Origin of the sequence: [Clostridium] fimetarium (genome assembly GCF_900111235.1) — a bacterium.
In the GTDB taxonomy this organism is placed as follows: domain Bacteria; phylum Bacillota; class Clostridia; order Lachnospirales; family Lachnospiraceae; genus Clostridium_N; species Clostridium_N fimetarium.
Genome location: NZ_FOJI01000001.1, coordinates 287,554 through 345,224, shown reverse-complemented (window position 1 = coordinate 345,224; position 57,671 = coordinate 287,554). Strand labels below are relative to the sequence as shown.

The following is a 57,671-nucleotide window of genomic DNA, read 5'->3' as shown; positions in this document are numbered from 1 at the left end:
CATACACATTCTGCACATATTGCTTTCTGGTAACAGAAACATAGGAAGTTTTATCTTGCTTTGCTGTATAGGAAATACTGGCAGCATTGTAGCAGGTATCTGCACTTCTTGACCATGAAACGGTCTCTCCATAAACATAATCCTTGTTAATAACTACGCTATATCCGCCATAATCTCCATCGGCATTCTGATATCTTACATATACAACCTGTCTCGACTTCAATTCTGTCACATAATTAATAGTCTTGTTAAAATAACTGTGCAAGGAACTAGGATTGCTCCAGGGGGCAGCATTTGCTATTCCATTATAGTCTGTATATACACTTCCCCAAAAGTTTCCGTAATCATCCATGGAGCCACTGTTTGTTCGATTCCCATATCGATCAATCTTAACTGTTATCATACAGCTATCAACGATTAAATATCCTCCATTAATAATGAATTCGTTATAAGCCGTCCGATTTGTCTGTGCCAGCTTTGATTTTACATAACTAAGATTAATCCGACATAAATCATAAATATATCCATCGGAATACACTTCATTTACTGTTTCTACGGTGTACCCCGACAAATTAAAGTAAATATATGTGGATTGCGAACTTGTATTTACTCTCATGCGATAACCTATGGTACTCCAATGTGTTGTACTAACATTAACTGTTGCTGCTTTTCCCATTGTCGCGTAATAGAAATATCCATCTTTAAACACAATGCCTGATCCATAATTATTATAAAAATCAACTGCATTATCAAAGTTTCCTGCCCTAACTTCTTGAGGTGGAACTACTATGGCAACTCCTATTATCGACAAAAAGAAAAACAGACTAAGTAAGCCTGTTTTCCATGATTTCTTCATTTATTCAATTCCTCCTAAAATACAAATGCTGACCAATTGTAACACACCGTCTTACTGGTTCCATCCGGATTCTGCTTTCCGGTACTATAAGTTCCTACAAAGGAATAGAGATTGCCACCATCTCTTAAATCAACTTCCGGTAACAGATCATACAGTGCATATCCTTTACTGGTAACGCTAACTTCCATATACCCAATACCTTGCTCATCCAAATATGCTACGATTTTTTCTTTCAGCTCTGTATCAGACATGGTCCCACTCTTCCAGCTTTCAATCATACAATCTATATCTGCCTTTTGAGCAGCTGTTATGTCTCCCTTTGCTGTCTCAGAAGCTTTCCATCCCTCTGAAATTGGAACGTACTTATTTTCTTGAATGGGAGTAATTGTTGTTGGTTCTGTAGTTGACTTGGCTTCTGGTTCTTCTGATTTCTCCTCTGTTGTTTCTTTCTCATTAGAAACTTCATCATTAGTTTTTGTAGTATCCTTGTTCTCAACTTCTGTTTTCTCTGACGGCTTGCTTTCTACCACCGAAGCTGCTTCTGTTACTTCATTAGTAGTATTCTCTGTAGCTGTTGACTCTTCTGCTACATTGCTTGTTGTCTCTTCTTTTATCTCAGGTTCCTTTGTTATTTGAGTATCTATAGTATCCGTATCTGTGACTACCTTAACTGGATTATCTATTGAATCCAAATTACTATAAATCAGAATACCAACAACTAGTGATGACAAAACAAGCACCAAAATTACTGGTTTCCAGTGGTTCTTCCAAAACTTCTTTAACGGTTCTTTCATCCAAATCCTCCTTCTAATTTCATCTTGCCCCACCAATTGGCACAGTGTATTGCTCCATAATTACCGTTCGCTTTACAGAAACTTTCCCTTCTGTTCCAATGGGATGTATATATTTTTCAATCACTTCAACGGATAATAGACCCTTTTGATAATCTACATCCAGTACATTTACTACCACGGAACAATCCGAATTAATCTGTACTAACAAAGCTTCCATAAAATCAGCCACAAACTCATCATTGCTATTTACAGAATAGGTTGTGTCATCAAACTGATTCTCCACCGTATCCTTTATTGCACTATCAACTGACCTATTCAACTCATTCTGCCTCATATTCGTACCACAAAGAGTCATGACGATAACAATTGATATAATAGAACAAATCGTAATTCCAAATCCTAAAAATACACTCTTCATCGGCTAATTCCTCCTCTCATCCACAGCAATCGGAATCTTCCAGACACTGGTCAGATTTTCTCTGTCTCTGATCTGGAAATAGACATCATAGACTCCTGCACTTGGAAAGCGGATACTTCCATTAGCCTCTGAATAAGCACTCATAACACTTGTTCCATCTGCTTTTCTGATATCTAATATTTTACCAAACATATTATTTGTAAACAACTTTGCAATGATTACTTCATCCATTGGATATATACTGCCTTCCATATCCTTTGCATAATATCGCTCTAGAAAACTTGCATTTTCAATTGCAAAGAATCTTCCGAAAGTTGCTGTATATCCAGCAACCGGTTTTGTCCGATTATGCCATGTAACTACTGAATCAAAGTCACTGTAAGAAGTATAATTAACCTCTTCTTTGTTTGTTGCTGCACCTGCAATTTCTAGAATTCCATGCCTACCGGATACCGAAATTCCAAATAGAATTCCAATAACAAGAACGGCTGTGATGATTGCTATGATTGCTGTTCCAAACTCCTGAAATATCACTTTCATCTTACATACCGCCTCCTAACACACTCGTGATAAATTTCTGTATCATTGTGTTCATTGGCGTTCCTAAAAAGAAAAGAGCAAGTATTCCAAGTAAAAGCACACCACTGATTGCTTCAATTATAAACTCTCCATATTCTTCAAATATTTCTTGCATCCTTTCCTCCTAACTACTGATTACTTTTAAAAAACCAATCAGAATTGCTGCCATTCCACTTCCTGCAATCGCATAAATAATGCTACTTCCAAACTGCTCCATAATTAACTTCATCGTCTCCGCCTCCTCTATCTTGCAAATCCGCGAATCTGCTGAGAACTTACCACTCCAAAGAAATCAATATGATATTCATATTTTAAGATTACTTCCATCAGAGTTGGTTTCCCATCTTCATCTTTGACTATGCTGTTACTGTCAATTAACAATTCATATCCTGCATTTTCTGCTTGTGCTTTACATGCACTGATAACACTTGGCGCAAAATTGGAATCTTCTATCTCTGCCATTACAGAAGCATGAAAGTCCCTTGCATTATTTGCATCAATACAGGCTGACATCACTCCCGCCATAGAAAACACGGATAACAGGAGTATGAAAATGCCCACATACGTCTTTATCGTTGTACTCATAATCTTTCCCTCCTACATTCCAAAGGTCAGGTTTTGAAGGAACACTACTAATAGTAGTGCCATATCCACCATCAACTTAAACGAAGCTAATAAGGACGGTAGTAAGATATATACCTTCATTCCGGCAATCTTATCTTCCTGCTCTAACTTTTCTGCCTTATCCATCATTGCATTGTTACGGTCAATCAATTCCTCTACCTGCTTTGTAACATCTCCAGCATTTCCACTGGAAAGTGCATATAACATTTTCATTGCTGACTGCACATCAGGGTTGCGATATTCTTTCAAAAATCTGTGATACGGTTCAATGGCATTCGGATCTTCCTCTAACTGATAAATCAAATCTTCCAATGCATACACCAATACCTCTGGTGCACTATCCATGGATTTACGGATTGCCATCTGAACATTGTCTGTCTGTAACAATAAAGCCACTTCCATCAACCAGTTTGGAAACTGCTTTTCAATCTCCCTTGCCACCTTTTTCATAGCAAGACTATGACCGATTTTATGTTGATTTAAGAAGAACAACACCACAACAACTCCAGCTACCAAGACTGCAATATTTTTAAAATAGATAAAAGCACCGATAAAAAGAATGACTGGAATAATTGCCATCTTCTGGCTGCTCTTCGCTTCCTTTACTTCATCATAATCTCTGACCTGAAGATATTTTTTATCCATTCCGGTGCTATCCACTTCTTTCTCAATCCAGCTTCTGCAAAGTTTCTTATCTGCTTTCACATAAATCAGCATACAGATTCCAATTAGTACTACCGCAGATATCTGGCAAAGTGGAATTGAACTAATATCCAAATCCCCACCAAGTAGATAAAGTGGAAGTATACAAATGAGCATTGTAGCAACCAGAGCAATCATAATATTTCGCTTTACAATCTGAAATTCTTTCTGAAGATTCATTACTCGTTCCGCCCACATTGCTCTATTCTTCGCAAGTAATACAATGCTTCCTCCTGCATCTCCACCTCGTCTCTGGGCACCAATAACAAAGGAGTGTATTGCATCGATTCTCTCACAGTGAAAAAATTCTCCTACTATATCTAATGCTTCTCTCTCAGGATCTTCGCTGTCCGTTGTATACCGAATATGCTCTATGGCTCTCTCTAAAGCTTCATGAAATATTCCTTCATCAAAAATTGTTGCTGTCTCTATTAAAGCATTCAGCACCGTTCCGTTTCTCTTAAAAGAATACAAGAACTGCTCCATGTAGTTATTTGCCAAGGTAAACATGGTGGTATGGTATCTGCCCTTCATCGTCTGTAAGATGACCATTGGAGAAAAAATCACACCGATGATCCCGATTGCCGCAATATATGGCAGCTCCAGTTTATATAACAGTCCAAAAATGGCTGCCACTAGAACAATCATTCCATATGCAAACAGGGCTTTTTTCGGTGTATACTCATACCCGTACTTTGCTAACTCTTGAGTCAGATTTCGGTATCTGAGATACTTAATTCCACTCTTTTTCTTCATAATCAGTTCCCTCCTTTACAGGTAAATGGTAAGATTTCCATACGTTCAAATTTCTCAAGTACCGGATTTGGAAGATTTTTTTCTACAAGCTTACCATTCAAAACCGCTGGAAAAGTTATATTTTTACCATCTTCTCTGTAAAAGAAGCAAACCTGGTCAATATATCTGTGTACCTTTCCATCCTCCATTTGCTTCTTGCGTATTAAGATTCCTACATCAATAAACATATAAATATCATTTTCCATTCGGTCAGCATCCATCCTACTCTCAAGCATGTTCAAGATTCGATCTGGTATCTTTCTTACATCATCCGTATGAATGGTGGTAAATCCTCGAATCCCTGTAGATAAACTCTCCAGCAGATATTTTACTTCCACAGATCTTGCTTCCGATAACATCAACCACTTTGGATTCTGGCGTAGACTTGTCTTAATTGCCTTTGTGTATCCAAATCCTTCTGATACCATTAGTTCCACACAATCTTTGTCTGGGTTAATCTCACGATAATGAAGTTCCGGTGTATCCTCTATGGTAATCACTCTTTCACTTTCTGAAATATACTGAGAAAAGAATTTAATTCCTTCTGTTTTTCCAACTCCCGGTTCTCCACAGAACACAAAATTCATACGTGCTTTCACACAGTTTGTAAGTAGCTCCAATATCTCCTCGCTACAATATCCGTCGGTAATCATGCTCTCCCTGGTCATTCGGACAGTTGGAAGTGTTTTTCTGATACAAACTGATCTTCCTGAAATCGCAGAGGATTCATGGACAATGCTGATTCTAAGAGTATCCGTATCTGCTTCTAACAGATTTTCCACCTTGTTAAATGCCTTACTTACGTTGTTGGCAATATAATGGCTGAACTTCTCAATAAACTCTCTTGTAACACCGTGTTCCTCCACTTTAATTCTTTCATTTGCAGTATTGGTAATCCACAAGTCTCTGCCATTAAAATCAATGTCTGTGATTTCATCATCTTCCACATAGGACCAAAGCGGTCCAAAATGTGCGGGTACCAATTCCCATTTTATTGTACGTTCCATAAAACTCCTTTCCAAGAGGGGAACTTATCCCCTCTCTGTGTGATTTTTTCGATAAACTATCTGATCTGATAGATTAACCTGTAATCGTACTAGCTGCTCTGTTAAAGAAGCTGTCGATCAGGTTCTTAAAGGAATTTGCTACTACTCCATCTGTTGCTAAAAGCATCACGATGATTGCTACTAATGCGCTGATTGCTACTGCCGCAATAATTACTGATCCATACTGTTCAAAAATCTCTTTCATAAAAATATCCTCCAAATACATATATTTTGAGCAACAAAATAGACAGTACCAAACTGGCCTGTCTATTTTTAAGTTACTATTCAATGAGTTCATTTTTTCAATCCATACAAAAGTGGATTAGCAGACTGTTCGCTTACCCTCCACTTTTTCAAATCTACTTATTCAGTTTTCACGGGATATCTCTAGTTTTCAGCTCTATCCCGCTTATTTCTTCTTTAATTCCATTCAATATATAGAAACTCCCTTTAATACTATTTATAGATACCATAGGTTTTATTTGTATCCTGAATATAAATAATACCCTTTCCCGGTACATCAACATTCAATGTTTCTCTAATTGATGCTACAATTGCTTCTGTCATACTTATTTCCGAAAGAATAATTACAATTTCTTTTTCTGGTTCTATATCCATAGAAAATAGTTTACTTGTTTCATGTATACCCGAACCTCTTCCGTTTACAATCGTACCACCTTTTGAGCCTGCTTTGCTTGCTGCTTCAATAACATCTTCTGCTTTCCCTTTATCAACGATACTTGTAATCACTTGATACATTGTTATATCTTCACCTCTTTCACTTTTCATATACTCGCATTTATAGCTCCTTGTTCCTAACGCAGCACAAATTGAAGTTGTAAATGCTATGCCATGGTTTGGTTTGTCAAATTTATATTCATGATTTATTAATTCTAACGCTTGATATGCTGTTTCTTTATCAGCAACCATATATAATATTTCTTTTCTTATATCAGAAAGACCTATATAATCCCAAATTTTGTTTTGCACAGTTCCTTTTGCTATTGTTATTGTTCCACCATGTATTCCATGATGTTTGGCTGTTTTCAGAATCTTACTCCCCAGTCCAAAATTAACAATTACGCAAATCAACTCAATCTCTACAATATCCCTATTATTCTCCATTGCTTTCAAGTCCTCCTTTCTTAGATTTCAACTTAAATATAAAGCCTAATATCTGTAACGCAATTAAAGGTGTCATAGCAACCATTGCAATCATTCCAAATCCATCTACCAAAACATTTGCGCCTTCAATTGATTCGGCTGCGCCTTGCGCATATGCCAAAATAAAGGTAGCAGTCATAGGTCCAGATGCTACACCACCAGAATCAAATGCAATACCTACGAAAAGCTTAGGTACAAAGTAAGTCATTGCTATAGAAATAATATATCCTGGTAATAGATACTGCCATAACTGTAACTCGGGAATAAGAATTCTAATCATCGATAATGCAACAGCAATGCCAACTCCGATTGCCAACGTAAACATTACGACTTTTCTCCTTACATATCCACTAGTAACATCCTCTATCTGATGTGTCAATACATATACTGCCGGTTCTGCAAGTATAGTAACTACACCCAATATGAATCCTACAAGTACAACATATAATTTATTATCCAATGAAGCAACGCTATATCCAACAGCTGTCCCAACATCCATAAAACCAGCATTGACACCCACTAGAAACAACACCAATCCAATAAATGTAAACAATATTCCAAATAGAATTTTTCGAACTTCCCTCTTTGATAACTTGAAAGAGGTTTTTTGAAAGATTAAAAATAGTACTAAAACAGGAAATAATGCAATGACTATTTCTCCAGCTATCTTCGGTATCTCATGAATAAACGGATAAATTATCAAATCTGACACATTTTCTTGTTCAAGACTGCCTGTTATTTCGTCCGTTGATGATATAATACTCATCAACATAACCGATAAGATTGCTCCGGTTGATGCAATAGCAACTAATCCAAAACTATCCTTTTCGGATGCTTTACTGTCTTTTTTCATTTTTGATACACCCATTGCAAGTGCTAAAATAAATGGAACTGTTAAAGCTCCAGTTGTAGCACCAGATGCATCAAATGAGATTGCCAAGAACTCCGGTGAGCATAAAAAAGCAAGAACAAAAATAAAACCATATATAATTGTTAATAACTTGTACAATGGAAAATTAAAGACAATTCTTATAAGGCCTATCGCAAGCATAATAGCAATACCTATTGAAACTACAACCACAATGCTTCCTTTTGATATCAGACCTGAGGTAACAGAATCAACCTGTCCTGCCAAGATATGAAGATCAGGTTCAGCAACAGATATGAAGAACCCAAGTATTAATCCAGCAATGGCTACGAACCATAACTTGTTCGTCCTTACAACTGTTGCCCCCATGTTATTACCAATGGGAGTAATTCCAATATCTACTCCCATTAAAAATATTGTTAATCCAAAGATAATGAATGCTGCACCAATTAGAAACCTAATTATTAATGGTGTCTCAAGAGGCGTTAAAGTAAAATTCAGTATTAGTACAATTATTGTGATAGGGAGAACTGAAGATAAAACTTCTTTTAATTTCGTAACGAATACACCCAAATATTTTTCTTCCTTTCTTATTGTATTTTAGTCTGTAAATCGATATTTTTTCTGTATTGCTGCTGATGGGATGATGTTTTTTCAATTGCACATAAATTACTTTTTCCTTTATGAACATAGTTTATGAATAAGGTGCCTAATAGGAGTCTGTCTTTTACCTCTATTCGATTCCAAACATACCCTTTAAACAAATCTTTCACAAGGAAAATCTCTTCATCTTCCAAATTATCAGTTTCTTTGATAGCTTCTTCTAATAATTCATTAACATCAAACATAAAATTTCTCCTTTGCTTCAACGACATTAAGCACGTTGTCAACATCATTGTACATGTTTTTTAACATTTCGTCAAATTCTATCTATTATCTGATGCACTCATCTTTTGATTCTTATCTACACCAAGAGGGGATGTTATATCCTCTTGGTGAAATATATATATATCATATACTTACTAACGTACTTAATTAACCAGTAATCGTGCTTGCTGCTCTGTTAAAGAAGCTGTCGATCAAGTTCTTAAAGGAGTTTGCTACTACTCCATCTGTTGCTAAAAGCATTACGATGATGGCCACTAATGCGCTAATTGCTACTGCTGCAATAATTACTGATCCATACTGTTCAAAAATCTCTTTCATTTTCTAATCCTCATTCTTTCTAATTTGTTATGATTATGGGTAATAAAAAAACAGCTATATTTCAAGCTGTTTACGACGCCTATCCACTCCTTCTATAAGGGATAGGCTTGGTTGTTTTCCGTTTCAAACCTATCCACTATACAGTTGGAAGTCCTTAGACTTTCTATTCGGTTACACGGAGACAACCTATGGTTTGTCCCGTATAAAATGCATATTCATCCTCCTAACAAATCATCTGTTTTTGCAGTTTATAGAAATACTGCACAAATCTGCGGTTCTTTAAATATTCCTTAAATCCAGCTACTAGCATAAGCTTCACCTCCTCACGCTGTTCCTACCCTTACAAATGCAAGAAATACTCTCATGACAAGACCAAATAACAAAACTCAGATTAATATTGAAATGATTCCTGCTATACAGAATCTTAATCAGTGTTGCAAATATTGCTGGAACTGCTATCTGTGCAAAACAGAACCAGTCACATATAGAAGGCTTTATCAATCAGTCGGATTACAAAATGACAAATCAAGGCAATGGAAATTGCATGTCACCTTGAAATTTAATTCCGGTGTTACGGTTGATGTTAATTAATAAACAAAAAAATCAAGGCACTCTACACAAATTGGCATAGAGTGCCTGATAAGTTTCATTTAAATTTCTTAAAATAGAGATTAAATATCAAATAAGATTATTTCTTGTATCCGCATTTAGGGCATACACCATTTTCGTTTAACGAAATGCCGCATAATGGGCAACGGTCTATACTATCCTTTTGGGGCTCATATTCTTCTATCGCCCCATTTACTCCACTTGTAAAGGTGATTTTAACTATATTTAGTTTATCTTTTAGTAGATCGTAAACTATTTTAATCATACCTTCAACCGTCATTGTTTCTTTTGTAACAACTAAACGACATTCCGGATACGCTGTTGCTAGTTCCGTCTTGAAAGCTGGACCTTTTTGCTTATTCGTTGGTGCTCCATCCTTAATTCCTTGTGCTTCGTAAACTGCGAGAATAGCAGTAAGCAAAGGATCGTCTTCTCTTAAAACTAGCGCATGGTCAAAGTTTTGTAATACTTCCCATGCAGTTTTCTGAATTTCATTACATGGAAACACCATATTGACTCCCATGTTGACAGTATCTTCAACTTCAATCGTCAGTATTCCTGTATGTCCATGTAAATATTGTGCTTCGCCTTTGAACCCAAAAAATCTGTGTGCATATTGTAGATCAAACTTAGTAAAACTTCTCATAATTATTCTCCTATTATTATTATATATTTACGGGTGTTTTTATGCTCCCGTATGCGCACATACTTGGTTTACCCGTACTCATAATATCATGCCACAGAGTCGTGAAGGCAAACGCTTTTAAATTAATCATGTATTACATTCAAGACAGATGCCCTTGAAAATCAAATCATGTTCGATAAACTCGAACCCATGAGTGTTCTTTATGTTCTTTTCCAAATCCGCGATAACTTCCATTTCCACATCAAAGACTCGGCCACACTTTATGCATCTTGCGTGATAATGTTTGTGGCATTGATGGTCGAAACGATCGGCTCCGCTTGGCATTTCCATTTTTCGGATTTGGCCGATATCCGACAGCAGGTTCAAATTCCTATATACCGTCCCTCTGCTGATATTGGCGTGTTTCTTCACGATTGTATCGTAGATCTCTTCAGCAGTGGCATGACACTGCAACTCTTGTACTGTTTCAAGAACTAAAGAACGTTGAATGGTTTTGCGTTTATTCATAATATAATCAATCCTTATTGGTATTAACTTCTTTAATAGTATTATATCCTAATAAGCATATAGTGTCAATAGCAACATGCGTTTTAAGTAAACAGAATCAGCGCAAAGATAGATTACATCAGTTAGAATTAATTTAACACACCCTAATTCGACCGAAAGGAAGTGCCTGCCTTTACTTGAACAGCATAACATAAGACATGAAGTATTTACATTCATGGAGAATGTTATAGTTGATGAGTTGAGAATAATAATCCTAATGAGTACAATAAGGTAAGGGGTATATCAGAAGTTGAAGCAAATCATGCAATAATTAACCCGCAACTCAGGCAAAGAGCTGCAGGTAATTTTGCATTGCTAATTATTCATCGCTTTGTATTTCGATACCTGATTTGAATTCCGTAATGGTGTGGGCGTTGTATATCGTTATCTTTTCCATGAGAGTCATAACTTAATCTTCTTTGTATTCAGTCTGTTCGCAAGGAAGGTCATTAAGGAAACGAATCATCTGTTTTTGCAGTTTATAGAAATACTGCACAAATCTGCGGTTCTTTAAATATTCCTTAAATCCAGCTACTAGCATAAGCTTCACCTCCTTACGCTGTTCCTACCCTTACAAATGCAAGAAATACTCTCATGACAAGACCAAATAACAAAAGTGTAACTTTGAGGAATTCCAATGAAAGCTTAAGTACTGCAAGCACACTCCATACAATTCCCTTTAATATCATTAATAAAACACATCCAATTTTGATTATTATGTTCTTTATCATAATGCACCTCCATCTAATCAACCCAATTTGTTGCTAAGCCGACAACAGCATCATTTACTTCACCAAAGTTATCTTCTTTAACCTTAGTTGTTTCTTCTGTTACATTTACTGACTGTTTTGCAGCTAAAGCAGTTCCTAACATAGATATTACTTCCTGTTGCACTTCTTTAACAACTCTACTGCAAATATCTCTTTTAATTTCATCTAAATCTTTCCTAGTAACATAGCCTTCTTTTCTAGCCCGCTCAATTGTTGCATTTACTGTAAGATCATCTTGATTTAGCATTTTGCAATATGCCTCAACTGCATCAATAATAAACTGATTCTTAGATTTATAGATATCCATATTTAAATCGCTCAATATCTTATTCACATACACATGCTGAGGATTATTTCTGCTACACCTTACGTTGTGATAATCTCCTTCGTCCTTACGATTTGCCATTTAATCCGCCTCCTCGCTTCGAATTCAAAAATACTTTAGCGAGAAATTCATAGCCTTTTGCGTTCGCCTTAATATCTTCCAGGTAATTAATATTACTCTGCTTCCTACTTCCAAAAAGCTTCATGACTGTTGCTCCACCACCAACAAAAGTAATCGGTGTTGTATTCAGATTGTAACCATGAGCAATCAATTTCTTATAGATACCTTCAGCAAATTTTTCAATTTCTTTCGTAACAATTTTCTGATAAGCCATATCTAAATCACTCTTTCCATCCATCATAATCTGGACAATATCACTTTCATCAATCTTGCCACTTAACTGTCTGACACACTGATTATTAATGTTACCTATGCAGGTAATTAGACCTTCATCTATCGTGTCGCACAACGATTCATCTGGTAAGCAATTTTTAATTGGCATAATATCGATTGTCCAACTTCCTATATCTACAACAATCTGCTTACGGTTTGTTTTAGGCATTTTATCTGCCATAGCTGCATAGCACTGTGGAAATACTGCTACCTTAACAATCGTAATACGGTAGGTTTCCTTCTCAAACCGAAAAATAACTTGCTTATTCTTAAACAGATAATTAATAAAATCTGGTTTCTCCTTACCAAATTTAGTAAGCGGAAGTCCTGCTGCTAAAAATATATTGGCATTTCTCATTCCCCTTCGATTTAGTTCTTTTGCAATAGCTGCCAGTGTTAGCAAATAATAATTTTCATCTGTAACTTTTGTTTCCTTAACTTCTAATCTCTCACCGCCGATTTTATAATACTTACCTTCATATTCCAAGACATTATCATACAATGCCGGTTCTGTTGAAATCTCTTTCACGCCAGAAATAAAGACACTTCCAATCGTTTTGCAATTGGCCCAACCATGATCTACTCCTATTACTTCAATATGATTATCTTCCATTTTGCGCTTCCTCCTTCTAAATATCATTGAACTACCTCTTCTGTATCCGTTGGTCATGCCAACTCTTCACAAGTTTTTCGATTAATTCTACCTTTTGCCTATCTGTATAATTACTTGGGAAATATTGATCCAACCGCTCAGCTTGTATCTTAATCTGTACCTTCTGGTTTGGTTTTTCCTCTCCTAGAACATCATACATGGCATCCATATCTAAATTGCCTGCTTGGCTCATTCGCTTTAAACGATTTGCCTGTGATAAAGAAGGCGTGCATTGTTCTAATTCCATAACAGCGTTCAACTCGTATTGTTCTTCTTCATTTAAATAAGAAAGTTCCACTGCCACAGTAAAAGCAATTTTCTCTTCATCGACCTTATCAAGTATTTTAGGAATTAAGTACGTAAGCCTAATATATCTTTTTATTTGATTCACACTCTCACCAACTTGCTTTGAAAGTATTTCATTGCTTCGCTCACCTTTCTTAAAATTCTCTTGATCTGAATATACTGACCACAACCCTTGCTCATCATAACCAGCCTCTAATTTTGTTACTGTTACTGTAGAATTTTCTAACTCCGGTCCAACTTGGTCCGAACTTAAATCCATTCTCTTTCCTTGATGCTTCATAGCCTCCAACTTCATTTTATAAGCAAAGGCTTTCTCACTCGGTTTAATATTCTCCCTCTGCAAATTACTATCAACCATTGCAATGACCGCCTGCTCATTATCTAGATTACGAATAACTACAGGTACATCTGCAATTCCTGCCCATTCACAAGCAGCTTTTCGTCTATGCCCTGAAATTATCTCAAATCCTTCACCCTTCGGATTTGGTCTTGCCAAAATTGGTACTATCATTCCCTCTTTCTCAATACTCTGCATCAGTTCAAACAATTCCGTATTTAGTTCCACTTTGAAAGGATGATTTTTGAAATTTTTTAGCTGATTTAGTGGAATAACAGCTATTTTCTCATGTTTATTATCCTTATCACTCTCTATTCCCTGGTCTCCTTGCCAATTGGAACACATTGAATTTTCTTCTTCCATTTAAGTCACCACCTCTCCTAATTACTAAATTTCAGTTTCTTTTGTTTCTAAACAAAAAGAGACCGCTCATTCTCAAAAGCTTGAAAATAAGCGGTCTCTTCGACATTTTAATATTTAATTGAATGATAAAAATAACAACGTTTCGTCCAAATTATGAACTGTAGATTTATGTGTTCCCCAACACCATGTCCAGAACCACCGACACGTTCACTCCATCAGAAATTGCTTTTTTCTTCTCTTTTCGGTCTCCCTGAGAAAACATGAAATGTCTCTCAAAGTGCCTAAAATCAAGGATTTTTACGTATCTTTCCGATGTAGTGCAACTATTGTCTCCACGTGCTCCGTGAATGGAAACATGTCAAATGGCCTACACTCGACAACTTTATATCCTTTTTTCTTCAAAAATTCAATATCTCTAATCTGGGTCTTTGGATCACACGAAATATATATTACCTTTTTAGGATTAAGCTTAGCAACTGAATTCAAGAATTCTTCGGTACTTCCGCTTCTTGGTGGATCCATAACAACTACATCAACTTCATTATCATTCGTATCTTGGGCCAGGTTTAGCATAAACTTTCCTGCATCTGCCTCATGAAAATAGCAGTTACTGATACCATTACGTTTTGCATTTGCTATTGCATCTTTGACAGCATCTTTATTTAGTTCAATGCCTATCACTTTTTTTGCGTATTTCGAAGCCACAATTCCGATTGTACCAATTCCACAATATGCATCTATGATGGTTTCTTTCCCAGTTAACTGAGCCATTTGGATTGCTGTATTATATAAATGTTCCGTCTGAACGGAATTTATTTGATAAAATGACTTTGATGATATTCTAAAAACACGATCGCAGAGAATATCCTCTATATATCCTTTGCCATACCACACATTTTCTTTTTCACCCAGTACCATGCTTGTTGTTCTATCGTTAATATTCTGCACAATTGTAGTGATATCAGGGTGAGCCTTTCTTAATGCATCAACAAAATTGTTCTTAGACGGAACCATGTGAGATGCCGTTACAACGACTACCATGATCTGATTCGTCTTAAAGCCCCTTTTAATCAAGATATGGCGAATTAATCCTGTACTTTTGTCCTCATTATAAGGTTTGTATTTAAATGACTTAAATAGGCGTCTGAGCGTTGCTACAATCGCATCTGCTTTTTCATCTTCTAACATGCAGCTTTCTACTGGCACTAAAAAATGTGTTCCTGCTTTGTATGTTCCAGAAATTATCTCATGGTCCTTATTTTCTCCAACTACAGCATGAACTTTATTTCTGTAGTGAAGTGGATTGTCCATTCCAACGATTGGTTTGACTTGGCAGTATCCCTTAAATAACTGTTCCACAAACTTTTGCTTATTACTGAGTTGTTCCTTATATGGAACTCCCTGAAATTGGCAGCCTCCGCAGGCTTCACTGACACTGCATTTTTTGTAATTTTTCTTTGATCCAATATTCTCTATACTATTATTTTTTAGTTCGTTATTATAAAGTATATTATTATCAAATTCAATATTATGTGATTTGTCAATATTGGATTTGCCATTCTTTATATCTATATTATTTAAATTGCTATTATTTAAATTGCTATTATTCAATTCAACTTTCTTAGCCGCAATGTTTTGTTTTTCTAGTTGATTTTCTTGTTCAAGCTTTTTCTTCACAGCTTCACCTAGCATTAGAAATTCATCTAAAATAATAGCATGTTTTAGCGTGCCAGCCTTAATTCTATTACGACATTCCGTATATTCCATCCACCTTACTGACTGAACTTCTTCAGTCTGAAGTTGAAGCTTTAAAATATCAACAAATTTGTCATAAATATATACAGCACTAATTTCATTATTTATAAATGGTTTACCATAAAATTCAGTATTCAATGCACTATAATACATTCCTAAATATTTCAAATCCTTCTTCTTAGCCTTAATCCCAAGTTCCTCTTCTAGTTCTCTCAGTGCAGATTCTAAATAATCTTGACCTGCAAGAATATGACCAGCTGATGAAATATCATAACAATCCGGAAACGCATCTTTATCTTTGCTTCTTAACTGTAGTAGTACATCAAATGTACCAATTTTATTTTTACGGATTATCCATACATGTGATGTTCCATGTATGTCTCCGTCTCTATGCACCAATTCACGCTCTTTCGTTTTTCCTGTAACACTACCATCTTCATTTCTTATATCGAAAATTTCCATATCCATCACCTTTTATTTATCCTAATTATTTATTCTAATTATTAACTAATTATATACCCTAATTATTAGCTCTAATTATATACTTTAATTATTAACTCTAATTATTAGCTCTAATTATTTATTCTAACTATAAACTCTAATTATTTATTCTAACTACTTATCCGAATAATTCATCAATGTATTCTATTATAACATAACCTTGTTTGACTTTCATCGAATAAATATTTATCAAATATTCCTATACATTATAAACAAAAAAGAAAAGGGGCAATTATACCCCCTCTCTAACCTTTTATATCTGTAATTGACTTTGTTGTATAAAAATATATTTCTTTTGCATCATGATCATAGTATTTCATTCGTCTCATTGCTAACTGTGCCTGTTCTTCTTTCTCTTCTTTCACTTCTTTCACATCTTTAACTGTAACTTTTTTAACGGTCTTCTTTTCTTTTTTGGCTAACATGCTTGCAAAATTTTCATAAGTCACAAAATCCTCTTGCTCCAAAAAATGTTTCTTATCCATTGAGCTGCTAACTGCAGCTATACTGTTGACGGGTTGTACCTTCGTAAAACCTCTAATTATTTCAGCTATAATCCCCTCCTTGGAACCTTATTTTTCATAGTTACTGAGCCTCTACAAATCACTTAAGCATCCTTGCCTGTTGCTATCTTATATATCGGTTGACATAATCCTTTTCATTAGCTTTAATCATTTAATATAAATTTTTCAATTGCATAAGCCACTCCATTATCATCATTTGACAATGTAATATAATCTGCGTATTCTTTTACCTCTGGATATGCATTTTCCATTGCGATAGATAATCCTGCATATTTTAGCATTGAAATATCATTCATACCATCACCACACACCATTAACTCTTCTCTTTTCAGATTCAAAATATCTAAAAGACTTTCAAGCGAAGCTGATTTCTCAATCCCTGCAGGAACAACTTCCAAGAAATATGATTCGGAAAAAAATGCATCAATTACTCCTGGAAATAATTCAAGTAATTCTTTTTGCACTGGAAGTAATTTTTGATGTACTCCAACCACTAAAAACTTAGCTACTGGATAATCTACAAATTTTTGCAGATTATCTACTTTCTTTATTTTGACATTATTGCAAAGAGACTCTTTTATCATATATTCATCGCTATCATTTTCAGCTACAATTTCAGTATCTGTATATGTAAGCGCAATCACATCATTTTTATGAGCCGATTCGCAAATCGCCTCTATACATTGTTTCGGTAGAATCTTCTCATAAATAATTTTACCAGTTTTGCAATCAATAATATTGCCACCGTTATAAGCCAGAATATATCCGCCTTTCTCCTCGAGGGACAATTCTTTTGCAATTGGAGCAATACCAATAACTGGTCTTCCAGAGGCCAATATCACTGCAGTCCCTTTTTCAATCGCCTTATGAATCGCTTTTATATTTTCCTGGGATAACTGTTTTTTTGAATCGATTAAAGTTCCATCCAAATCTAGTGCTAGTGCTTTATATTTCATTTGTACTCCTACTTGACATTAATTATTTCATTTTAATATCTATTTCTATTTACGTCAACTATTTTGTGTTCAACTTGAAACCAACTTGATCCTATCTCAATCGTTGAAACACATTATAAATATTTACTTTTCCATAACCCCAAACATTATTAGGATACTCTAATTCATCACTTCTTACCGCACCCCTAATCAATAATTTTTGAATATCTTGACCATTCATACTGGTATAGTTCCCTTTGACAATTCCCCATTCCAACATCATTGCTGCAATTCCTGCTGTGTGAGCAGTGGCACAACCTGTTCCCGATGCAGTTCCATAAGTATTCCCAATAACTGGGCAGGTTAGGTCAACACCTGGTGCTGCCAAATCCGGCTTAATAACATTTGTACGTGTATATCCTCTGCTTGCATTAATTGCAATTCCACCACTTTCAGGATTATATGATGTAATCGTAATTGACTTAGCAGCATTTCCAGGCGATATAATTGTCTTATTCGGATTAGATTGTAAAAAATACGTGTCATCTGTAATCAACTGGGCGCATGGTAGCCAAACATTAAATTCCGAAGATGCATTATCCATATTATACACGCGGAACTTCCATATCCCTGCCAATGCAGTCTGAAAGCGAACTAATATCAATTGATCTCCTGTATCACCTTCACTTATTTCATTATTAACCCAAAGTACTGAAGATTCAAAAACATAACTTAATTTATGACATTCGTTGATTTCCGGGTAGATAGGAGCTGTATATTCACCTGTAGGTGATGTAATATCTAAGGCAATTCGATAAGGTGCTTGTTGCCATATTTCCATTGAAAACAAAGTATCTGCGATTCCTACATTCAGTTCAAACTCTTTAAGCGGTTCTCCTTTTGTTAATTTTCCCAAATAATGCCTACGTGAAATACCCTCATTGCCGGCAGGTGTCATCGTACATACCTTAGGAACCTGAGAAAGAAAATCTAATTGACTACTAACCGCTCCAAATCCATCATGACCTCCTTGATTCGTTCCCAGACCAAAACATAGTACAATTGGCTTTTGTAATCTTGCGGCAGTGGCGATAATGTATCTCATACCCATTAGGATATCTGTATCTTGATAACAAATTGCTTTTGATGGAATACAAAATATATCACGGGTTATTTGTTTTGCCTGTTTTAATTTTACAATAACCAATTCAGTCTTTGGGGCAACGCCAGAAAATTTTTGAGACACATTTAGATTTCCTGCAGCAATTCCTGCCAAAATAGTTCCATGTCCAATTTCATCAGTAGTTGGAACAATCGACATTGGGTTATCCGAAAGCAAAGCGGCATTTATAATTTTATTATCATACTCTGTTCCATATGGCATTTCAGTTATATTATTCTGCTCATTATTAATCGTTTGATCCCAAATTGATACAATACGAGAAGTTTTATCAACATTTACAAATGCCTGATGTTGATATTCAATACCCGTATCAACAAATCCAATTAAAACGCCTTCTCCAAACAAAGCTAAATTTGGATTTTTCTGTATTTCAGTAACACTTGATCGGTCTAAACTATCTAATGAAGCCAGTGAAAAACAAGAGGGAAAAAAATTATAATTAAATTCCCCAAGCGAACATTTTTCAATATCAGCAATTGGTAAATGTAACATAGAATGTTTATTATTAATGAGAGTGATATTATCCTTTTTTTCATTTTGATATTGTTCTATAATTTCATTTCTGATTATTAAATCCGCATAATCTTCACTGATTATTTTATTCATAATCCTCCCCATTCATGTGGCTTGCCTTAGCAAGACGCATCTCAAGTTTGTGCCGCAGGCACAAATCTTGTCATAATAAAGGTATTTTTGATGCACTTTTTAAATACCTGCTCACAACAGACTGATATAAAATTATATTAAAGACAACTTTTTTTTATGCTTTATAATGCAAGAAGAACTGGTACTCTTGACAAAAGTTTTGTCAAATCAAGTATCAGTTCTTCTCGGGAAATTTATATTTTAATAATCACGAAGTCAATATCACCAAATAATTATTTATTATTTAATAAATGTTTTTTCAATGTAGCTCTTATCGCTCCCGGACCTGCCATTAACTCTGCAAAATCAGCTTCTACGGCTTCTCCTAGACCAGCTTCGTATAAATCGATCGCAAAGATCTTTTTATCACTAAGTATTGGTTTTAAAATATCATGGAATGGACCCTTTTGTCCCAATTCTAAACCAGCTAGTTTTTCTTCTAGTACATCAAACATAGGATCTGGGCTAACATCAAAACGATTGCCTTCATCATTGATACCCAAAAGATATCTGCACCATCCAGCAAGTACCAACGGTATCATTTTCAAATCTTTTACATCTAGATTGTCATTTGCAATATATGCCTTAATCGTCTCACCATAACGGATAGAAAGTTTTTGTGAGGTATCACAAGCAATACGTTGAGGGGTATCTGGCATAAATGGATTTGGAATACGTACATTTAGCACCTCATCAATAAATGCTTTGGGTGAGATAATTCCTGGATCTACTACAACAGGAAGACCTTCTTTATAACCAATCACTTTTACCAATTCGGCTAGTTCTTTATCCTTCATCTCTTCACTGATTTTTGTATATCCAAGCAAACAGCCATAAACAGCCAATGCTGTATGGAGAGGATTTAAACATGTACATACTTTCATTTTTTCTACTTTATCTACAGTTTCTCGAGTTGTAAAAATAACTCCAGCTTTGTCTAACTGTGGACGTCCATTTGGAAATAGGTCTTCAATTACAAGATATTGTGCTTCTTCTGCATTTACAAAAGGTGATACATACGTATTTTTTGATGTTACAATGCTTTCTGTATCTTCAAATCCTACTTCACTAAGCATCTTCTTCACACTATCATCTGGACGTGGCGTGATTTTATCAATCATGCTCCATGGGAAAGATATTTTTTGTGGGTTCTCTATATATGCCTTAAATCCGGCATCCGCAAATCCATTCTCAGTCCATTTCAAGGCAAATGCATGTACTGCTTCAAAAAGCTTGCTTCCATTATGAGAACAGTTATCCATACTAACAAGTGCTAATGGTTGTGCTCCTCCATTGATATAACGTTCAAAACACAAGGCAGTAAGCTTTCCGATATAACTCTTAGCGGTTTGTGGCCCATTTTCAAAATCAGCTTGTACGTCTGGCAATATGGTACCTTTGCCACTAACAAGGCTATATCCTTTCTCTGTGATTGTAAAACTAACCATCTGCAAACTTTTTGATCTAAATATTTCTTTTAATCTTGAAAACTCTTTTTCATTTTCGCTATCTAATATTAACGATTCTGCAATACTTCCAATTACCGTTTTTTCAATAGTACCATTTGCCTTCAAAGTTACCAATAAACTCAATTCATCATGTGGTCTATACATACGTTCTATAATCTCACCATCATAACCATCTACTGCAATAATACCTTTTGTATCCAAACCTTCATTTAATAATTTTTGCTGTAAAGCCGCTGGAAATGCACGAAAAATATTGCCGGCTCCAAAATGTATCCAAGTTGGCTCTTCTTTTGTGGCTTTACGCATAGCTGAGCGATCGAAACTGAATAAATTAATTCCAGCCTTCTCCCATTTTGATTTTTCTGTAAGTTCCTTATCATTTAAATTCATTAAAAGTCACCTCTTTCATTTATTTTTATTGTATATATATTTAGCAAAATTCAAAACTGATATATCACTTAATGATAATATCAAATTATTATGTTTAAATCTTATCTTATATTAATCTATTATGCTTATTGGTAGGCTTATACAGTATCTATTAATAATATATTACAAGTATATTTCTTTGTATTTTAATATCTTCACATCTCATATATAATACCAGCTCCCCACCTTTCATATTCAGCGCATTCGATTTTATAACCATTTTATCTTGTTTTTTCAGAAATCATATATATGCTACTTATTTTATAACCCTAGCATCTATTATTGATATTTTAACACTAATATATCAGTAATTCAATTCATTTTTTTATTTATTTTTTATTTATTTTTTATTTAAAAACCATTTCATTACTTTATTGTTGTTTTTCTCTATTGTTGTTTTGCTTTATTGTTTTTTCTTTATATAAGATATTTAGAATTATTATGCGCTTGATTATATTTTGCTATGCAACTGTTCTCAATACAAATGATTCAAAATAAAAGAAGTGCTTAAAACATTGATTCAATTCAATGTTTTAAGCACTTCTTATTATTATTTAATTCCTGGCTTTTTTTACAATATATTACATTCCACGCAGTTCAATTATTGGACCGCCTTTTTTATTAATGTAATCTCCAGTAATTGTGACCTTTCCGATATTATTATCTTTCGGTATTTCATACATGATATCCAACATAAATTCTTCAATAATAGATCTAATCGCTCTTGCTCCTGTTTTTTTTGCAATTGCTTTCTCCGCAATTGCTTCAAGTGCACTATCATCAAATATCAGATTCACTTCATCTAATTCAAGAAGCTTCTGATATTGCTTAAGTATCGCATTCTTAGGCTCTTTCATAACTTCGACTAACATTTCCTTTGTAAGGCCTTGTAATGTAAATACAATTGGAAGTCTTCCAAGAAATTCTGGTATCATTCCAAATATTTTCAAGTCTTCCAGTGTTACCTGACTGAGAATATTAATATCTTTATCATGTTTATCCTTCAGGTCAGCTGCAAATCCAATGGATGACTGCTTGTTTATTCTTTCTTTAATAACATCTTCTAATTCTGGAAATGCACCACCACAAATAAACAAAATATTTTTTGTGTTAACAGTTGTCAATGGAACCATTGCATTTTTACTATTAGAACCGACTGGCACTTCTACTTCACTTCCTTCTAATAGTTTAAGCATTCCTTGTTGAACTGATTCACCACTTACATCTCTACTTCTAGTTTCTTTTTTCTTTGCGATTTTATCTATTTCATCAACAAAGATAATCCCTCTTTCCGCTTTTTCAACATCATTACCAGCAGCGGCTAAAAGTTTTGAAACAACACTTTCAATATCGTCACCAATATATCCAGCTTCTGTAAGTGAGGTTGCATCTGTAATTGCCAAAGGCACATCAAGCAGTTTTGCAAGTATCTTAACAAGATATGTTTTACCACTTCCCGTCGGCCCAATCATAAGCATATTCGATTTTTCTATTTCTATTTCTTCCATGGTGTTTGTATTAGATGCTACTCTTTTGTAGTGGTTATATACAGCAACAGACATGATTTTCTTAGCATGCTCTTGTCCTATCACATATTCATCTAATTGCCTTTTGATCTCATGTGGTGCTGGGATTTTTTTAATATCAATAGGATCTAACACTCGTTTTTCTTCTGTTGATTTCTTTTTTAGTCTTTGTTTTTTTGGTATTTCTAAATTAATATTATCAAAGTTGAAATTATCAAGGTTGATTGGTGTAAGACCTTTTGCTCCTGGTAAATTGCTCAGTTTTAGCATTTCTTCATAATTAATATCTCCAGAGTTCAGTGTGTCAAATGTTCTTTGCATACAATCAGAGCATATATTTATGTTGTTAGGCATACTAATCATTTTTCCAGCTTTACTTTCAGACCTTCTGCACATATAGCATATCTTTTCATAATCATCTTCATCATCTTTATCTTCTTCATGCGCTTTATTACTTAATATATCTTTATCTTCCACTTTATTGTTTACAATATTTTTATCTTTACTAACTTCATCAGAGTTAATATTTTCTTTTTCATCTGCCATTATAGTTATTCCTCCTAAGCATTCAATATTAACATTATATTACGACACCTCCCATTTTACAAATAAAATAAAACTAAAGTTATGCTGTGGGGTTTTAGGAATATTACACTTTGGGGTACGGACGAAAAATCTCGTATATGGCCTCCTGTTCGCTCTTGCCTCTACAGCCATGCAATATTGTCTGCATTCGGTTCGACACCGTGAAAAGACGGTGTCAACCGCCTGTAGACAATATTGCATGGCTGTAACGGCAACAGGCGGACAATAGAGGCCATATACGAGATTTTTCTGCCTGTCGACTCCGGTCATATTTCAAAACAAAGCCCACGGAGCATAATGGACGCCGGCCCACTCCCACTCAGAACCATTCATATCCCACCATCAGTGCAAGCCCACTCCCACTCAAAACCATTCCACCCCTTCCGTGTAGTCAAAAAAGGGGGTGGCGGTGCCGGAGGCCGCCGCTTCAATGTAAATTATGAGTGGTCGACGAGCAGAAAAAACTTGTACATTTCCTCTATTGTCCGCCTGTTGCCGTTACTGCCATGCGGGATTGTCTTCAGGTGGTTGACACCGGTTTCTGGTGTCGAACCAAATGAAGACAATCCCGCATGGCTGTAGAGGCAAGAGCGAACAGGAGGAAATGTACAAGTTTTTTCGTCCGTCCGTCAATATTATTTACTTCGAAGCTGCGCTTCCAAGCGTTACTTGAACATCTTTGGTTTCATATGTTTTATTATCACTATTATAATGATAATAACTAATCTTCACTACATCGCCTGTCGCATAATACTGCATTAGTGTTTTTAATCCAGCAAACGAAGTAATATCTTCACCATCAAATGATGCAATTATATCTTGCTTTACCAATCCAGCTTTTTCCGCTGGTGAACCAGCAGCCACTTGAGAGACCATTACGCCTTCAGGTACATTATAGGTGATTGAAGTAGAACTTGTAACATCCATTCCATTAATGCCAAGATATGATGCCTTGCTGGTTTCAACCTTTGCTTTTGTCTGTTTTGTACTCAAATTATCTATAATATCTTTTACAGATGAAATTGGAATTGCATATCCCATACCCTCTACTCCAGTAGACGAATATTTTGCTGCATTTATTCCAATCACTTGACCACTAGCATTTAGAAGTGCACCTCCGCTATTACCAGGATTAATTGCTGCGTCAGTCATGATCAAATTTGTATATTGTGTATTCTCAACTGTAATAGAACGATTCAAAGCGCTGACCCAACCAACTGTAACAGATTGGCCCTCACCTAATGCATTACCAATTGCTACTACCGATTCACCAATTTGAATACTATCAGAATCCCCTAATTCAGCTATTGCAATATTGCTAACTGTTGATTCTTTTAAATCTGAAATCTTAACTGCAACTACAGCGATATCTTTGTCAGATTTACTACCTTTTACCGTTGCACTTACTCCTTCATTATCATTAAATGTTACTTTTAAATTGTTAACTTCATCAACAACGTGAGCATTTGTTACAATAAGAAGTTCTGTATCATTTTTCCCAATGATAATACCTGTTCCACTTGTTGATGCCTCTGATGCCCCGCCACCAAAGTAGCCATAAGAGCTAGAAGTAGTTGTTACCGTTCCAGTAATTGCAACCACTGCCGGCATTGCTGCTTTAGCAATAGTTGGAACATCCAATGCAGTACCCACTGCACTTCCCGTTTGCGAAATTATATTAGATGTTGTACTTGCAATTCCAGATGCAACCGTAGGTATGTTTACATTACTTGAATTACTCGCACTTGTTGGAAAATAATATACTCCTGTATAATATAATCCGTACATTGTACCACCGGCAATAACACCACACATAACACTTGCTGCTACTAATCTAATTACGTTTCTGAAACCTTTTCCACCCGTATTTTTTGATGTTTTTTTTGCTGCCTTTTTTGCTGCTTTTTTTGCTGCTTTCTGAGTTGCTTTGCTAGTATTTATACTTGATATGTTGAATAGAGTACTACTATTATCTGATGATGCGTTCTCAACCGTCGTGCTATATGGAATATCACTATAATTATCATTATACTGTGATGAACTGTACTCTACTGATACATCTGAATTATCATCAGTAGATTGGTCCTCACCAATTGTGCTAGTTGATTCCTCTTCATACTTTATTGGTAACCCAGTTAGTGAATCAAATTTTGGTCTTTCGTTGTCATTATTATTTATCATATTAATTTCTCCTTTCGTCTAAAGCCTTTAGGCTTTAGATACATGCTTTGCAAATTTTAAAATTTATGACTGTATTCGTTGAGTAGTGCCAAATAAGCTTAGCCTTACTTTGCTAGTATTCATGCAAACATAAAACACATCTCGCTTATAGATTTTAGTCTAGCAACGAAATGTGTCATATATGTGTTCGATATGTTAAAAAATAATGAACGTTTTTTCTTCGACTCGCCACTCACTTTTACAATATGCTGAGACCTTTGTTAGGAAGTAATATTACTGTCCAACTTCTTCCATAACCGCATCTGTTAACTTCTCAAGTTCCAGATTCGCATCTTCTAGACTTATGCCTTTTACTCCCATATAAAATTTTATCTTAGGTTCCGTTCCAGATGGTCTTGCGCAGCACCATGAATTGTTGTCCAGTTCATAGTATAATACATTTGAAATAGGAAGTCCTGTAGTCGTTATTTCACCAGTCTTCATGTTTTTAATTTCATCGTTTTTATAGTCTCTTATTGCCAACACTTCAAATTTTCCGAAATTTTTAGGTGGATTTGCTCTAAGATTATTAAGCATCTCCTGGATTTTTGCTACTCCTTCAACCCCTTTAAGCGTTATTGATTTTAAGCCTTCTTTGTAATAACCATATTTATCAAATATACGAAGCATCTGATCCCACAGTGTCAAACCCTTTGTCTTATAATAAGCCGCCGCTTCACACAGTGACATAACAGCTACAATAGCATCTTTATCTCTTGCATGTGTACCAACAAGGCAACCATAACTTTCTTCGAATCCAAATTCATACTCATAGGTCTTTTGTTCTTCAAAAAGTTTAATCTGTTCTCCAATATACTTAAATCCTGTTAACACTTCGATTAGCTTAACGTTATATTCTTTTGCAATAGCATCAGCCATATTAGTTGAAACGATGGTTTTAACAAGTGCCCCATTATCATGCAAGAGCCCTTTTTCTTTTCTTTGAGATAATAAATATTCCGCAATCAGCATTCCTGACATATTACCTGTAAACGATATATATTCACCTGTTTTAGAATCCTTAGCATATACTCCAAGCCTGTCTGCATCTGGATCAGTTGCAAGTACAATATCTGCATCCTTTTCTTTTGCAAGTTCAAGTGCTAATGTAAATGCCTTTGGATCTTCTGGATTAGGATAACTAACCGTACTAAAGTTAGAGTCTGGTTTTGCCTGCTGTGGTACAACAAACACTTTCTTAAAACCAAGTTCTGTAAGTACTCTTCTAACTGGAATATTACCAGTTCCATGAAGTGGTGTATATACAATTGTAATATCATCTGCAACTTGCTTTATTGCATCAGGATTGACAATTAATTTCTTTAATTCTGCAATATATTTGTCGTCAAGATCGCTGCCAATCACATTATAAAGACCTGCAATCTGTGCCTCATCTTTGTCCATAGTTTTAACAGTATTATAATCTATAACATTATTAACTTCTGTAATAATCTGTTCATCCTTAGGAGCCGTAATCTGCGCGCCATCTTCCCAATACACTTTGTATCCATTATATTCAGGAGGATTATGACTTGCCGTTACTACAATTCCAGCAATACACTTTAATTCTCTTACTGCAAATGATAATTCTGGAGTAGGTCTAAGTGATGTGAATATATATGATTTAATTCCATTCGCATTCAGGCAAAGTGCGGCTTCATCTGCAAATTCTGGTGACATACGTCTTGAGTCATATGCTATCGCAACACCTTTGTCGGCTGCATTTTCTTTTATAATAAAATTAGCAAGTCCCTGAGTAGCTTTTCTAACTGTGTAAATGCTCATTCGATTAGTACCATTACCAATCACACCTCTTAAACCACCAGTGCCAAATTCTAGTTCTCTATAAAATCTATCTTCAATCTCTGCCTTATTCCCGGAAATTGATTTTAATTCCTCACGTACTGCTTCATCAAAATATTGATTATTACACCACGCACTGTAAGTATCCATATAATTCATATCTCTATAACTACCTTTCTAAAAATAATATTTTAATTCGATTGATTTGATTATATTATAATCTAAATTCTAAATCAATCCTTTATTTCTTCTTTCAAAGTATGAATAACATCTTCTAATGCTTCTAGCTCATCCGGTCCATCACATATGAGGTTGATTTCATCTCCGCATTTTATTCCTGCCGCAAGAATTGAAAGCATGCTCTTCGCATTAGCGGTTTTTCCCTCTTTGTATTCAAATGTGATTTGAGAATCATACCTACTCGCATTTTCACTGACTGCACCAGCTGGACGTAAATGAATTCCAGATGGACAATCCACAATTATTTTTCTACTTAGCATTTAAACACCTCGAAATAATTATTAATGTATCGCCGTTGTAGCACTTATCGTATTATCAGTAGCCGTTGGTCCCGTTGTATCTTTATTTTTGATAAGCGTTAGTTCTACATTATAAGTTTGCTTGAGAATTGCACCTGTCGGCAATGTAACATTCAATATTGCACTATTTACACCTACGGCCAAATTGCCAGTATCTATCGTTGGCTTAAAATCGGCTGAAGCAACTGCATTTACAATACTTTCAGTTCCAAGTACAATTATATTTATATCTTTCACATTTCCATATGAAACACTATATCCTTCTGGTACATTTAATAAATTAATACTATCAAATTTTATATTAAATTCTTTTTCTTTTATAACGGAAACCTTTGCAGTTGCCGTGACTTTACTATCAGAAACAAGTGATACATAAGAAGGCAAGTAAGTTTTAATATTTATAACAAAATCTTTATTCGCATTTAAATTAGTTACATCAATCGCATTAGCACTAATTTCTACAGAATCTATTTTTTTTAGATTCTCTTCGGTTCCCATCACCACAATTTCTGCACTACTGTAATCGATTCCAGTAAGCTTATATCCAACTGCCACATCACCTTGACTTTTGAATTTAATTGGAATGGTTTTCGTTGGTAATAATGTTGCTTTAAAATCTACAGCTGTCTTTCCCAGCTCAATTTTAGTATCATATATCACATTACCGGCTTCATCATATAATTTCAAAGGTGCTGTATCATCAATATCCATAGATGCGCCACTTACATCATATGTCGCTTTTACAGAATTAACACCGTTAATTGTAGAAGCAGATCCAGTCAGCTTAACCGTTGTAGGTGATATTTTACTTTCACTCACAACATATCCTCCATCTGGCGTACCCACTGTTTCCACCTGTATATTAAAGGTTTTAGAAACTCGGTTCTCGATACTTAGTTTAATTGCCGTTGTTTTAGGTGTCACCTCAAGACTTGAAGTAGATACCCCGTCCTTTGAAATCTTCACTTCGATATCAACATAATCTGAATACACTGTAACTTTACTCAAATCTGCAGTTGCAACTATATCAGACGCTTTAATATCGCTTACAATGCTCCTTGGTCCACTAATATATACTGAAATTTTACTTCCATCAACCACTTCAAATGTATAATCCTTATCCGTTAAGCTTTGTGTATTAGTCAAAGTAACAGCTACTCCAGGAATCGTTATACTTGTAGTTGGATCATAGATATTTACAATAACTGCCCACAAAATAATAGCGCATATTATCGAAAGAATTTTTAGGCTGAAATTATTTAACATTTTTCCTTTCATTTTTCCCTTCATTCTTCAACCTTCCTTTCCATCTCTTGAAAGATTTCACATCTATAGTCTTCCTTCTCATATACTCAAGTTTATTACGGATTGAATCGCCATCCATATTATGAATTAGTTCACCACCAACAGCTACTGATACCGCTCCTGTTTCTTCTGATACAATAATTGTAAAGCTATCAGTAACTTCACTAATGCCAACAGCTGCCCTATGTCTGGTTCCGAGTGATTTACTCAAGCCCATATTATCTGAAAGAGGTAAATAGCAAGTTGCTGCAATAACTCGATTATCTCTAATTATTATTGCTCCATCATGAAGCGGTGTATTATGTTCAAAAATATTAATTAGGAGCTGACTTGTAACGACTGCATCAATTTCAATTCCCGTCTTTTCATATTCTAGTAATTTCATTTCTTGTTCCAATACAATTAATGCCCCTGTCTTATCCTTCGCAAGCTCAAATGTCGCCCTAATAAGTTCATTAATTGTTTTATTACTAAATCTCTCATCTTTTTCACCTTCAAACTTGAAAATATTAGTCAATATCTTCTTTCTTCCAAGTTGTTCCAATGCTCGCCTTAGTTCGGGCTGAAAAATGATTACAAGTGCAATTATGCCTACATTAATTGTCTTACTAGCAATCCATAGAATTGTTCTAAGATCTAGGATAAAAGCTATCAGCGTAAATACACCAATAATAATAATACCTTTCAACAAAGCCCAAGCTCTTGTATCCTTAATCCAAACCAAAATATTATATAATAAAAATGCAATAATAATTATTTCAATTGTATCGGTCCAGGATAGCTGAGGAATATATATCTTTGAAAGATAATTCTGTAAAAAGTAATTTACTGCTGACACGTCTTCACACCCTTTCTATTCTAGTAAATTTTAGCTCTATAATTCAATACATATTATTTGTCAACAGATGACATTGCATCATCTTCATCAAATGAATCTTCTATATCTTTATTAGGTGTTTTGTTATAGATCTTACCCGTATCATATTTTCTATCTCGCTTAATATCATCTGTTTTCTTAACCTTCTGTGCATTAATACGTTTTACTTTTACATCTTGATTCACAATATTAACTTTAGGAACAGCTTTAACATAATAATAATACTCATCATCTTCATATTGTACAGATTCGGTTCGTTTATAATCAACGCTAAAGAATAGAATCTGTAGCAAATAACCAAGGATTACTGCTAAAACGGTACCAATAATAACGAAAATCATATCTATTTTAGCAGATAATGCTAGCTTACCAACAACAAGGATTATAAATTGCGCAAGCGCCCCTGATAAAATAGCATATGACCAAGCATTTTCAACTGATAATCTTCTAATTGCATATACAACAACAATCGAAATTGCAACTGCAACTACAAGCAAAATCATTTCTTTATTATTCAATAAACTATTAACAATAAACGAGAATTTTTGCATACTATTTGATGCAGACTCACTCGCAATTGCTGTCTGATATTCACTTGCTGTTTTAATAATGTAATATACTATAATTCCAAAGCTTGCTGGAATCACTGCAAGTATACCTGATGTAAGTCCAATTGCAATTGGTACCAAATATGGCAACTTAATCCAACATAATATGGCAGTAATAATTAATATATATCCTGATTTAGGTGTAAATCTAAAGTATAATAAATACATCAATAGAAATAGGCAAAGTGATACAACTGCAAGTTCTGCAGAGATTGCATACAAATGCGCCACTATAAATGCTGATAAACATACTACCGTAAATCCATTTGGCAAAAAAGCGCAAAATATCGATACAAATATTGCTATTAATGGATTCTTGATTTTAGACATATATCCAATGCTTCCATTAAGCAGTGATATCGAAATGAATGACACTAAAAACTTTGCACTAGGTATAATATACACATCATACATGCCGTATATTTTTTTTATTTTTTCCTTTAATTCTAATAACGCTACCATATAGAGATATCCTCCAATTTTAATTTTTCTTCTTTTGACTATTGTAAAAACGTTCTAACTTATTCAATCGCAAAAAGAATTTTTTCATCTCTTTTCTTGAGCTTTCATATTTAGAAGAATATACAACGCCTGATATAATGCCAAATATAATAACAAAAGCAACATAATATCCAGCTAAGCTCTTTCCCATTGAAGCATAATCAATGCTATTAACATTTTGAGTAAGTGAATCCGCTTGATATAATGCAAATAAAATCACAATTATCACAAATGCAACTGTAACGGATATAACTGTTTTTAAAACTCCGAGAGAAACATAATCGCCCTTAAAATACTTAGCAGTTTTAAGCATCGTTTTTCCTTCATTCTTCTCGTAAATAGACATTTTTGTCATCATTTTAACTTTATTTTCATTTAACATATAACTCCTATCTACATGCTTTAGCATGTATCCAATCAGGATTGTGAAAAGTTCTTTTGCATGTATCCAAGTAGGATGGTAAAAAGTTCTTTTGCATCCCAATTAATACCATATATTGTACCATGATTTTCATTAATTGTATATTACAATTTGAGAATGTCCACCATTAAAAGCCGTTACAATTCTTACCATCCTACCTTCGACAGTAAATGTCCTATCTGAAGATGCTGCTATATAGTTGCTCCAGACTTGAGCATTTTCTATAGGTAGCAAGCTAGCAATGACCTGTTTTATTTTCATGTCATACCCTTCGCATCTTTGCTTTATATAAATTATAGTCACATTAGATTGGATTACTATCTCTCCATAATATGTATTATTTTCTTGATAAACATATACATTTGATAATACCTTACTATACCCAAATTCGTTAAGACTTCCATTTAATTCCGTGCTCTTCAACCCACTGTTTGTACCACTGTTTGTGCCACTATCCGGACTAACAGGGTTGCTTGAGTTTCCATTATTTCCTGTATTATTAGTCCCACTCGGGTTATTTGTATTATTTGATACAGGATTTGTTGTATTACCTGTATTATTTACGGTACTACTATTATTTGAAGTTCCACTAATTGAAGTTCCATTACTTGAAGTTCCATTACTTGAAGTTCCATTACTTAACGTGCCGTTACTCGACGTTGCTGAGCTAGCGATCAAATTAAATATAGGTAAATCATTTTGAGATTTTGCTGTATCATTATTTAAAATCCCCTCTATTACAATAGCATCAGAAGTACTTCCTAGTGTTGCAGTTAATGCTGAAGTTCCTTTCCCTTTAATTATAATTATTCCCTCAGAATCAACAGTAAATACATTTTCATCGCTACTACTCCAATTAATTGTTTTTTCAACTTCTACAGGATCAATACTCGCAGTAACTTTAAGGGTAGTTCCAATAGGAATTGCGCAACTATCCATATCAATTGACACTGTAGCATCTAGTAGAGTATTTGACGCCTTTTCATCTACTGTGTTAGAGCCTACGCCAGCATCAGATATACTAACATTTACAGATTCCTTCTTGGGTTTCTCGCCAAACACAAGCACTAAAGAAGTTATAATTACAATTAATACGGTTACTAAAACCAAAATTGGAACAGGTTTTAATCTTCTTCTTTTCTTTTTTATATCATTCTTCTTTTGTGTCGCCATATTTGTCCCCTCCTAACCCAAAAGAGCAAGCTACACTATTCATGCACTCGCTCTTAATTAGTATATCATATAAATCAATCTTTTGTTTTCATAGTTGGAAATAACAAAACATCTCTAATTGCAGCTGAATCCGTGAGAAGCATTACTAGTCTGTCAATTCCAATTCCCAAACCGCCTGTAGGTGGCATACCGTATGCCAAAGCATTCAAGAAATCTTCATCTATACTATTCGCTTCTTCGTCTCCTGCAGCTTTCAAAGCTTCCTGTGCCTCAAATCTTCCTCTTTGGTCAATTGGGTCATTCAACTCTGAGAATGCATTTGCTAATTCTCTCTTAGTTACAAAAAGCTCGAATCTTTCTGTGTATTCTGGATCTGATGGTTTTCTCTTTGCAAGTGGAGAAATATCAACTGGATGATCCATAACAAATGTAGGTTGAACCAATTGTTCTTCTACAAATGCTTCAAAGAAAAGGTTAAGTATATCACCCTTCTTATGTCTATTTTCAAACGCAATATGATGTTCTTTTGCAATTGCCTTCGCTTCTTCATCACTATTAATTGTTGAAAAATCCACGTTTGCATACTTTTTAACAGCATCTAATATTGTGATTCTTTCAAACGGTTTTGCCAAATCAATCTCAACGCCTTCATAAGAAATTGTTGTTGTACCAAGTACATTTTTAGAAACTGTTCGAAATAAATCTTCCACTAAATCCATCATTCCATAATAATCTGTATATGCCTGATATAATTCAAGCAAAGTAAATTCTGGATTATGACGTACTGAAAGACCTTCATTACGGAATACTCTTCCTATTTCATATACTCTTTCAAGTCCACCAACGATAAGTCTTTTCAGATATAATTCTAATGAAATTCTCAAATGAACATCTTCATCTAACGCATTATAATATGTGGTAAATGGTTTCGCAGCAGCACCGCCTGCATTAGGAACAAGAATAGGTGTTTCAACTTCGATATATTCTCTACCATCTAAAAATGTTCTGACTTCTTTAATAATCTGAGAACGTTTTATAAATGTTTCTTTCACTTCCGTATTAACAATCAGATCTACATATCTTTGTCTGTAACGCATATCTGTATCTTTAAGACCGTGATATTTTTCAGGCAAAATTTGTAAACTCTTCGAGAGAAGCTTTACTTCTGTAGCATGAATTGAAATCTCACCCTTCTGCGTTTTAAATACCTCACCCTGGACGCCAACAATGTCTCCCAAATCAAACTTCTTGAAATCAGCATAACAATCTTCACCCACGTTGTCTCTTGCTACATATAACTGAATATTGCCTTTTAAGTCTTGAACATTACAAAAAGAAGCCTTGCCCATAACTCGTTTGGCCATCAATCTTCCTGCAATGGTAACTGTTTTTCCTTCAAGTGCTTCAAAGTTATCTTTGATTTCTAATGTATGATTAGAAACATCATATTTCATAATCGTAAATGGATCTTTCCCATTTTCTTGCAATGTCTGTAATTTTGTTTTACGAACCTGAATCTGTTCGTTAATATCTACCGGTTGCTCGTTTTTTTGTTCAGCCAAGACTTTCACTCCTTTTTGTAAAACATATATAATTTAATCTAATTAGATTTTCTAATTGAAACCACTTTGTATTCAAAATCACCCACTTGTGTTTCAACTTTAACTAACTCTCCGATTCTTTTACCTAATAGTGCAGCTCCAACTGGTGATTCATTAGAGATCCTATTTGCTAAACTGTTAGATTCAGTTGAACCTACGATAGCGAATTCAACTTCTTCACTAAATTCAAAATCAAAAACCGTTACGATACAGCCAACACTGATTTTTCCAATATCAACTTCATCTTCATCTACGACTTCTGCATTCTTTAATATTTTTTCTATATCTTCAATTCTTGCTTCTATATCCCTTTGCTCATCTTTTGCTGCATCATACTCAGCATTTTCAGATAAATCGCCTTGTTCTCGTGCTTCTTTGATTTTTTGAGCAACTTCTTTTCTTTTAACAACCTTTAAAGTTTGTAATTCATCCTCTAACTTCTTCAAACCAGTATAGGTTAGAATGTTCTTTTTCTCTGCCATATCCCCATTACACCTTTCTAAACATAAATATAATTCTCTTAAGGAACAACGATCCTACAGAGTGTTTTTACTTTATTGGTTACTATTTCCTATAAAATAAATTTTCTTTTGTTTCCACGCTAACATCGAAACATTATATCCCATCTATACAGGAATGTCAATATAACGACAGTCTCGTGTTAACAATTTCTTCTAGTTCTGAATAACTTTCAATAAGATTCGCTTCATTTCGAAGTGCAGCTGAATGAGGATAACCTGATGTATACCACCCAAAATGTTTTCGCATTTCTCTGATCCCAGTAAACTCGCCCTTATACTCAATTAAAAGTCTAGCATGCCTTAGTATCATCTCTTTACTTTCTTCAAGTGACGGTTTATTCAAAATTTCTCCTGTTTTCATATAGTGGTTAATTCGATTGAAAATCCATGGATTTCCTCTTGCGCCTCTTCCCACCATAATTCCATCGCAGCCTGTTGCTTGAATCATCTTAACGGCATCTTCAACACAAAATATATCTCCATTTCCTATAACGGGAATTGAAACACGCGCTTTTACTTGTCTGATAATGTCCCAATCAGCAGTACCAGAATAATATTCTTCTCTTGTTCTTCCATGTACCGCAACTGCTGCTCCTCCTGATTCTTGAATAATATGTGCTATCTCAGGTGCATTTATCAATTGGTCATTAAACCCTTTTCTGATTTTTACTGTAATTGGCTTCTTAACGGCTTTTGTCATTGCGCTAATTATTTCTCCAACAAGTTTCGGATTCTTCATCAGTGCCGAGCCTTCACCATTATTAACGACTTTTGGTACTGGACATCCCATGTTTACATCTATAGTATCAAATGAACGCTCTTCAATTATTTTAGCAATTTCTGCCATGATTTTGGGATCCGCTCCAAACAATTGAACTGCAATAGGATTTTCATCAGATGTGACTTTTAAAAGATCTTCTGTATTTTTATTATTATACAGAATTGCTTTTGCGCTTATCATCTCTGAATATAGCATTCCGCAACCCTGCTCCTTACATAATAATCGAAAAGGCAGGTCCGTCACGCCTGCCATTGGTGCTAATATTACATTATTTTTAATTTCAACATTTCCTATTTGCATCCGTACTCCAAATTATATATTAATTTTTTCTAAATCATTCATACTTTTAGACATATTTGCGTTGCAAACGCAAATATTGTCATAGCGAATCTTCGATTCGCTTTATTCATACTTTTCGCCTAAGAAAAATACTTTGTAAAAAAGTTCAAGAGAAGTAAGTAGCTCTTCCTCTTTCCTCTGAATCTGCTTAATCTTCAAACCACATGCAATATCATCATATAACAAATCGCCTTCATCCGCCTGTGAGGCAAACATCAATGTGCCATCTTCTGAATATTCAAGCCTCAGGATTCCACCAACCTCTTCTGTAAATAACACACAAAGAATTTTAAGTCTGTCTTTAATATCATCAGGAAGGGATGCAAACGCATCATTCATATAATATTTTTTTTCATATGCATTAGAAACACACAATACAATTTTATCTTCGTACATAATAAATTTCCTCTCTACACATAACCGTATAATCCACGTACTGAAACTTCGCCTGCTATGACTTTTTCAACGCTTCCATCTTGCTTTTTAACAAGGAGTTCACCTTTGTCATTAATTCCAATAGCATTTCCAATAAATTGACTATTTATGTTATTGATTTTAACTTCTTTTCCAACATTCACTAACAATCCATTATACTCATCAATCAATCCCCTCAGATCCTGCGTTTGCATGAATATGCTGTAATATTTTTCAAAGTATTTTGCAAAATCCGCCACTACTTGGCTTCTTTTAATCGTCAGTCCTGTTTCTAAAAATACTGATGAAGCAATATCACTAATTTCTTCATCAAACTCTGTACTATTGATATTAATACCTATTCCTATAATAACATAGTTAACTGCATCAAGTTCTGAACTCATTTCTGTAAGGATTCCGCATATTTTTTTGCCATTTGCAACAATATCATTAGGCCATTTTATGTTACATTCCAAACCTTTTATGTTTTTAAGTGCACTAACAACTGATAATGCTGCAACCAATGTGATCATTGATGCACCATATGGATGAATTGTAGGTTTTAAAACGAATGACATCCAAATGCCACTTCCACTAGGTGATATCCATTTTTTCCCACGTCTTCCTCTACCGCCATTCTGACATTCTGCTATTACAAGTGTTCCTTGCTTCGCACCATCTTCCGCTTTTTTCTTAGCCTCATTATTGGTTGAATCAATTTCATCATAGAAATAGATTTTATTTCCAAAAAATGCAGTTTCAAATAGGCTTCCGAGTTCAACCTCAGTCAATACATCTGGATACTTTGTAATATTGTAGCCTTTGTTTTGAGTTGCTTCTATCCCATAACCATCTTCCTTCAACTGATTCATATATTTCCAAACAGCTGTACGGGATATCCCTAACTCATCACAAATACTTTGACCTGAAATATACTTATCCGAATTTCTTAACACTTTTAATATTTTGGTTTTCATTTTCTTCCCTATTCTTGTAACTTACTTTAGCAAGAGATATTCTCCTCACTCACCAATTTATAATGTACGTAATGTAACACCCCAACATAACGCAGCAAAAATCACCAGCATAATAGAAATACACGTCAACACAATTCCAGCCCTCTTTTTGCTATTGATGAAACTTTTAATAGCATCAAGCGCATTTACAATCGCACCTGAAAGGCATATTGTAGGAAACAACATGCCACGCATGCTTTTCCAGAAGATGATGGAAACAAATAAACCTATCATTAGAGCTGTCATTATTAAAATCAGAATGTCAATTGTCGTTTTAGTTTTTCTGTAAGTACCCTTTGCAGTATAATAATACATTGTTGGCTCCCTTTCTTACTATTACTAATATGCACCAAGCGTTGCAGCCATTACAGCTTTTATTGTATGCATTCTATTTTCTGATTCATCAAAAACTACAGATTGCTCTGATTCAAATACTTCATCGGTTACTTCCAACTCATTAAAACCAAATTTATCATAGATTTCTTTTCCTATCTTAGTCTTTAAATCATGAAATGCTGGTAAGCAGTGCATAAAAATTGCATCTTTTGATGCATTATCCATTACCTTCTTGTTAACCTGATATGGCATTAGCGCTTTAATTCTTTCAGCCCAAACTTCATCTGGTTCACCCATTGAGACCCAAACATCAGTATATATGACATCTGCATCCTTTGTTGCCACTTCGACATCTTCTAAAAGTGTAATTGCAGCTCCACTTTCAGCCGCATATCTCTTACATTCTTCCACCAAATCAGCAGCTGGGAAGTATTCTTTCGGTGCACATGCTGTAAAATCAATGCCCATCTTAGAACATGCTATCATCCATGAATTACCCATATTATATCTTGCATCACCCATATATACAAGCTTAACTCCTTTTAACTTGCCAAGTTTTTCACGAATAGTTAACAGATCTGCTAACATCTGTGTTGGATGATATTCATTCGTTAATCCGTTCCAGACTGGTACACCTGCATATTTTGCAAGCTCTTCAACAATATTTTGTCCAAAACCACGGTATTCAATTCCTTCATAAATTTTTCCAAGAACACGTGCAGTATCTGCAATGCTTTCCTTTTTACCTATCTGAGATCCCTGTGGATCAAGATATGTAACACCCATTCCGAGATCATGAGCAGCCACTTCAAATGAACAACGAGTTCTTGTACTTGTCTTTTCAAATATAAGTGCAACGTTCTTGCCAATTAATTTTTGTTCAATAATTCCATTTTTCTTTTTTTCCTTTAACTCAGCTGAAAGATTTAATAAATACTCAATCTCATCCGGAGTAAAATCCTTCAATGTTAAAAAATGACGTCCTTTTAAATTCATATTAGCTCCTATCTGTGTGCTTTCGCACATCTTTAATTAGGATTATTGGAAATCCTATTTGTGTGCTTTCGCAAATTTCTTTCTCAATCATATAACAAGAAAATATATTTATACCTTACTATATTATTTAGGAGTAGTCAAGTGTATATTTATAAGTTTTTTATGCATATTTATGCATATCATTTAAGTTTATTTTCAAAAAAAAGTGTGGTAGAATCACCACACTTTTATTTTTAGATCTAATAAGTATTATTTTAATAAAAACAATGATCTCCAATAACCATAAAATCAGAATATGCAGAATAATTTGCAGAGCCTGTAGTAATAAAGGCTGTATAGTTAGATACGTTATTCACACCTGAAAGTGCTTGCAATGCTGCTTTAATACATTCATCTGTTCTAGGACCAGCTGCAAGTCTTTCAGCAAATTTAGCTGAAGGATTTCCTGATGAATCACATACGCCACTAAACTGATTTCTTGCATATACAACGCCGCTTACAGAATTAGCATATCTAGAGCTTCTAACTCTATTGAGTATTATATTGGCAACTGCTAATTTACCTTCATATGGCTGCCAACCCGATTCCCAATCAATAATACATGCCATAAGCCAAATGTCGCTATCGGATACTTGCATTGTAGGATTATATGTGAAATCCGTACCAGCTTTTGTCCTTTGAATAACTTGCTGTCTAATCGCTTCCTGTTTTGCCTTTGCAGCTGCTGCTGCTTGAATCCTTGCTTCCTCTGCCGCTCTCGCATCTTGTTCAGCTTTAACTCTTGCTGCTTCATCTGCTGCTTCCTTAGCGATTTTCGCTTCCTCTTCAGCAATTGTTAATCCATTCTGAAATCCATAATCAATTGAAATATTTGATTTAATAATATATCCAAGAACATTATCGTCTAATTTCACTACAATATAATCACCAATAAATTCTACTGGTGTTACTGGTGTTCCTACTGTTAATGAATTGATAATCTCAGCATTCTCTGTCGTATTAGAATATACAGATGTGCTATCTGTAATAACACTTCCAGTAATAGATGTTTCCAACTGGGCTACCGCTTGTGCTTCCTCATCAAAGCAAAGCATTGCAGTCTTAGCATATCCTATTATGTTTCCTGAGCTAATCTTCGTCCATGCATAATTCTGTTCTAAAACATCAGCAATATTAAATTCAAATAACTTACCTACAGTTTCAGAAGAATCTTCTGGAGATGCTTTTACTTCAACGTATAACTCTGCCGAAGCAATTGCCTTTCCATTAAATAAACACTTTTTAAGATTTTTATCTTCATCTTGATTACTAGCCACCAAGTTTTTTGCGGTTTCTACATAAGACGCCGTTCTTTCATTTGTATCAATGTTATCGTTTTGTTTGAGCTCACTAGTTGTACTTGCAGTAATTGTAGCTGGGAGAATCGGCATCATCATCATAATGATTGCTAATCCAAAATATATTGCTACCTTTCTACTTTTAAGTATCATAAATTACCTCCTACGTATACTCATAATTTATTTTATGAATATCGTTTTTAATTGTTACAGAATTGTTAAATTTGTTACAAAATTATTGTACCAAAGTTAAATTTCTTTGTCAACCCCCCAAATTATCCAGTGTTTATGGGGGTTTAGGACGTTTTAACAATTTAAAGGTAATCCAAATCATTGTAAAATATTGTTAAATATATTAATTATCTCGTTGGCGCTTGGCTTCATATAACAAAACCGTTGTTGCTATTGCAGCGTTTAATGATTCTACTTTTCCACACATTGGGATTCTTATTAAAACATCCGCTTTACTTGCAGCTTCCTCTGATAATCCATTGCTTTCATTACCAATTAAAAAAGCGGATGGACCACTGTATTTTTCTGCTGTATAGCTATTTTTCCCATCTAAATGAGCAGCATATATTGTAATATTTTTATTTCTGATAAAGTCAATTGCATCTAAGAAATCATTTTCATATACAAACGGTACTCTAAAGATAGAACCCATTGTTGAACGAATCGTCTTAGGATTATATATATCCACTGTATTTGAGCTCATTAGCACTCCGCTAATTCCAGCGCCCTCACCCGTCCTAATTATAGTACCTAAATTACCTGGGTCTTGGAGATTATCAATAATAACAATAAGTGGAATATTATTCATTAAATCATTCATCGAATAATCCAACATTTTTACGATTGCCAAAATACCTTGCGGAGTTTTCGTGTCTGATATCTGAGAAAATACATTATCACTTACGATTTCATACTCCACGCCAAAATTATTGACCGTTTCTTCATTCGCTTTCACGAAATGTTCAGAAACATATATCTTAATAATTCGATCTTTAGGTGCCTCTTCCACCATTTTAATACCTTCAACTACAAATTCTTTGTTTTCTTTTCTGATTTTCGTTTTGTTTTGTAATTGTACCAGATATTTTACTTGGCTATTACTTGTACTTGTAATCATATCTATCTCCATTTCTGTGCATCTATCCGCTTCTGCAAAGTATATTTCTGTGCATCTAGTCGCTTCTACAAAGTATATTTCTGCACTGTTATTAATCAAAAAAAGCTGCCCGTATTTTCATACACAACAGCTATTCTAAATTCTATTATCTTGACAGCAATGAGCTTAGTAGGAATTGATAATTATCAATTTCTTTTTTCATAGCCAATGCTTCATCAATATCGTAATCAACAAATGCTCCATCTTTGTATGCAACAACACGATTGCTCTTGCCCTCACATAGCAGATCTACTGCATATGCGCCCATTACAGAAGCATATACTCTATCTTTACATGTTGGACTGCCACCACGCTGCATATATCCAAGTATAGTAGCTCTAGTTTCAATGCCTGTTGCTGCCTCTATTCTTCTAGCCATACCTGTTGAATGTCCAATGCCCTCAGCATTTATGATTAAATGATGTTTCTTGCCTTTCTTTCTTCCCTCTATAATATGATTAATTAAAGCCTGCTCATCATTATCATAGCGTTCAGGAAGCAAAACATCTTCTGCACCGTTTGCAAGTCCGCACCAAAGTGCTATATAGCCTGCATTTCTTCCCATTACTTCTATAATACTACAACGTTCATGAGAAGTTGATGTATCACGAATCTTATCAATCGCTTCCATCGCAGTGTTTACTGCTGTATCAAATCCAATTGTATAATCAGTACAAGCAATATCAAGATCAATTGTTCCTGGTAGCCCAATTGTATTTACTCCGGCCTCTGCAAGTTTTTGAGCGCCTCTAAAAGAACCATCTCCACCAATTACAACAATGCCATCAATTCCATTTTTTAAACAGTTATCAGCTCCGGTCTTCTGACCTTCTGGAGACATAAATTCCATACATCTTGCCGTATACAAAATTGTTCCGCCTCGCTGAATAATATCAGCAACACTTCTCTTATCCATATCAATTATCTCGTTATTAATCAGACCATTATAGCCTTTTTGAATACCTTTAACCTTAATTCCTTTTTCAATGGCAGCTCTTACAACTGATCTAATTGCTGCATTCATTCCCGGTGCATCACCACCGCTTGTCAAAACACCTATTGTCTTAATTTCTTTTGCCATAAATGCTCCCTTCCGCCGCTTCACATGAGCGGCAAGCAAATCCATATTTTATATTTCGTTATGTTACTCAGTTTAATCTATTTGGTGACAAAATTCAATAATTTTTCTATGTTATCTGAACATTTTCGTCTCCAAACTGATTTTTTAAAATATTTATCAATTGTTCATTAATATAAATGCTTTTACTCTTTGAAAGAGGTTTCTGTAATTTTTCCTCTACACAATATATAATTACTTGGTCTATTCCGTCAGAATCCTGTATCAGTTTAAGCAATTCAGGTTCATTTTGCTTATATTCTGTAATATTTTTAAATCTAATCCAGCATTTTCTGGGAATATCATCAAACATAACAACTTTTTCACAGATCACTTTTCCCTTTTCGTCAGCATTTGCAGTTACTCTACCTGTAATAAAGACTTTGTTATCAACTTCTAATAATGATTTATTACTAACGAAATCTCTTGGGAAGATAATAACCTCAACGGTACCAAGCAAATCTTCAATTGTAATAAATGCCATCATCTGACCATTCTTGGTGTTTTTAATTGTTTTGTCTACAATCATTCCGCCTATTATAACTTTTTGCCCATCGCTAATCTTTATCTCTTCACTATCCTCTTCCATCTCAAAGTCTGCAGTTGTTGCTGAAATATGTCGACGCCACATTCCTTCATAAGCATCAAGCGGATGCCCACTTAAGTATACACCAAGCACCTCTTTTTCAAATGTAAGTATCTCCTCTTTTACAAATTCGCAGATATCCGGCATTTTTATATCAAATTCAGATTGACTATCTTCATCGACGAAATCAAATAATGACATTTGACCAGATACTAAATTTTTCTTTTCGCGACTGACATTATCCATAATTGCCACGTAAATAAGCATCATTTGTTTTCTATTCGCACCAAATCCATCAAATGCGCCAGCCTTAATTAGACTCTCAATCGTTTTTTTATTAACTTCACCGCTCATCCTCTCAATAAAATCCTTGAGATTTTTATATGATCCATTTTTTTCACGTTCAATAACAAGCGCATCAATTGTAGGTCTCCCTATACTTTTAATTGCTGACAAGCCATAACGAATTGCATCACCAGATACAGAAAATGCATATTCACCTTCATTAATATCAGGTGGAAGTATTTTAATATTCATTTGTTTACATGATAATATATATTCAGCAACTTTAGAAGTATTGTCAATTACTGATGTCATAAGTGCTGCCATAAATTCATTAGAATAATTTGCTTTCATATATGCTGTTTGATAGGAAACAATAGCGTAACAAGCTGCATGTGATTTATTAAAGGCGTATTTCGCAAAATCAATCATATCATCGTAGATTTTTCCTGCTACTTTTTCACTAATTCCATTATTCACACATCCATTTACCCCTTCTTCCTTATTACCGAAGATGAAGTTTTGACGCTCTTTTTCCATTACATAAGCTTTCTTCTTTGACATTGCACGGCGAAGCAAATCACTTCTTCCTAATGTATATCCAGCTAAATCTCTTACAATCTGCATAACTTGTTCCTGATATACTATACATCCATACGTTGGCTTAAGAATCGGTTCAAGTTGTGGACAATCATATACGATACTTTCTTTATCGTTTTTTCCTTTTATGTACTTTGGAATAAAATCCATTGGTCCTGGACGATACAAGGAAATTCCGGCAATTATATCTTCAATATTTTGTGGTTTTAACTCCTTCATAAAAGACTTCATTCCAGCACTTTCTAGTTGAAATATACCCTCAGTCCTTCCTGATGCAATTAAATCGAATACTTTTTTTTCATTGTAGTCAATATTTTCAATACTGAAATCAGGATTTAACTTTCTCGCAAGTCTTTCTGCATTCTGTATTACTGTAAGGGTTCTAAGTCCAAGAAAATCCATCTTTAAAAGCCCAAGTTCCTCCAGTGTATTCATTGTAAATTGGGATACCAAAGTGCCCTCTGAGCCTCTTGATAATGGTACATATTCATCAACCGACTTCTGGCAAATGACAACGCCCGCAGCATGCATACTGGTATGACGAGGAAGCCCTTCCAAACGCAAACATTTATCTATCAAATCTTTTACTTGATCATCACCTTGATATAATTTTGAAAAATCACTGTTTAATTTCAAAGCTTTTTCAATTGTAATTCCTACTTCTTTGGGAATCATTTTCGCTATCGTATCCACCATTGCATATGGTAAGTCAAGGGCTCTACCTACATCCTTAATTACAGCTCTTGCAGCCATTGTTCCAAAGGTTACAATTTGAACGACTCTGTCTGATCCATATTTTCGAACCACATAATCTATAACTTCTTGCCTTCTTTCATAACAAAAGTCAATATCAATATCGGGCATAGATACACGTTCTGGATTAAGAAATCGTTCAAAAATCAAATTATATTTAATTGGATCAATATCGGTTATTTCTAAACAATAGGCTACAATACTGCCTGCCGCCGACCCTCTACCTGGGCCTACACTAATTCCATTACTCTTCGCATAATTAATAAAGTCCCACACAATAAGAAAATAGTCGACAAATCCCATTGAATGAATAACAGATAATTCATATTCTAGTCTCTCTTTTAATTCTACATTGAAGTTAGGATATCTCTTTTCTAAGCCATCAAAACATAAATGATTCAGATAGCTCCACGAATCAAAGCCTTCTGGGACTTCATATTGGGGAAGTTTTGTTACTCCAAATTCTATCTCCACATTACAACGGTCAGCAATTTTATACGTATTTTCAAGTGCTTCTGGTGCATAAGGAAATAATTCTGCCATCTCCTGCGGCGATTTGCAGTAGAATTGACCCCCTTCATACCTCATCCTATGTTCATCAGAAACCTTCTTACCTGTTTGAATACATAGCAAAATGTCATGTGCATCAACATCTGTATCATATGTATAGTGAATATCATTTGTGCATACTAACTCAATTCCTATTTCTTTACTCATTCTTACTAGTTGCTGATTCACTAATCTTTGATCTTCTATTCCATGATCTTGTAGTTCAAGGAAAAAGTTTCCTTTTCCAAATATATCTTGATAGCGAAGTGCTGCTTTAACACCTTCTTCATACATTCCTCTTGTAATATTTCTTTGAACTTCTCCTGCAAGGCAAGCACTTAGCGCAATAATACCTTCGCTATATTTTTTAAGCACTTCATAATCCACTCTTGGCTTATAATAAAACCCATCCACAAAACCTTTTGAAACTATTTTCATAAGGTTATTATAACCTTTATTATTTTCTGCAAGTAAAATTAGATGATAGTATCTATCATCACCAGGATTTATTTCTTTATCAAATCTCGATCCTGGTGAAACATAAACTTCGCAACCAAGAATAGGCTTAATTCCTATCTCCTTTGCCGCCTTATAGAAATCAATAACACCAAACATTACACCATGATCCGTAATTGCCATACTATCCATACCAAGTTCTTTGGCTCTAGCAACAAGCTCTTTTATCTTACTTGAGCCATCCAAAAGACTAAATTCCGTATGAACATGTAAATGTGTAAAATTCATTGTGTCACCTCTTTTTTGATAAATTTTTTAACAATTATTTTAATTGAATTATAAAATAACCATTAAAATATATAAAATAAATCTATGCATTGATAAAATATTAACACTCCATCGAGTCAACTATTGCAGCCCACTTACTTAAACCGAATATTCCCAGTTCCACTCAAATGGCAATATAACACTGAAACAACATTTTAATATTATCCAATAAAATTATTATATGATAACAAACCCAAAAAAGCAATCTCCCATTCAAAAAATCGACAAAAAAAGCCAGCGCCAAAAGCAATCACTATGCTTTTGGCGCTGACCCCTTCTTCAGGGCAGCTAATCTCCAAGGTAACTAACGCCAGCCAAAATCCCCTGGCGCACATGTAACCGGAATATGACTGTATCATAATCAATTATGCCGTATCCGTCTGAAAGTAGCGTTAATGTTTTCCACTACCCCCTCTTCAAGGTACCTAGCGCCAGCCAAAATCCCCCGGCGAACATGTAACCGGAATATGACTGTATCATAATCAATTATGCCGTATCCGGCTGAAAGTAGCGTTTATGTTTTTTCCAAGACTCAGATGAAAATGCAAACGAAGTGAGCCTTTTCATCATCCCTGAGGCTTGCAAAAAAACATGCTGCTTGAAGGAAAGGTAGGCATCATTGATTATGATACAGTCATATTCCTCAACACCCTCGCCAAATTTTGCCCTTACTTACCTTGCATCAAATATTTTTCTATATTTTCTATAGCAGCTTCTTCATCAGTTCCATCAGCTATTACTGTTATCTCTTCCCCAGCTTTTAATCCTAACGTCATCATACCCATAATGCTCTTCGCATTATATTTGCTTTCTTTGCTAATCACGTGGATTGCGCTCTCGTACTGACTTGCTAATTGAACTAGCATAGCAGTTGGTCTAGCATCGAGACCTGTTTGAATCCCAATATTAATGTTTGTTTTAATCATTTTATTAATCCTCCCTAGTATTTCTCAGATTTTCTGTCATTTCGCTTAATTTTCGGAGTCTGTGGTTCACACCTGACTTACCAACTGTTGGTGATAATAGCATACCCAAATCTTTTAAATTCATATCTGGATTCTCTAATCTTGCATTTGCAATATCACTAAGTCCTTGGCTTAATGAACTCAATCCAATTGAGTCTCTGATATACTCAATATCTCTGATTTGTTTTACTGACGCCTCAACTGTTTTGTGCAAATTAGCTGTTTCACAGTTAACTTGCCTGTTTACGGAATTGCGCATTTCTTTAAGAATTCTAACATTTTCGAGTTGCATTAGCGAAACATGTGCCTCCATAATATTTAGAATATCTACTATATGCGTTCCTTCCTTTATGTATACAACAAAATACTTTTTCCTTTGAATTATTTTTGATTCCACTTCAAAGGAATTGATTATATCTCTTAACTGCTCTGCTTTACAACGATTGTCACACACGATTTCAAAATGGTAAAATTTTTGTGGATCACTTATAGAACCCGATGCAAGGAACGCACCTCTAATAAATGTTCTTTTACAGCAAGTTTGTTGAATAATAAGTTGGTTAACCAGTTCATTTGTTTTTATCATTTTATTTAAGTCAAGCATTTTTAATGTCTGAAGAATTCTTGCAGAAAAATCCTCTTCAATTAAAATTGAGTATGTGTTACCTTTTTTGCAATCATCAAAACTATTAATTATATTTTCAGAATTTATATTAAATGTTTTCTTTAATAAAGTAAAGTACTTTCTTATAACTGACTCATTTTCAGTAGAAATTTTAATTACATAATTACCATTTGGTCTTTGTATAAATTGCCCACACATGGCTGTTATTGCTGCTATTTCGGCTATTTGGCAGTGCCTTGCACTGCTAATATGTTTCGAAAGCTCATTCTTTACTTCCGATGAAAATGACATATTACATTCTCCTTACTTCTTTGTAATTGCATCTCTGTCTATATCTCTATGCTCTAATTTCAGGCCATATTCCATACCTTTCATATGTTCCATCAAAGCATTTGCAAGAGTAACAGATCTATGTTTCCCACCTGTGCAGCCAATTGCAATGACAAGACTATTCTTACCTTCAATAATATAATTTGGAATCAGAAAGTCAAGCATATCTTCCAACTTAGCTAGAAAAACCACTGCTGGCTCAAATCCCATTACATATTCTTTAATTTCTTTGTCATTACCATTTAATTTTCTCAATCCATCAATATAATATGGATTAGGTAGGAATCTAACATCAAACACTAAATCTGCATCACTAGGCATTCCATATTTAAAACCAAATGATACGATTGAAATAAATAAATTACTATACTCTTTATTTGATACAAATATTTTTTCTAATTCCATTTTTAATTCTCTAGTAAGGAGATGGCTTGTATCTAAAATGTAATCAGCTTGTATTTTTAGAAACTCTAATTCTTCACGTTCCATTGCAATACCTTTATCAACTCGATCATCTTTCGCAAGAGGGTGAACTCTTCTTGTTTCCTTATACCGCTTCACTAAAACTTGATCACTTGCCTCAAGATATAAAATTTTATATTGATAATGACGAATAACCATCTGCTCAAGAATCTCTGTTAATTCGCCAAGCGCATGACCACTTCGAATATCAACTCCTAAAGCAATATTTGAATTACTGGAATCCTTAGCCGCTGCTAACTCAGCAAATTTCATAACAAGTGACATCGGCATATTATCAACACAATAATATCCTGCATCTTCGAGTACTCGTAATGCAGTCGTTTTTCCAGCTCCAGACATTCCTGTGACAATTACAATATTCATATAGCAATCCTTCCCCCAAGAAAATGATTCTTGGAAAATTCATCTCATATATTATATATCTCTTTTTAATCCTATTTGTCAAACCCTAATTTTTTAACTTCTAATTCGAGTTCCACTCCAAATTGCTCTTTAACCTTATTTTTCACATCATCTGTCAAGTTAATTATATCTTTAGCGGTAGCATTTCCGATATTCACAACAAATCCTGCGTGTTTTTTTGAGACTTGCGCTCCGCCCACTGTATACCCCACTAAATTTGCATCAGATATAAGTTTTCCTGCATAATACCCTTGTGGTCGTTTAAATATGCTGCCCGCACTTGGCAGTTCTAGCGGTTGTTTTTCTTTTCTGCGAACTGTAAAATCATTTAACTTGTTTTTTATCTCTTCTTGGTTACCCTTTTCTAACTCGAATTCTGCTTCTAATACAATATATTTTTCTTTTGCAATAATACTAGTTCTATATCCAAGCTCTAATTGTGAATTATTAAGTTTAACAATATTCCCATAAGCATCCATTAAACAAGCGTTTATAATTACATTTTTTATTTCACCATCATATGCACCTGCGTTCATCATAACGGCTCCACCAATTGTACCTGGTATTCCTGTTGCAAATTCAAATCCTGTGATACTTTTCTTCATTAGTTCATTTCCAAGGCGGCCAAGCATAACTCCTGCCTGCGCTTTTACAATTACCTTCTGTCCATTATTTGCATACTTAATTTCGTTAAATTTATCGTAAAGTTGTATTATGACACCTCTATAACCGTCATCACTTACTAGTAGATTGCTTCCATTTCCTATCACGAAATATGCAATTGTGTTCTGCACGCAGTAAGTAATGATTGCTTTTATTTGCTCTACGGTTCTTGGTGTCATGAAAAAATCGGCATTTCCACCAATTTTAAATGATGTGTGTTTTGACATTGGCTCATTTTCGGCCACATTTTCATCACCCACGATATTTACAAGATCGCTTAATATATCCTTCTTCATATTACTCCTAAAATATAATTTATATAATTATTATGAATCTTTTGATGAATCAATTACTAGTTTTGCAGCACCATACATTCCAGCATCATTGCCTAGCCTTGCTAAAACAATCTTTGTATCTTTACATGGATGAAATACATATTTTTTATAGTTAGCAGCTATTAAATCCACCAGATACTGCCCCGCAGCTGATACTCCGCCACCAATAACAAAACACTCTGGATCTATAATTCCAGCAACATTAGCCAATGCTAACCCTAAGTATTTCGTAATATATTCTACTACTTCAAATGCAACAATATCACCATTTTTAGCCTCATCAAATACGAGCTTTGCCGAGATTTCTTCTGCGCCTCTAAGTGTCGAAGGTTTGTCTGTTGCGATGAGGAATTTCTTTGCGACCCTTACAATTCCAGATGCTGAAGCAACTTGTTCTAAACAGCCCTTCTTACCACAATTACAGGTTTCAGTTTCATCATAAACAATCGGTATATGGCCTATTTCTCCTGCTGCACCATTAAATCCATTAATAGGTCTTCCATTCATGATAATTCCGCCACCGATACCCGTTCCAATTGTAACTAAAGCAATACTTGAAAATTCAGCTGCTCCGCCTTTCCAGTATTCTCCTAACGCTGCCATATTGGCATCATTTCCTACTTTTATTTTAAAATTTGTTTTTTTCTTCATGATGTCTTCAACGTCTGTAACATCCCATCCAAGATTGATACATTTGTTTACTACGCCATCATCTGTAACAGCTCCTGGAACACCTATTCCTACGCCGATAATATCCTTTATATCCAATGAATTTTTAACTATAACATTATTAATAAACGCTTCGATATTATCTAATATATAAATTCCATTTTCTTCTTTATTCGTTGGTATTTCGTGTTTTTCAATTAATGTTCCATCTAGTTGAAATAGGCCAATTTTAGTTGTCGTTCCACCTAAATCAACTCCAAAGCACTTCTTATTCATCCTCGTCCTCATCCTCCGTATTTCCTCTTGCGAGATTTTCTTGCACTCTTTTGTATAATTCTTGTGCAGCATTATATCCCATCTTCTTCTGTCTATGATTTACAGCTGCTGCTTCAACAATAACCGCAAGATTACGTCCTGGCCTAATTGGGAGAGAATGACACACTACCTTATTACCAAGATATTCTGTGTACTCTTCTTCAAGACCTAATCTATCATATTCTTTATTTTTATTCCAGTCTTCAAGCTTAATTACCATATCTATCTGCTGCGTTTCTTTAACGCTTTCAACACCAAAAAGTGTCTTAACATCTATAATTCCAATACCTCTAAGTTCGATAAAATATTTTGTAACTCCAGGGGCTGTACCTATCAGTGTTTCATCACTTACTTTTCTAATTTCAACGGCATCATCTGTAACAAGACGATGTCCACGTTTTATAAGTTCGAGAGCTGCTTCACTCTTTCCGATTCCACTCTCACCAGTAATTAAAACGCCTTCGCCATATACATCCACTAATACGCCATGGATTACAATGCATGGTGCCAACTGAACCTTAAGCCATCTAATAACTTCCGCCATAAATGAGGATGTTGATTTTTTAGATTTTAAAATTGGAATTGCATACTTAATTGCAATCTCAAGAAGTTCTTCTTCTGGTTCTAAATCTCTACAAAATACGATACATGGAATATTGCTCGATAAAAGCTGGGTATATCTCTCAATTCTTACCTCTTTTGACAAGGAAAGCAAATATGCCTGTTCAACATATCCAATAATCTGAATTCTATCATTATCGAAATGATCATAGAATCCTGCAAGCTGAAGAGCCGGTCTATTCACTTCTGGCTGATGAAGCCAAATTCCTTGTGCAGTAACCTGCGGAATTCTGTTTACTAATTGCATTTTTTCAATAACTTTGGTTAATTTTACTCTTTCTAAAGTTTTCATAGGAATTCTCCTTCTTCTATATTAATTATTTATTATTTATTATTATGTTATCTTGATGAGGGAATTAACCCTTAACTAAAATAAAAACCATATTCTGGATATAAAAAGCTTATCCTTGATATCAAAAACCATTCCTTAGATTTTAACACAATTATTCTTTTAATGGAAGAAGTTATATATTTTAGAAGCTACATTTTCATTTATTGTATCCGCCTCCATTAATTCACTAATTGAGGCATTTCTAATTGCATCGATTTCTAAAAAATGCTTCATTAAAGCCTTTCTTCTAGTAGGCCCTATACCCTCAATTCCATCAAGCACTGATTTTACCTGTGCCTTGCTTCTTAAGCTTCTGTGATATTCTATTGCGAATCTATGGGCTTCATCCTGAATTCTTGTAACTAATTTAAATCCTTCACTACTACGGTCAATTGGAATCTCAACATTATCAAAATACAATCCTCTAGTCCTATGGTTATCATCTTTTACCATACCACAAACCGGAATATTCAAGTGCAATTCATTGAGCACTGCCAATGCAATATTAACTTGTCCTCGACCACCATCCATCATTATTAAATCAGGATAAATATTAAAACCTGATCCTTGCACATTTTCTTCGCGCTCCTTGATTCCACGCAAAAATCTTCTCGTTAATACTTCTTGCATGCTCTTATAATCATCAGGACCTTTAACCGACTTGATTTTGAACTTTCTATAATCGTTACGACGAGGTTTCCCATCCTCAAATACCACCATCGATCCCACTGATTCAATACCACTTGTATTAGATATATCAAATGCTTCCACACGCTTAATTTTATCAATCGATAGAAAGTCTGCCACCTCTGCCATTGCACCGACTGTACGCTGATGTTCTCGTTTTATTTTCTCGCCATCTTGCGAAAGCACTAACTCGGCATTCTTATATGCAAGTTCAACTAACTTTTCTTTATCACCCTTTTTAGGCGCTACGATAGTGACCTTCTGACTAAGCCTATCACTAAGCCACTGACTTATAACTTGTGAATCTTCGATTTCCTCTTGCAACATAATAAGTGCAGGAATAAATGGAGTTCCACCGTAATACTGTTTCATAAATTCAGATATGATCTCACTTCTACTGTCCTTTGCTGCCACGCTCATATGAAAATGTTCTCTTCCTAGCAGTTTTCCTTCTCGTATAAAGAACACCTGAACCACTGCATAATCACCATCAATTGCACATGCAATAACATCCTTATCTTCCAAATCGTTTCCTGTGATTTTTTGCTTCTGCGCGACCTGCTTAACACTTGTTACCAAATCCCTATATTCCATTGCTTCTTCGTATTCCATTTTTTCTGAAGCTGCCTGCATTTTTTCTGTAAGTCCATTGAGAACTTCGGAATAGTTTCCATTTAGAAAATCAATCACTTTCTTAATTGACTCTCTATATTCTTCTTTTGAAATATATCCTTGGCATGGTGCACTACACTGTTTAATGTGATAATTTAGACATGGTCTTTTCTTTCCAATATCTTGAGGAAGGCATCTATTACAATTACGTATTTTATACAATTTACATAAAAGTTCTATTGAACTCTTAACCGCACCTGCACTGGTATATGGGCCGAAATACTTAGCCTTATCTTTCTTCATTGACCTTGCAAATAGCACCCTCGGAAAATCTTCATTGACTGTAACCTTAATAAAAGGATATGACTTATCGTCCTTGAGCATTGTATTATATTTGGGCCTGTGCTCCTTAATTAAATTGCATTCAAGAACAAGTGCTTCCAATTCAGAATCAGTAATAATATATTCAAAATAATCGACATTAGACACCATATGCTTAATCTTATCTGAAAGATTTCGGCTACTTTGAAAGTATTGCTTTACTCTATTCTTAAGACTAATTGCCTTACCAACATAAATGATCTTGTCCGTTTTGTCATGCATTATGTAAACACCAGGTTTACCTGGAAGTTTTTTTAATTCTTCTTGTATATCAAACATATAAACCCCCATCTACCCGAATTTTTGGCCTATGTAATTCCTATCTATTATAGATATATATTATTTGCATGGAATTATCAATCTATTTATTAAACTTTATTTAACATTTATGAAATCTATTTCGCAGAAAAAGTCCGAATCTTAAGATCCGGACTTTTTCTGAATATACAGTTACATTTATTGTTCTTCTTTAAATGGGTCTAATTCAGTGGTACCTAACTCTGGAGTTTCTTCAGGTGTTTCTATACCTTTAATTCTATTATAAATTTCCATAAACTGTTTACCAGAGATTGTCTCTTTTTCAAACAAGAATTCTGCAATCGCATCAAGCGCTGGTCTATTCTCACTAATAAGCGCTTTCGCCTCTAGGAAACATTTTTTCAAGAGATCTTTTACTTCTGAATCGACTTCAGCCGCTGTGCTATCGCTACAATTAAGTGCTGTTCTGCCATCTAGATATTTGTTTTCAACTGTTTCAAGAGACATCAATCCAAATTTATCGGACATACCATATTGCGTAATCATGGCTCTTGCAATTGAAGTAGCTTTTTCAATATCGTTTGACGCACCAGTTGTTACTGTATCAAATACGATTTCTTCTGCTGCTCTACCACCTAAAAATGTTACAAGTCTAGCCAAAAGTTCATCCTTACTCATAAGGTACTTTTCTTCTTCAGGCACTTGCATTACATAACCAAGTGATCCCATTGTTCTTGGTACAATTGTGATTTTTTGAATTGGTACAGCATTCTTTTTCAAAGCAGTAATCAGTGCATGGCCAACTTCGTGATAAGCAACGATACGTTTCTCTTCTTTTCCAAGAATTCTATCTTTCTTTTCTTTACCAGCGATTACAACTTCAACCGATTCGAATAAATCGTCCTGTGTTACAAATTTACGCCCGTTCTTTACTGCATTGATTGCAGCTTCATTGATCATGTTCGCAAGATCTGAACCAACTGCTCCTGATGTAGCAAGCGCAATCGCATCAAGATCAACTGAGTCATCCATAAGTACTCCTTTTGAATGAACTTTAAGCGTGTCTACACGACCCTTTAAATCAGGTTTATCTACAATAATTCTTCTATCTAAACGACCTGGACGAAGAAGTGCTTTATCCAGTACTTCTGGTCGGTTCGTTGCTGCTAATATAAACAGACCTTTTGATGTATCAAAACCATCCATCTCTGAAAGCAATTGATTGAGCGTTTGCTCTCTTTCATCATTACCGCCACCATATCTGGAATCTCTACTCTTACCAATTGCATCTATTTCATCTATAAATATGATACAAGGTGCAGTTTGCTGTGCCTGTTTAAACAAATCTCTTACTCTAGACGCACCAACACCAACAAACATCTCTACAAAATCAGAACCTGAAAGTGAGAAAAATGGTACTTTCGCTTCACCTGCTACTGCTTTTGCAAGAAGTGTTTTACCTGTTCCTGGAGGGCCTACTAAAAGAGCACCTTTGGGAAGTCTTGCACCAATATTTGAATATTTTTCTGGATTATGAAGAAAATCTACTATTTCATTCAAAGATTCCTTTGCTTCATCTTGACCCGCAACATCTTTAAATGTAACTCCCGTTTCCTTTTGAACGTATATTTTAGCATTGCTCTTTCCAACACCCATACCGCCCATCATACCTCCACCTTTTGATAACTTCTTGTAAACAAATCCAAATAGAAGATAAATCAAAAGAAATGGCAATATATATACTAAGATAAAATCGATGAGGGAAGAATTTTTATTTGGGATTTGACCGCCCCATTCAACTCCTTTATCCTTTAACAGCTGGATCATTTCAGGGTCATCTATTTTACCAGTATAATAAGTATAACTAATACCGCTAATTGAAGTTTCCTGATCCTTTGGCTCAATTAAAATTCTATCAGCTTCATAGGTCACCTTACTAACTTCATCATTGTTTACCATACTAGCGAATTTATCGTATGTAATCTCCTTATATGTTGCATCTTTCACCATACTATTAAGCATACTAATACCCATAAATATAAATAATGCTGCAATCATAAGAATAACTATAGTTTGGTTAAATTTGGGCTGTTTTCCATCTTTATTACCATTATTATTTTTATTTTTATTATTGTTATTATTATTATTGTTATTGTTTTCCATCAAGTCACCTCTCTCTTACTTTCATATTTGTGCAATTTCGAACAACACTGATTTCATTATAGAGATAATTAAAAATAAAATCAATATAATAAACACCAAAAGTGTACGTATTTATAATAATTTTATACATTTTCTATAATATATGGATATTGTTTTCACATTATATAAATTTTACTTCTACATTTTGGTTATATTTTTTGTAAATTCTTGTGGAAATAACATGTCATTCGTTGTATAATATATAAATTAGTTTAAAAAATAAGGAGGTACATCATGCCCGTAAAGTACGTATTTGTTACAGGTGGCGTCGTTTCAGGTTTAGGCAAAGGTATTACGGCCGCTTCACTTGGTCGTTTACTGAAGTCTCGTGGTTTTTCAGTCACAATGCAAAAGTTTGATCCCTATATTAACATAGATCCCGGTACTATGAACCCAATTCAACACGGTGAAGTATTTGTAACCGATGATGGAGCAGAAACTGATCTTGATCTCGGACACTATGAGCGATTCATTGATGAAAGTCTTAACAAAAACTCAAATGTAACAACTGGTAAAATCTATTGGTCTGTTCTTTCAAAAGAACGTCGCGGAGATTTTAGTGGAGGAACTGTTCAAGTAATTCCTCACATAACAAATGAAATCAAAGGCCGTTTCTTTAGAGATTACTCATCCGAAGAGACTAAAATTGCAATTATAGAAGTTGGTGGTACAGTCGGTGATATCGAAAGTCAGCCTTTCCTTGAATCTATTCGTCAATTTCAGCATGAAGTTGGCAGAGAGAATGCTATTTTAATTCACGTAACTCTTATTCCATACTTGAAATCTTCAGGCGAGATGAAAACCAAGCCAACCCAGGCAAGCGTTAAAGAGCTTCAGGGCATGGGTATTCAGCCAGACATTATCGTTTGTCGCTCAGAGCAACCACTTCAACACGGAATCAAAGATAAAATCGCATTATTTTGTAATGTCCCTAAATCACAGGTTCTTCAAAATCTTGACGTTGATATTTTATATGAAGCACCACTGGCTATGGAAAAAGAAAATTTAGCACAAGTTGCTTGTAAATGTCTGAATCTCGAGTGTCCATCACCTGACCTTGATGAATGGCGTGCAATGTGTACTGCTTGGAAAAATCCAAAGCACTCAATTAGTATAGCTTTAGTTGGAAAATATATTCAATTACATGATGCTTATCTGAGTGTTGTTGAATCTTTAAAACATGGCGGTGTTGCTAATTCTTGTGATGTCAACATTAAGTGGGTTGATTCAGAGTTAGTGACTGCTGAAAATGCTGCTGAATTATTAGGAGATGTTGATGGTATCTTAGTTCCTGGTGGTTTTGGTGATAGAGGTGTCGAAGGCAAGATTCAGGCAATCCGATATGCAAGAGAACAAAAAGTTCCATTCTTAGGTTTATGCCTTGGTATGCAGTTGGCAATCGTTGAGTTTTCTCGTGATGTTATCGGCTATGCCGATGCTCACAGTGTTGAACTTAAGCCAGAGACAACACATCCAGTCATTCACCTTATGCCAGACCAAGAAGGAATAGATGATATTGGAGGAACTTTAAGACTTGGTTCATATCCTTGCGTACTTGACAAAACTTCTAAAGCCTTTGAGGTATATGGAACAGCAACAATAAAAGAAAGACATC

Annotated in this window: 55 protein-coding genes (2 of these 55 only partly in view); 2 read left to right on the top strand and 53 right to left on the bottom strand. The window is 34.8% G+C overall.

Annotated elements, in window-relative coordinates; genetic code table 11:
- The 13 genes from BMY18_RS01540 to BMY18_RS20875 all read right to left on the bottom strand — a co-directional run.
- Nucleotides 1-856: the 5' portion of an InlB B-repeat-containing protein gene (locus BMY18_RS01540; RefSeq protein WP_242940933.1), read on the bottom strand. It extends 1,214 nt beyond the left edge of the window; only the first 856 of its 2,070 coding nucleotides appear in the window; its start codon is at nt 854-856; its stop codon lies off the left edge, out of view.
- 14 nt (nt 857-870) lie between these two features.
- Nucleotides 871-1,650 (bottom strand): hypothetical protein, encoded by a 780-nt coding sequence (locus BMY18_RS21305; protein WP_242940932.1) that lies wholly within the window; start codon nt 1,648-1,650, stop codon nt 871-873.
- A 19-nt stretch (nt 1,651-1,669) separates the two neighbouring features.
- Entirely contained in the window at nt 1,670-2,068 is a 399-nt protein-coding gene (locus BMY18_RS01530; protein WP_092449876.1) for a hypothetical protein, read from the bottom strand.
- A gap of 3 nt (nt 2,069-2,071) precedes the next feature.
- The gene (locus BMY18_RS01525; protein WP_092449874.1) at nt 2,072-2,608 is read right to left on the bottom strand and encodes a hypothetical protein; all 537 of its coding nucleotides are present in this window, start codon (nt 2,606-2,608) and stop codon (nt 2,072-2,074) included.
- Between the two features lies 1 nt (nt 2,609).
- Nucleotides 2,610-2,762 carry a hypothetical protein gene (locus tag BMY18_RS20885; protein ID WP_170841246.1) on the bottom strand — a complete coding sequence of 51 codons (153 nt, stop codon included), beginning with the start codon at nt 2,760-2,762 and terminating at the stop codon, nt 2,610-2,612.
- A gap of 128 nt (nt 2,763-2,890) precedes the next feature.
- A complete protein-coding gene (locus BMY18_RS01520) occupies nt 2,891-3,232 on the bottom strand; it encodes a hypothetical protein (RefSeq protein WP_092449872.1) in 342 nt (113 codons plus the stop codon).
- A 12-nt stretch (nt 3,233-3,244) separates the two neighbouring features.
- Nucleotides 3,245-4,729, bottom strand: coding sequence for a hypothetical protein (locus tag BMY18_RS01515; protein WP_092449870.1), 1,485 nt, complete (start codon nt 4,727-4,729; stop codon nt 3,245-3,247).
- A 2-nt stretch (nt 4,730-4,731) separates the two neighbouring features.
- Nucleotides 4,732-5,775, bottom strand: coding sequence for an ATPase, T2SS/T4P/T4SS family (locus tag BMY18_RS01510; RefSeq protein WP_092449868.1), 1,044 nt, complete (start codon nt 5,773-5,775; stop codon nt 4,732-4,734).
- Between the two features lie 73 nt (nt 5,776-5,848).
- Nucleotides 5,849-6,019: a hypothetical protein gene (locus tag BMY18_RS20880; RefSeq protein ID WP_170841245.1), complete on the bottom strand. Its 171-nt coding sequence runs from the start codon at nt 6,017-6,019 to the stop codon at nt 5,849-5,851.
- 251 nt (nt 6,020-6,270) lie between these two features.
- Complete coding sequence (locus tag BMY18_RS01505) at nt 6,271-6,939, bottom strand: P-II family nitrogen regulator (RefSeq protein ID WP_092449866.1); 669 nt, start codon at nt 6,937-6,939, stop codon at nt 6,271-6,273.
- Nucleotides 6,929-8,419, bottom strand: coding sequence for a DUF1538 domain-containing protein (locus BMY18_RS01500; RefSeq protein ID WP_092449864.1), 1,491 nt, complete (start codon nt 8,417-8,419; stop codon nt 6,929-6,931). The genes BMY18_RS01505 and BMY18_RS01500 overlap by 11 nt, the downstream gene beginning before the upstream one ends.
- A gap of 17 nt (nt 8,420-8,436) precedes the next feature.
- On the bottom strand, nt 8,437-8,694 hold the full coding sequence (locus tag BMY18_RS01495; RefSeq protein ID WP_091237093.1) for a single-stranded DNA-binding protein: 258 nt from the start codon (nt 8,692-8,694) through the stop codon (nt 8,437-8,439).
- Nucleotides 8,695-8,881: 187 nt separating this feature from the next.
- Complete coding sequence (locus BMY18_RS20875; protein ID WP_170841245.1) at nt 8,882-9,052, bottom strand: hypothetical protein; 171 nt, start codon at nt 9,050-9,052, stop codon at nt 8,882-8,884.
- Nucleotides 9,053-9,415: 363 nt separating this feature from the next.
- Between BMY18_RS20875 and BMY18_RS20675 the strand changes: the two genes are divergently transcribed.
- Entirely contained in the window at nt 9,416-9,643 is a 228-nt protein-coding gene (locus BMY18_RS20675; RefSeq protein ID WP_139197197.1) for a hypothetical protein, read from the top strand.
- Between the two features lie 97 nt (nt 9,644-9,740).
- Here BMY18_RS20675 and BMY18_RS01490 read toward each other — a convergent pair whose 3' ends face one another.
- The 40 genes from BMY18_RS01490 to ftsH all read right to left on the bottom strand — a co-directional run bounded on the left by BMY18_RS01490 (nt 9,741) and on the right by ftsH (nt 56,017).
- Complete coding sequence (locus tag BMY18_RS01490) at nt 9,741-10,307, bottom strand: 6-pyruvoyl trahydropterin synthase family protein (RefSeq protein ID WP_092449862.1); 567 nt, start codon at nt 10,305-10,307, stop codon at nt 9,741-9,743.
- Between the two features lie 126 nt (nt 10,308-10,433).
- Nucleotides 10,434-10,814 carry a Fur family transcriptional regulator gene (locus tag BMY18_RS01485; protein WP_092449860.1) on the bottom strand — a complete coding sequence of 127 codons (381 nt, stop codon included), beginning with the start codon at nt 10,812-10,814 and terminating at the stop codon, nt 10,434-10,436.
- Between the two features lie 448 nt (nt 10,815-11,262).
- Nucleotides 11,263-11,394, bottom strand: coding sequence for a hypothetical protein (locus BMY18_RS21475; protein ID WP_278280961.1), 132 nt, complete (start codon nt 11,392-11,394; stop codon nt 11,263-11,265).
- A 13-nt stretch (nt 11,395-11,407) separates the two neighbouring features.
- A complete protein-coding gene (locus BMY18_RS20870) occupies nt 11,408-11,584 on the bottom strand; it encodes a hypothetical protein (RefSeq protein WP_169823801.1) in 177 nt (58 codons plus the stop codon).
- Between the two features lie 13 nt (nt 11,585-11,597).
- Nucleotides 11,598-12,029 carry a hypothetical protein gene (locus BMY18_RS01480; protein ID WP_091237126.1) on the bottom strand — a complete coding sequence of 144 codons (432 nt, stop codon included), beginning with the start codon at nt 12,027-12,029 and terminating at the stop codon, nt 11,598-11,600.
- Nucleotides 12,016-12,954 carry a ParM/StbA family protein gene (locus tag BMY18_RS01475; protein WP_242940931.1) on the bottom strand — a complete coding sequence of 313 codons (939 nt, stop codon included), beginning with the start codon at nt 12,952-12,954 and terminating at the stop codon, nt 12,016-12,018. Before BMY18_RS01475 ends, BMY18_RS01480 begins: the two co-directional genes overlap by 14 nt.
- A 31-nt stretch (nt 12,955-12,985) precedes the next feature.
- A complete protein-coding gene (locus BMY18_RS01470) occupies nt 12,986-13,999 on the bottom strand; it encodes a ParB/RepB/Spo0J family partition protein (RefSeq protein WP_242940930.1) in 1,014 nt (337 codons plus the stop codon).
- 297 nt (nt 14,000-14,296) lie between these two features.
- Nucleotides 14,297-16,216, bottom strand: coding sequence for a 23S rRNA (uracil(1939)-C(5))-methyltransferase RlmD (gene rlmD / locus BMY18_RS01465; protein WP_207647417.1), 1,920 nt, complete (start codon nt 16,214-16,216; stop codon nt 14,297-14,299).
- Between the two features lie 284 nt (nt 16,217-16,500).
- Entirely contained in the window at nt 16,501-16,740 is a 240-nt protein-coding gene (locus tag BMY18_RS01460; protein ID WP_092449853.1) for a hypothetical protein, read from the bottom strand.
- Nucleotides 16,741-16,922: 182 nt separating this feature from the next.
- A complete protein-coding gene (locus BMY18_RS01455; RefSeq protein WP_092449851.1) occupies nt 16,923-17,735 on the bottom strand; it encodes a Cof-type HAD-IIB family hydrolase in 813 nt (270 codons plus the stop codon).
- Nucleotides 17,736-17,826: 91 nt separating this feature from the next.
- A complete protein-coding gene (locus tag BMY18_RS01450; RefSeq protein WP_092449849.1) occupies nt 17,827-19,503 on the bottom strand; it encodes a S8 family peptidase in 1,677 nt (558 codons plus the stop codon).
- Between the two features lie 272 nt (nt 19,504-19,775).
- Nucleotides 19,776-21,401 (bottom strand): mannitol dehydrogenase family protein, encoded by a 1,626-nt coding sequence (locus BMY18_RS01445; protein WP_092449847.1) that lies wholly within the window; start codon nt 21,399-21,401, stop codon nt 19,776-19,778.
- A gap of 620 nt (nt 21,402-22,021) precedes the next feature.
- Nucleotides 22,022-23,512: an ATP-dependent Clp protease ATP-binding subunit ClpX gene (gene clpX, locus BMY18_RS01440; RefSeq protein ID WP_092449845.1), complete on the bottom strand. Its 1,491-nt coding sequence runs from the start codon at nt 23,510-23,512 to the stop codon at nt 22,022-22,024.
- Nucleotides 23,513-24,190: 678 nt separating this feature from the next.
- A complete protein-coding gene (locus BMY18_RS01435; protein WP_092449843.1) occupies nt 24,191-25,732 on the bottom strand; it encodes a S1C family serine protease in 1,542 nt (513 codons plus the stop codon).
- 273 nt (nt 25,733-26,005) lie between these two features.
- Nucleotides 26,006-27,733 (bottom strand): phospho-sugar mutase, encoded by a 1,728-nt coding sequence (locus tag BMY18_RS01430; RefSeq protein WP_092449841.1) that lies wholly within the window; start codon nt 27,731-27,733, stop codon nt 26,006-26,008.
- 74 nt (nt 27,734-27,807) lie between these two features.
- Nucleotides 27,808-28,074: an HPr family phosphocarrier protein gene (locus BMY18_RS01425; protein WP_092449839.1), complete on the bottom strand. Its 267-nt coding sequence runs from the start codon at nt 28,072-28,074 to the stop codon at nt 27,808-27,810.
- A gap of 21 nt (nt 28,075-28,095) precedes the next feature.
- Nucleotides 28,096-29,403, bottom strand: coding sequence for a CdaR family protein (locus tag BMY18_RS01420; RefSeq protein WP_092449837.1), 1,308 nt, complete (start codon nt 29,401-29,403; stop codon nt 28,096-28,098).
- Complete coding sequence (gene cdaA / locus BMY18_RS01415; protein WP_092449835.1) at nt 29,369-30,256, bottom strand: diadenylate cyclase CdaA; 888 nt, start codon at nt 30,254-30,256, stop codon at nt 29,369-29,371. The genes BMY18_RS01420 and cdaA overlap by 35 nt, the downstream gene beginning before the upstream one ends.
- 53 nt (nt 30,257-30,309) lie before the next feature.
- Nucleotides 30,310-31,365, bottom strand: a complete 1,056-nt coding sequence (locus BMY18_RS01410; RefSeq protein WP_092449833.1) for a hypothetical protein — start codon at nt 31,363-31,365, stop codon at nt 30,310-30,312.
- A 19-nt stretch (nt 31,366-31,384) separates the two neighbouring features.
- The gene (locus BMY18_RS01405) at nt 31,385-31,786 is read right to left on the bottom strand and encodes a hypothetical protein (RefSeq protein ID WP_092449831.1); all 402 of its coding nucleotides are present in this window, start codon (nt 31,784-31,786) and stop codon (nt 31,385-31,387) included.
- 132 nt (nt 31,787-31,918) lie between these two features.
- Nucleotides 31,919-32,998 (bottom strand): Ig-like domain-containing protein, encoded by a 1,080-nt coding sequence (locus BMY18_RS01400; protein WP_092449829.1) that lies wholly within the window; start codon nt 32,996-32,998, stop codon nt 31,919-31,921.
- 74 nt (nt 32,999-33,072) lie between these two features.
- On the bottom strand, nt 33,073-34,560 hold the full coding sequence (gene lysS / locus BMY18_RS01395) for a lysine--tRNA ligase (protein ID WP_092449827.1): 1,488 nt from the start codon (nt 34,558-34,560) through the stop codon (nt 33,073-33,075).
- Nucleotides 34,561-34,598: 38 nt separating this feature from the next.
- Complete coding sequence (greA, locus tag BMY18_RS01390) at nt 34,599-35,081, bottom strand: transcription elongation factor GreA (protein ID WP_092449825.1); 483 nt, start codon at nt 35,079-35,081, stop codon at nt 34,599-34,601.
- A 157-nt stretch (nt 35,082-35,238) separates the two neighbouring features.
- Complete coding sequence (gene dusB, locus BMY18_RS01385; RefSeq protein WP_092449823.1) at nt 35,239-36,201, bottom strand: tRNA dihydrouridine synthase DusB; 963 nt, start codon at nt 36,199-36,201, stop codon at nt 35,239-35,241.
- 102 nt (nt 36,202-36,303) lie between these two features.
- Nucleotides 36,304-36,636, bottom strand: coding sequence for a DUF6145 family protein (locus tag BMY18_RS01380; RefSeq protein WP_092449821.1), 333 nt, complete (start codon nt 36,634-36,636; stop codon nt 36,304-36,306).
- Nucleotides 36,637-36,650: 14 nt separating this feature from the next.
- Nucleotides 36,651-37,631, bottom strand: coding sequence for a biotin--[acetyl-CoA-carboxylase] ligase (locus tag BMY18_RS01375; protein ID WP_092449819.1), 981 nt, complete (start codon nt 37,629-37,631; stop codon nt 36,651-36,653).
- Between the two features lie 57 nt (nt 37,632-37,688).
- Nucleotides 37,689-37,985, bottom strand: coding sequence for a hypothetical protein (locus BMY18_RS01370; RefSeq protein WP_092449817.1), 297 nt, complete (start codon nt 37,983-37,985; stop codon nt 37,689-37,691).
- Nucleotides 37,986-38,009: 24 nt separating this feature from the next.
- Nucleotides 38,010-39,002, bottom strand: coding sequence for an ornithine carbamoyltransferase (argF, locus tag BMY18_RS01365; RefSeq protein ID WP_092449815.1), 993 nt, complete (start codon nt 39,000-39,002; stop codon nt 38,010-38,012).
- 254 nt (nt 39,003-39,256) lie between these two features.
- Nucleotides 39,257-40,492 (bottom strand): cell wall hydrolase, encoded by a 1,236-nt coding sequence (locus BMY18_RS01360; RefSeq protein WP_092449813.1) that lies wholly within the window; start codon nt 40,490-40,492, stop codon nt 39,257-39,259.
- A 202-nt stretch (nt 40,493-40,694) separates the two neighbouring features.
- A complete protein-coding gene (locus tag BMY18_RS01355) occupies nt 40,695-41,468 on the bottom strand; it encodes a TrmH family RNA methyltransferase (protein WP_092450218.1) in 774 nt (257 codons plus the stop codon).
- 145 nt (nt 41,469-41,613) lie between these two features.
- On the bottom strand, nt 41,614-42,588 hold the full coding sequence (gene pfkA, locus BMY18_RS01350) for a 6-phosphofructokinase (RefSeq protein ID WP_092449812.1): 975 nt from the start codon (nt 42,586-42,588) through the stop codon (nt 41,614-41,616).
- Nucleotides 42,589-42,694: 106 nt separating this feature from the next.
- Entirely contained in the window at nt 42,695-46,138 is a 3,444-nt protein-coding gene (locus BMY18_RS01345; RefSeq protein ID WP_092449810.1) for a DNA polymerase III subunit alpha, read from the bottom strand.
- A gap of 707 nt (nt 46,139-46,845) precedes the next feature.
- Entirely contained in the window at nt 46,846-47,103 is a 258-nt protein-coding gene (locus BMY18_RS01340; RefSeq protein ID WP_092449808.1) for an HPr family phosphocarrier protein, read from the bottom strand.
- 4 nt (nt 47,104-47,107) lie between these two features.
- Nucleotides 47,108-48,058 carry a DNA-binding protein WhiA gene (gene whiA / locus BMY18_RS01335; RefSeq protein ID WP_092449806.1) on the bottom strand — a complete coding sequence of 317 codons (951 nt, stop codon included), beginning with the start codon at nt 48,056-48,058 and terminating at the stop codon, nt 47,108-47,110.
- Between the two features lie 12 nt (nt 48,059-48,070).
- Entirely contained in the window at nt 48,071-48,943 is an 873-nt protein-coding gene (gene rapZ, locus BMY18_RS01330; RefSeq protein WP_092449804.1) for an RNase adapter RapZ, read from the bottom strand.
- Nucleotides 48,944-49,014: 71 nt separating this feature from the next.
- A complete protein-coding gene (gene murB, locus BMY18_RS01325) occupies nt 49,015-49,941 on the bottom strand; it encodes a UDP-N-acetylmuramate dehydrogenase (protein WP_092449802.1) in 927 nt (308 codons plus the stop codon).
- A 30-nt stretch (nt 49,942-49,971) separates the two neighbouring features.
- A complete protein-coding gene (locus BMY18_RS01320) occupies nt 49,972-50,925 on the bottom strand; it encodes an ROK family glucokinase (protein WP_092449800.1) in 954 nt (317 codons plus the stop codon).
- Complete coding sequence (gene hprK / locus BMY18_RS01315; protein ID WP_092449798.1) at nt 50,918-51,877, bottom strand: HPr(Ser) kinase/phosphatase; 960 nt, start codon at nt 51,875-51,877, stop codon at nt 50,918-50,920. Before hprK ends, BMY18_RS01320 begins: the two co-directional genes overlap by 8 nt.
- A 159-nt stretch (nt 51,878-52,036) precedes the next feature.
- Complete coding sequence (gene uvrC, locus BMY18_RS01310; RefSeq protein ID WP_092449796.1) at nt 52,037-53,875, bottom strand: excinuclease ABC subunit UvrC; 1,839 nt, start codon at nt 53,873-53,875, stop codon at nt 52,037-52,039.
- A 177-nt stretch (nt 53,876-54,052) separates the two neighbouring features.
- Complete coding sequence (gene ftsH / locus BMY18_RS01305; protein WP_092449794.1) at nt 54,053-56,017, bottom strand: ATP-dependent zinc metalloprotease FtsH; 1,965 nt, start codon at nt 56,015-56,017, stop codon at nt 54,053-54,055.
- A 273-nt stretch (nt 56,018-56,290) separates the two neighbouring features.
- Between ftsH and BMY18_RS01300 the strand changes: the two genes are divergently transcribed.
- Nucleotides 56,291-57,671, top strand: partial view of a CTP synthase gene (locus BMY18_RS01300; RefSeq protein WP_092449792.1) — the 5' portion only. 227 nt of this gene lie beyond the right edge of the window; only the first 1,381 of its 1,608 coding nucleotides appear in the window; it begins with the start codon at nt 56,291-56,293; the stop codon falls past the right edge of the window.

Coding starts and splice junctions, on each gene's coding strand:
- whiA (WP_092449806.1), bottom strand. CDS start 48,058: ATGTCATTTTCATCGGAAGTAAAGAATGAGCTTTCGAAACATATTAGC.
- BMY18_RS01375 (WP_092449819.1), bottom strand. CDS start 37,631: ATGAAAACCAAAATATTAAAAGTGTTAAGAAATTCGGATAAGTATATT.
- BMY18_RS01450 (WP_092449849.1), bottom strand. CDS start 19,503: ATGAATAAAATAATCAGTGAAGATTATGCGGATTTAATAATCAGAAAT.
- ftsH (WP_092449794.1), bottom strand. CDS start 56,017: ATGGAAAACAATAACAATAATAATAATAACAATAATAAAAATAAAAAT.
- BMY18_RS01370 (WP_092449817.1), bottom strand. CDS start 37,985: ATGTATTATTATACTGCAAAGGGTACTTACAGAAAAACTAAAACGACA.
- argF (WP_092449815.1), bottom strand. CDS start 39,002: ATGAATTTAAAAGGACGTCATTTTTTAACATTGAAGGATTTTACTCCG.
- BMY18_RS01525 (WP_092449874.1), bottom strand. CDS start 2,608: ATGAAAGTGATATTTCAGGAGTTTGGAACAGCAATCATAGCAATCATC.
- BMY18_RS01520 (WP_092449872.1), bottom strand. CDS start 3,232: ATGAGTACAACGATAAAGACGTATGTGGGCATTTTCATACTCCTGTTA.
- BMY18_RS01475 (WP_242940931.1), bottom strand. CDS start 12,954: ATGGAAGATAATCATATTGAAGTAATAGGAGTAGATCATGGTTGGGCC.
- BMY18_RS20870 (WP_169823801.1), bottom strand. CDS start 11,584: ATGATAAAGAACATAATAATCAAAATTGGATGTGTTTTATTAATGATA.
- BMY18_RS01405 (WP_092449831.1), bottom strand. CDS start 31,786: ATGTTAAATGAAAATAAAGTTAAAATGATGACAAAAATGTCTATTTAC.
- BMY18_RS01530 (WP_092449876.1), bottom strand. CDS start 2,068: ATGAAGAGTGTATTTTTAGGATTTGGAATTACGATTTGTTCTATTATA.
- BMY18_RS01355 (WP_092450218.1), bottom strand. CDS start 41,468: ATGATTACAAGTACAAGTAATAGCCAAGTAAAATATCTGGTACAATTA.
- BMY18_RS01410 (WP_092449833.1), bottom strand. CDS start 31,365: ATGGTAGCGTTATTAGAATTAAAGGAAAAAATAAAAAAAATATACGGC.
- BMY18_RS01480 (WP_091237126.1), bottom strand. CDS start 12,029: ATGGCAAATCGTAAGGACGAAGGAGATTATCACAACGTAAGGTGTAGC.
- rlmD (WP_207647417.1), bottom strand. CDS start 16,216: ATGGAAATTTTCGATATAAGAAATGAAGATGGTAGTGTTACAGGAAAA.
- BMY18_RS20880 (WP_170841245.1), bottom strand. CDS start 6,019: ATGAAAGAGATTTTTGAACAGTATGGATCAGTAATTATTGCGGCAGTA.
- hprK (WP_092449798.1), bottom strand. CDS start 51,877: ATGAAAACTTTAGAAAGAGTAAAATTAACCAAAGTTATTGAAAAAATG.
- clpX (WP_092449845.1), bottom strand. CDS start 23,512: ATGGCAGATGAAAAAGAAAATATTAACTCTGATGAAGTTAGTAAAGAT.
- BMY18_RS01460 (WP_092449853.1), bottom strand. CDS start 16,740: ATGGATAAGAAACATTTTTTGGAGCAAGAGGATTTTGTGACTTATGAA.
- BMY18_RS21475 (WP_278280961.1), bottom strand. CDS start 11,394: ATGCTAGTAGCTGGATTTAAGGAATATTTAAAGAACCGCAGATTTGTG.
- BMY18_RS01400 (WP_092449829.1), bottom strand. CDS start 32,998: ATGGCGACACAAAAGAAGAATGATATAAAAAAGAAAAGAAGAAGATTA.
- murB (WP_092449802.1), bottom strand. CDS start 49,941: ATGAAGAAGGATATATTAAGCGATCTTGTAAATATCGTGGGTGATGAA.
- BMY18_RS01320 (WP_092449800.1), bottom strand. CDS start 50,925: ATGAATAAGAAGTGCTTTGGAGTTGATTTAGGTGGAACGACAACTAAA.
- pfkA (WP_092449812.1), bottom strand. CDS start 42,588: ATGGCAAAAGAAATTAAGACAATAGGTGTTTTGACAAGCGGTGGTGAT.
- BMY18_RS20875 (WP_170841245.1), bottom strand. CDS start 9,052: ATGAAAGAGATTTTTGAACAGTATGGATCAGTAATTATTGCAGCAGTA.
- dusB (WP_092449823.1), bottom strand. CDS start 36,201: ATGCAAATAGGAAATGTTGAAATTAAAAATAATGTAATATTAGCACCA.
- BMY18_RS01455 (WP_092449851.1), bottom strand. CDS start 17,735: ATGAAATATAAAGCACTAGCACTAGATTTGGATGGAACTTTAATCGAT.
- BMY18_RS01345 (WP_092449810.1), bottom strand. CDS start 46,138: ATGAATTTTACACATTTACATGTTCATACGGAATTTAGTCTTTTGGAT.
- uvrC (WP_092449796.1), bottom strand. CDS start 53,875: ATGTTTGATATACAAGAAGAATTAAAAAAACTTCCAGGTAAACCTGGT.
- BMY18_RS01490 (WP_092449862.1), bottom strand. CDS start 10,307: ATGAGAAGTTTTACTAAGTTTGATCTACAATATGCACACAGATTTTTT.
- BMY18_RS01360 (WP_092449813.1), bottom strand. CDS start 40,492: ATGATACTTAAAAGTAGAAAGGTAGCAATATATTTTGGATTAGCAATC.
- BMY18_RS01380 (WP_092449821.1), bottom strand. CDS start 36,636: ATGTACGAAGATAAAATTGTATTGTGTGTTTCTAATGCATATGAAAAA.
- BMY18_RS01430 (WP_092449841.1), bottom strand. CDS start 27,733: ATGAATTATATGGATACTTACAGTGCGTGGTGTAATAATCAATATTTT.
- BMY18_RS20885 (WP_170841246.1), bottom strand. CDS start 2,762: ATGCAAGAAATATTTGAAGAATATGGAGAGTTTATAATTGAAGCAATC.
- BMY18_RS20675 (WP_139197197.1), top strand. CDS start 9,416: ATGACAAGACCAAATAACAAAACTCAGATTAATATTGAAATGATTCCT.
- BMY18_RS01435 (WP_092449843.1), bottom strand. CDS start 25,732: ATGATAAATAATAATGACAACGAAAGACCAAAATTTGATTCACTAACT.
- BMY18_RS21305 (WP_242940932.1), bottom strand. CDS start 1,650: ATGAAAGAACCGTTAAAGAAGTTTTGGAAGAACCACTGGAAACCAGTA.
- BMY18_RS01505 (WP_092449866.1), bottom strand. CDS start 6,939: ATGGAGAATAATAGGGATATTGTAGAGATTGAGTTGATTTGCGTAATT.
- BMY18_RS01470 (WP_242940930.1), bottom strand. CDS start 13,999: ATGGAAGAAGAAAATTCAATGTGTTCCAATTGGCAAGGAGACCAGGGA.
- BMY18_RS01425 (WP_092449839.1), bottom strand. CDS start 28,074: ATGCTAAGTAGAAAAATAATTGTGGATTGTCCATCTGGAATTCATTTA.
- greA (WP_092449825.1), bottom strand. CDS start 35,081: ATGGCAGAGAAAAAGAACATTCTAACCTATACTGGTTTGAAGAAGTTA.
- BMY18_RS01485 (WP_092449860.1), bottom strand. CDS start 10,814: ATGAATAAACGCAAAACCATTCAACGTTCTTTAGTTCTTGAAACAGTA.
- BMY18_RS01495 (WP_091237093.1), bottom strand. CDS start 8,694: ATGTTTGATGTTAATGAATTATTAGAAGAAGCTATCAAAGAAACTGAT.
- BMY18_RS01515 (WP_092449870.1), bottom strand. CDS start 4,729: ATGAAGAAAAAGAGTGGAATTAAGTATCTCAGATACCGAAATCTGACT.
- BMY18_RS01420 (WP_092449837.1), bottom strand. CDS start 29,403: ATGAAGGGAAAAATGAAAGGAAAAATGTTAAATAATTTCAGCCTAAAA.
- BMY18_RS01510 (WP_092449868.1), bottom strand. CDS start 5,775: ATGGAACGTACAATAAAATGGGAATTGGTACCCGCACATTTTGGACCG.
- BMY18_RS01445 (WP_092449847.1), bottom strand. CDS start 21,401: ATGAATTTAAATGATAAGGAACTTACAGAAAAATCAAAATGGGAGAAG.
- BMY18_RS01340 (WP_092449808.1), bottom strand. CDS start 47,103: ATGATTAAAACAAACATTAATATTGGGATTCAAACAGGTCTCGATGCT.
- rapZ (WP_092449804.1), bottom strand. CDS start 48,943: ATGAATATTGTAATTGTCACAGGAATGTCTGGAGCTGGAAAAACGACT.